Raw genomic sequence first — 50,083 nt, 5'->3', positions numbered from 1 at the left:
GATAAGGGCTTTGTTGTAATCACGCCAGTTAGTGATACGCTTTTCTTTCAAAATTCAGCCTCGGTGTTTGCTTTTGAGATCTGATCACACAAGGCAAGATTAGTTCAATGATTTAGGAAACAACGCCCTACCGACTTGTTAATCATGATTAGTTCTATGTCATCCCGGGAGTTTTACCTGCTTGTGGAAGGCAGAAAAGATATTGAAGTGTTCGAGCACAGTTCAAACAGCTCACAGGCCGCAAAGAATCCATATGAGGCAAGTGTGTTCGGGCTGGTTTTGATAATGAATTCAGCGCTGAGCTTGTTTGCAGTTGATGGTGGTTAACAAAACATGCTCTCACCCTGGGCGCTAAAACTCACCCAAAGCAGGTGCTCCGTTGCGCCCAGTCAGCAGTTGAGGAGAATTTCATTAAACACCCATATAATAAAAACGAATAATATATTCCCATGAGTTTATTTATAAACCCCATTAATATCTCACATGAGAGTAAATATTTGCCCTTTTTATAAACGACGCTCAAGCGCAGACAGCAGTAAACGGATCAAAAATTCGCTACAGACAATACCCGGGGGAACAAATGGCTTCACCGAATAAATATTAAAAGCAATCAATACAGAAGCATAGACTCTAGTGCCTAATGGAATTAACCCATTTTTATTGCTTTTTCTGTTCTGCGGATGCCACTTTTTGCACTGATTTTGTGACTAATACTTATTCATTATTAACAATTTTTATTCGTTATATTATAACAAAATAACCATAAAAACATCACTTTGAAACTTGTTTGACACATTTGTTAACTTTAATTATATTCACTTCCCTTCCAGCCAACCGAAGAATAAAAAATGAAGAAACTGACATTTTCACTTATTTTAATAGGTATATTTATATCATATTGGCTTTTTTCCGGATCTGACTCAGAAATTACGCAACCCCCATCAGTGCAAGAAGATGCACTAATAGTGAATAAAAGCGTAGAAAAAGCGGCACCTGTTGTTGCCTCCGGTTCACCCAAGCAACAAACAGTAATTACCTCAAACACAACAACAGAAATAACGCAGGACATGGAGCGATTGCCGCTGGATATTGGGGAAATCGCAGCAATCTCTGATGACGCGAGAGCTGTGTTAATAGAAGCGGGCGTGCTGGCAAGGGATATTAGTGAAGAGGCCTATGTTGAGTTTAACCTTGCTGCCATGCAGCAACTGGAAGTGGGCGATACCTTTGACCTGACTATCCCTCAGACCACCGAAATGCACCGCGCAGAGGTCACCCAGGTGGATGTCTTTCCCAATGGCGACAAAAGCGTTTTTGCGACAGTCACCGGCTCTAATAACCGCTTTCATAATTCAGTGATGACAGTCGGAAGTGACGCCATTTACGGACAATTCACTGTCCCCTCAGGCAATTATGTTTTTGAATCCCATGGCAAGCATGGCTGGATTGCTGCCAAACGCGACCTTTATAAGAATCATGTAGAACACACGCCTCAGGCGCGTGCACCTGCTGATGGGGAAAAAGATCTCTTTGCCCCACCCATCAACACTCAAACAACAAGTAAGAAGTAAGGAAAATCAATATGAAAAAAGCAATTTTAGCGACGGCGCTCACCTTAGCCTCTGGATTAGCTCAGGCAAACACCATAGATATTGCCATTTTGTACAGTGATGAAGCAGCAGCTAAAACATCCAATATCCAGACAAAAGTCAACCAGCTGATCTCGTTTTCTAATCAGGTGTACAGCCAAAACAACATCAACCTGAGACTGAACCTGGTCGCTTCTGACTCTATTGGCAGTGCAAAGGTTACAGCTGATGAAGACTGGCTAAATGCACTGACAAACAGCACATCTATCGCGCAATATCGTGATGCAAATAGTGCCGACATGGTGGCATTACTGGGTGTCGGCTCAGCAACGGGCAGTAACCTGATCAGCTGTGGTATTGCCTGGGTTGGCCAGGGCAGCAACGGTAATCTGTATCCGTCTCAGGTCGACAAAATGTACTCTATTACCGCAGTAGATTGCGGCGCAACCACCTTTGTACATGAGCTAGGCCACAACCAGGGCTTAACACACGCGCGCAGACAAGGGGACACCTCTGGTGGCGTATACACCGATGGCATGGGACATGGTGTTTATAATGTATTCACCAGTATCATGGCCTACCCACATGTCTTTGGTAGCGCAACACAATACGACTACTTCTCAAACCCGAACTGGACAGCAAACGGCTATCCTTTCGGTGTTGAAGGCGAGTCATATGCCTGGAAAACAGTGAATGCAACCAAAGACGACATTGCAAACATGAAATAACAAACTGCCTGAGCAATTGTCAGGTGAATGAAATGAGAGCGCTCGACGAGCGCTCTTTTTGTTTAGTCCGGTAAAACGAAGCATTGGGGCTAAGAGTGCGGCACATGCACAGTAAAAAACTGGCGGAGGGAAAGTTTGTAATATGTACTAACTCAAATCTGAGCTTACAGTGTCGATGAATAGAGTTGGACTTCATCTGACAAACCGCTCCGAGCGAAAGTCGGATGATCGTTCTAGCTCGTTTATGGACATAAATGAGTTAGGACGAATGCGTCCTTTTGAGTAGCTTGTTAGTTGTTTGGCTCACAGAAAATGCAATAACAAACGTCCAATAGAGTTAACTAAATCTCGACTATAGATAGCTAGCCATTTATTAGCATCATGATCAAAGTGTGAATCACTAAAGCTATTTCTAGAGTTTGCAATTGCACTGGTCAGTGTAGAAATACTTGTCACCATTTGAACTGGATAACTGCCTACTGCTGAGAGCTTTGAATCAATGTCTGTTCGAACCAACTTGGACAACGGTATTAAGTCAGTGACATTGCTGCTAGCTGGAACATGTTTCTGAACATAGGATTTATACAATCCCTCCAGACACGTATATGCCAAAGTCATTGCATTGTTGTAGTTTGCCGTATCTATTGCATTGTCAATTTTAGACAGTGTCGAATTGAGCTTATCAGAACTCCACTGATGGTTTGGAATAGTAGCCTTGGGAACAGGGTTACCGTTACCAAACATATATGCTCGAAGATCTTGAGCTTCAGTTGGACAATGTGGCTCGACAATGTCTATAAAGGCACGAAAAACTTCAAATCGTGTTGATTCATCGAGATTTTGGAGAATGTCCCAGTAAAAGTCTCGACGAGTTGTACTCTGTTTCAGCCTGTTTCTTTCTTCAATGTAAAGTGAATAACCTGGCAAGCCACGGTCAAACTGTTGAACGACCTTAATGAAGGCTGAGCCGCTATGGTAAGCAGGTGAGCCTGTTTTATCCAACATACTAAACAAATGACTATAAGCAGATATCCACTGCATTCAATACTTCCTCTTAAAACAACTAACACCCGCAGCACGGGCAAATTGGAGCGAAGCGGAAATTTGTCCCAGTGACTGCGTTTGTTATGTGTTTACTCATAATTTTGCCACTTCGCTTTGACATCTCTATATTGCTCAGGAAGATTTTCTTTTGCCTCAGCTACAGAACCATAACCTGAATCTTGCTCGGCTTCCCAAACAGAATCACAACTGAAGCGATAAATAATATCTGATTCATCGTACTGGCAGATTGCTAAGCCAAATATTTCTGAAGCGGTTTCCCCTGACTCGTAACGAAGCACACCAAATGGCCTCTCACCAGACCAAGCCCACTCAACAACCTTAGCTCCATCGATTTCTTTTGGCGGTTTACTCATGCTTCACCTGACACATAACAACTTATTCTGCCCCACTATGGTAGTTTATAACACACCGAAGCGGCGCATATTACATACCTTCAGAATTCCACCAATAATTGCTAATATAAACAGGCAGATAACACAGCAGCAAATTCCAGCTTCTCACATTGCCCCAAAACGGCGAGTAATAATGTTATAGGACAAAATCAGGCACTTTGTAAAAAGGCTTACATAGTTTTGTTCGCTACCGACTCCCTTTCTTCGCTCTATGCCACTACATAGGGCATTTGCTTTAACTCATCTTGGGGCAGAAACGAGTTACGACTGATTCATAATGACCATAAACTGTCGTGCAATCCTGAGAGTATCTTCGACCTGAGCTTTAGCTTTGTTATTACACGGTATTTCTTGAGAGCGCTCATGCATTTTAACATCGACAAATGTGTTGGCCCCACTCCCCATATTGTTCATTGGGTGTACAAGGATAAGCTGTCCAGCTTTCTTAGACGCCGCTTTCAGCTCATTGCGTACATTTGGCTTTAAGTATTTACATTTTTCATCCAGATGGATACTAAGACGGTTATGTTGTTGCATTTCCACAATTTTATCAAAGAAAGTCCGCTCCATATCTGCAGAGTCTGCAAAACTTGCAGCAGATGTTAAGGCAGCAGCTGCCAGTAGTAACTTTTTCATTAAGGTCCTTTTTTCCTTGCAGTTATTGATAGTGTTTTAAAATGATTTTTGCGACATCAATTTTACTTTGCACGTATGTCTCGACACCTTCGTCGCAATGATATAACTCAGCACGTTCTTTCATCGTCGCAGAGAGAAACGGGTTGCCCAACGACTTAACCTTATTAAGTGGATGAAGCGTAATCTCATCCCCCAAAGCTTTAATGGCCTGATCTAGCAGCGTACGATCCGAGGAGCTTAAGAACTTACACTTATCATCGAGATGTGCAGCCAGGAAGCTATGTTGTTGGATTTCGACATACTTGTCTAAGACTTCGGCTTCGTTCTCTTGGGACTGTGTCCCCAGACTTATTAGCAGTAAGGGGACAGCCAGGTACTTCATTTGTGGATCCCTAAAATTTCAATTTATTACAATGCCAGATTGGCGAACTAATGCTAATTTAATAGACGCGAGTATGCGAGCGTCCTAATTAACACGTTTGTTGTTTGTTTACTTCTAAGCTGTCAGTTCCCTCTCCCAGACACATAGAAAGCCATCAGTATTGGATGTTGGATGCCGTGTTTAAGGAAGATGCTTGCCAGATCAGCGGGCCGATTTCAGCAAAAATATGATGCTTTATTCGTAACCTGGTAAACAGCACACAGGCCGAAGAGGCTCGATGCGTGGCAAGTTTGTTCGGGCCAGCTTGGACTATGAATTCAGGGCGGAGCTTATCTTCGATGGTCGTTAACGAAGAATGCTCTCACCCTGATAGCCGAAGCTATTTACTCTAATTGATAATCAGGTCTGTAAAATACGAAAGATTTTACATAGTCTAGAGTATTTATTTGTTTAGTTTCCATTTTTATTGAAACTTTCTTCGTACCAGATGGAAGGGCTATTTTGGTACTCAAAGGTTCCCACAACGAAGTAGTTCGAGCTTCTCCCACGTACTCAGGGTTTATATCCTTAATACAGTTTCTGTACGTATCAGAATCAACCTCTGGCCCACATCTACTCAGCCTTTCATTATTAATACGCTTAGTCTCTTCATCCTCAAGAGTTTTAACCAAGTTTTTTATATTTCTACAGGCTTGCTGTTGTAAGATTTCCTGGTCTAATTCTAAATAGCTGGGTGAACCAATCAGGTTATTTGAATCATCCTTAAAAGTAAATGTAACAACTGGCTTTGCCGAGCAGCTCGAAATAGCAGTGGCTGACCCCTTTTGTAGGACAGAGTGCAAGCGGCTTCTTACAAGTGTGTTAAATGATAAATATCTTGCATTGGCCACACCTTCCGTCACATCAATCGTAATACTTTGGTTTACATTTACATCATTCAAAGGAGTGGCTGGTTTTATTTTATTATCAGCACTATAACTATGAAAACCTCTAGTAGTGCCTATAAACGAATACATAGCACGTACATCGCTGATTGACTCAACCAAATCATACGTATGAATGTAGCCTTTTCCACCTTCTTGATGATATGAGATGGCATCACAGCTATCAGATTTTCCAATTGCGTACTGAACGTAACAGAAGAATAGTCCGCCATTATCATCATAAAGAAAGGATTTACTTCCATTACTGTACTGTGGAGGAAAGTCAGTAGCTATGTAGTCTGCGTAGTAACTTATGTCACCATAATAGCCGCCTTTATAACTATCATCTTTGAATCGAGCATTAAAGGCAGGGTGGATGTAGTTAGAAAAACTATGGCTTTGTTCCGGAATACGAGTTTGATAGCCAAAATAGTCCCTTGATGATGCCCTTCCATTTGCAAAATTTCTTGTATATTCAAAAACCAAAGAATATTTTGAATCATTCTTCACACGCTCAAATACACCTTTCCCATACCAATGCAGTAATTCCCTTTCAAATGAAGATATCCCCAGGTAGCGATTTGTGTGACTAGTAAATCTTTCCAGGGTTGCATTTGGCTGAAGCCAAACTTTATCAAAGTTCTTATTTATTTCAACGTCGTATATTTGTGTGTATTTTATTAGACATTTTTCTAGATCATTGTTTCTATCACTACAGCTTTGCTCAAATGTTTGGGCAAGATCAGGCCCCTTTCTGTAGCCAGATGCAACAAGCTCTAGATCTGGGCTGAAGGACTTTATATGTGATTTCAAATGGCTTATAAGCCCCAGGGTTTTCCTATCAGATGATTCAGAGCCATGTATAAAACCAGCAAGCTTTACTTTTGAGTTAGGATACTGTGAGCGCCATAACGCATACTGCTCAATAACCTCGTCTATATATACAGTAAATCTTTTCTTAAATTCCTCTTCTATGAAAGGGTATGGATTTTCAATACCCTTCTCTATTTCATCTGCAGTGAGAACTTTGTAGTAGGGCTCAGGAAGCATAACATAAAACCCTCTCGACTTTGAACTGGCAACGCCCGTCAAGGGATCTTGGCGATCGGCCGATTCATGCATTGCAGCAAGTAGAGACTTTTCATTTTTAAAAAGGTATTTATTGTTTGGTTTATTCGCTTTGCTTTTAACTCTGAATATAGTATCAAGATACCCTCTAAGATAACTATTATTATGACCTGGGTTAAACTTATTTAAAACATTATCAGTAGACAATACATTGGTAAAGCGAGTAGCATCTGCGAAATGTGGAGATTTCTTTAATATATTATCCCAGAACGCAAAACCATCAAACAAAGGTTTTGAAACGTTCATCTTAGGCTCTGATTCTGGCTTGGAGCTTAAGCTAGAAGGAAGCTGATAAGTATGAAAATACGCATCAAAAAATAATGTAGGGTCTATATCATATAAGTGCGTTGCATCATCTATACTATTCGCTTGGGGAATGGTTTTCCATAGTTTATTAAATACCGTTGACTGATATTTATTAGCCTCCATAGCCGCACCTACGATATGGAGAGGACTGCCATTATAGTATTCGATTTCGTCCCAGTTTACGAGCGTAATGTTTTTTTTGCTACTGAGCACAGCTGACTGGCCCGCACTATTTGATGCAGATAGACTGACTTTCACTTCATCATTAGTTCTATAGTTAGACATGTAATGTGAAAATCGGAACTTTACCAAGGTACCATCCCTAGTTGCAGGGAAGATTCGCTGGCTACCGGATTTTTCGACGATAACTTGATATTGACTCGCATTTTTAACAGCTGAAACATCCCAAGCTAGTAGTTCATTCTTGTTGTAATACGGGTCCAGGATGGCATTGCCATTATTCTCATGGATGAAGTTTGCTGAACCACTCACAGGTGACGGAGAAGAAACTTGAATTGTTATATTGCTCTCTGTACACGGTAACTCAGGATTACAGGCGCCAACTTTATATATGTGTGTACCCGGGGACCCTGTGCTAGGCTTATAATATAAATTCTTTCCAGAGTATAGAACCCGACCGTTTGAAGAAACCCTATAGTAGCCATTGTGGATCATGCCACCTGGGGGGTTCCAAGTTATATTTACACCTTCGCCCAATTTAACATGGGTTCTATCTGCGGTTAAGTTTCTAACAAATCCAGGGGATGAATAGATATAAACACTGGTTGATGCTGGTGAGCTACATTTGTTTTGCGAATTACAAGCCTGAATGGAGAATGACTGCCTACCATAGTTTGCAAAGTTCAGCTCTTTACTCTGACCTCTAAAATATGCACCATTCAGTTTATAATAACTTACATACTGCCCCCCAGACTGCGGGCTCCATTTAAGCACAAAGTTTTTATTTACTGGTTGATAATACTCATGGGATTCGATAATAGGTGCACTTGGAACTGGTAGCTCCCTGATCTGGACGCATTGTTCATTATTTATATTAAATAATCCGAACTCGCCCTCATTCGAGTTCCACCCCCGAACAATAAAACACCAACGACCTGTCTGATTAAGCGAAATTGATGTACCTGACCCTCTTTGATCCTGAAAGGTGTAATCGCCCCCGTTTAACCGATAGCCTACTTTCACGAAAGAAAAGTCGGCGAACGAAAAGCCCGGCAAGGGGGACCAAGAAATATTTACAGGATTATTTAAATATCCAGAACTTGGTACTGAAATAGAATGAGTTACTTTACCAACTACGGTATTCGCTGAAGCAGGAAGTGACAATGATGAAACGAACAAAATTTTCGACATCGTCAACCAGCTTTTATTTGATATTTTAAATTTCACAATTTTCCCTTTTTCATTTAAAAACAAATCAATTGTACCTATTTATTTTAAATTTTGACAGTCACTTTCTACCTATATTTAACTAGACGATTTACGACCAAACCTGACTCACTCGCTATAAACAGAGTTCACTATTATTACTTCCCCCCCGATAGCGGTATGCGGATATGCTATTTTACCCCCTAAAAAAGCACTGAGGAAAGAGACATGCAAAAACTTGTCTGCCACCCCATAAAATGACGGGCAGCGCAGTGTGTCTTCGGATTTAGTATTTATTCTGAGACGAAAGCTCGGGTATGGGAATTTTTGCAGCTCCATATCGATATGAACTACCCCATAACGCTCCATACAGCACAGGCACCTCTTTGGCCTTGACCTTAGTAGTCATTTTCACTCGCAGCCACATAACACTTGATGCCAACCATGACCGCGCTTGCAATAGAAATCATAAACACAATGACTTTGAGATAAGGTTCATCATACTCCCGATTGCTAAGCACTAAATAGCTTACTAAGTTGAACACTAAAAAGGTGGTCGCACTGCCAACAAAAAACGATTTCTTAGATGTGAACTTATTCAGCGAACATACCACTTGCTTTATTTAGTATGTAAGAAGTAGTGAAGCGGCGACATTATCGCCATTATTACGCACTGATAAAACCATAATCTGAGTAACACCCTGATATTTATGACTCAAATCAATATGGTGACCACACAAGGAGCTGCCAGCTGTGGTTTACTCAATTTATTTCATCAAAAACGAACCGAATAACAAGTAACCCCCGTGCTGGACAGACAAAGCCTGTCTATTTGGCATAAGTGTCGGGCCCCTGTTTTACTTTACCGCCAGCCTAACTAACGCAGCTCCAGTGTCACAATATCCTTGTCTGCTTCAAGATCTGAATAAACAACTCCAGCTTCATTAAAGTCCGACACTGTGCCATCAGGGGCAGGAAGAGTGCGTATCAACTGCGAGGTTTTACCCTCTGCTGATATTTGCCTTAGATGATACACAGACGCACTCTGCTCTATGAGCAGCCACAGCGCATTTTTATGCCATTTGTGCGCGACGATCCGTTGATGCTCTGGTGCAGCAAAAATGGTTTGTCCATTTCCTCTTTGTACCTCGCGTTTAGTCACCACAAAGTGCCCGGCGTTGGTCACCACGAGCCTCCCTTGTTTCAGTGTGCGCTTATGTATGGGGTCGTGACCCTCTGCGTACTCAAACCACAGTGATTCATCCGCGCTCTTGCGTTCAAATAAAATACGCGACCCTTGGTCCAGCCACTGAGTCGGAGTGCCAACAATCTGAGTTTCATTAACTGCTTGGTGATTATTTTGCTGCCACTCAACCGTGGTCAATAACCCGTTTCGTGCAAACGCGAGCTTAGTTTCATTTTCATTCCATACTGGCTGGGATAAAGCAAGGTGTTGCTGTTGATTTGCATAGACCAACCATTCACGCCCGTCAGTCAGCACTTTAACAAATATTTGCGCATACCCATTGCGGTTTGAGACAAATGTTACATATTTGCCTGACGGCGAAAGACTGACTAACCACGTATGACGATTCGAATTGCTAAGGTGCTGCGCTTCGTCCTGCTCATACCAATGGATATAGGCGTTACCTTGCAGTTTTGTCTGTGTAAAAGTGAGTAATTTACCATTGGGTGAAACACTTGGAAAATGCAGAAAATCGTAATTTTCAAACGCAATATCTTTAAGCTGATTGCTTTCATCCAGAAATTGCAGATGTTTGCCATCACTCAATAAGTAGCCATTTAGCGCTTCAACATAGTTAATGAAGTACCAATTTGGCCCAAGATCTGCAATCACCTCACTTTTTCCATCGGTCAGGCTGAGCCTTTTAATGATTGAGTGCCGCTGCCGGTCAAAACCCAGCACAGTGAGTGAGTTTTTATCCGCTGATAGTGCAATACGATAAGGGTTAAACTGCTCTGTGGGGCTGAGCAGAACCTCGGTTTTCCCAGTGCTCAAATCACCACGATACATTCGGTTGACTGCTTCATGCTTTGCCAGGAAGTATACATTCTGGCCCAATGTCACGAACGTGCTGATGCCAATTTTCCCGGCCAGGTCAAAATGAACCTGACGAGACTCCACCTGAAAATGACGGTCAAACAACACACTCTCAAACTGCAAGTGGTCAGGTTGCGCAACGGCATACACCAGACGATATCCAGCTGATGCGGGGTTGGCTTCAGCCCACGAAAAATAACGGATATCTGCATTGTGCTCCCATATCTTTTGGCTATAAGAACGATCAGCGGCAGTGAGCCAAACCTCAGTGGCATTTGAGTCGTCAGCTTTCGTTTTTAAATACACGATTGCTTTGCTGTCTGGCGTAAAGCGGCTGTAATACTCATTTTGCGGGCTTGCAGTTAAAGGTTGAATATTTTCAACTTCAGGTGAATTCGATGCCGTACTTTTAAGCATGACTGAAAACAACCAAATACATATCAGTGCAACCGGACTCACGGTGAGCACCATTGTTTTTAGATGTCCTTTTTCGCGTCTGGGTTGCTGCAAAGTTGAAGAGAGTGTCTGTTGCTCTGATGATAATGAGTCTCGCTCGGCAACACGACGTACATTAGCATACAATGCATACCCTCTTTTCGGGTGAGTCTTTAGTACTGTTTTATCATGGTCATTCAGTGCAATTCTGATTTGACTAATGGCCCTTCGGATCGAAACCGGGCTATAGATAGAGCGAGGCCATACATGCGAAAAAATTGTCTGTGGGCTTAACACCGCGTTTGCATTGTTCGCCAACATGACGAGTACATCCATTACTTTTGGTTCAAGACGCGACACCAACTGACCCTGGAACAGCTCTCCGGTGTAAGGTGACACTCGTGTTTCATTGAGCCAAAACTGCGCTTTATCAGACTCATCGAGAGTGTCATTCAGCTCTGATTGGCTTGGGCCGTTCAAGTTCAAAATACTGTATTCCTTACTTATTTTTTCTTAATCAAATCCGTACGAAACCTTAATGCTTTGTGCATCGCCAAAAGTACAATGCACAGGCACATTGCTCGTGAAACGCTAAATTAGCACGATTTATCTATCGATTCTAACGACAAAACAAAGGCAGGTAATAATGAACAGTGAGCGATTAGTGCATTCATCCAGGTTTGCTTTAATGGGTTTTCTCACCTTTTTAATGCTAACGAGTGCAAATTTATTGGCAAATGAAGAACAGAGTTTTGACAAACCTGCACACTTGCAAGCATTGATTGAAATGTTGCAAAGCCCTAAACCAAAGGCCATAGAAGACTATGTCGATTTGTATTTTCATTCAGACGCACTGAATAGATGGGGAGGAGAAGGAAGACAAAGGTACATTGGCTGGCTTAAGTCTGTTAAACACCGTCATCAGTCAATGCAAGTTCATAAAACTCTGCCGCAAGACCCAGAGCGTTCAACAGTAAGGGTCAACATGCTCTCAAAAAGTACAGAGCTGATTTACACAGTCACCGCAAACCTCTCGACTGAGAAACCGCATAAAGTAACCGGGCTTTACCTAACCCCGCAACAGCCAACCAGTTTGAGCAATAACCAGCGCTTAACCAAAGCTGAGTTAACAGAAAAACTGAGTGGATATATCGATAAAGTTGCAAACAACGGAGCTTTCTCGGGTACTGTCCTATTGGCCGACAGTGAGGGCGTGTTATATCATAGTGCCAAAGGGCTCGCTGAGCGACGCTTTAGCGTGCCTAATAATCTCCAAACTAAGTTTAACCTGGGGAGTATTAGCAAAATGTTCACCGGAGTCAGTGTGTTGCAGCTCGTTGAAGCGGGAAAGCTATCATTGCAGGATCCGGTTGTGAAATACCTTAACAGGGATTACTTTGGCAAAGGCGCATTTGAAAAGGTCACCATTGCACATCTGCTCAGCCATACTTCAGGGCTGGGTTATCCGAGCTATCCGAAAACCCACCCTAATGATTTACGCAATCTGAGCGATCATTTACCTTTTTTAAAGTACCTGCCGCTTACAGCCGAACCCGGCACACGCTTCAGGTACAGTAATGAGGGGATGATTTTATTAGGATTGGTCATAGAGTCCATAACTCAGGAGTCTTACGATACTTATGTAAAAGAGCACATATTCGACAAAGCTGGGATGCCAAACACGGGTAACTATGATGTTGATGGCGTAACGCCAAATATGGCAATGGGATATTTCTACTCCGACAAATTAAACTCCATGCAATCTAACTGGTTTATTCATGCAATTAAAGGGAACTCAGCAGGCGGTAGCTATTCCACCGTTAAAGACCTTTATGCTTTCTCCAAGGCATTGACCAGCCACAAGTTACTGTCGAGTCATTATAGCGAATTGGCTTACAGCGCAAAGCCTGAATTCAATTCAGCTCGCTATGGTTACGGATTTGGTATCTGGGAGGGTAAAAACGGCAAAGTCATAGGACACAGCGGCGCATTCATTGGGGTCAGTGCAGAATTTAGGGTTTTTCTGGAAAAAGACTTAGTGCTGATTATTCTCGCTAACCAGGATGACGCCACGACGCCTGTAATGACTGTTGCCAATTATCTAATTGAGCATTTATAGTGCCAAGCTAACTTGATGCGAAGCTGTGCTTAGACGAAAGCTTTGAAAACTCGGGTATGGGGAATGTTTGCGGCCCCATACCGATATGCACTACCCCATAACGCTCCATACAGCACAGGCACCTCTTTGGCCTTGGACCTTAGTAGTCATTTTCACTCGCAGCCACATAACACTTGATGCCAACCATGACCGCGCTTGCAATAGAAATCAAAAACACAATGACTTCGAGATAAGGTTCATCATACTCTCGATTGCTAAGCACTGTATAGCTTACTAGGTTGAACACTAAAAAGGTGGTCGCACTGCCAACAAAAAACGATTTTCTAGATGTGAACTTTTTTAGCACACATACCACTTCCGTTATTTTGTACGTCAGAAGTAGCGAAGCGACGATCATTATTTCCATTATTACTCACTTATAAAGCTGTAATCTGAGTCCCCCCAGATATATAATTCAAATCAAGTTGATGGCCAGACAAGGAACTGCTTAAACTGTCTGGCCCGATTTACTTTGTAAAAAGACTAACCGAATAACAACACCACAGTTCCCAAAAGAAATATATGGGTGTTTCAGTAATCCTTGCGCGCATTGGTAGTGCTGGATCTCTGCTTGTTTTAGCTTATTTTGCTAATCTTCACTCAATGGTTTCATTTAAAATCGCTTTCAGTCGTTTACAACCTCCCTTTAACATGCCTTAAAAACGCAAAACCCAAGACTTAAAAATTGCAAAATTCTCAATAAAAACAACGCATTGACACAAACATTGAAATCTAATAGCATCACGATCGGTAATAGAAAATACCATAAATAGACATTCAATAAGGAGTTGTTTAAATGAATAAAATGTCTGCTTCTGCTCTACTTTTATCTACCCTGTTAATGAGTGGCCAATCATTCGCTACCGATTATAATATCACCAAAGAAAGACAACCTAGTAGAATGCTGGTATTAAGCTCTGCTGGTGGACTTTCCAGTGAGTTATTTTCAGTATTGAACATGGATTTAAGAGATATTCCATATAGAGACAAAACAGGGACAATCACAGGTATCAGCTACGTCTCTGCAAATTTCTCTGAGTCGACCACCGAAACGGCTGAGTTGTGCTACTATCGAGCGTATACCAATAACCCTATTAAGTGTGTTGAAATACAGCCAAATTCTTCAGGTCATGTGACCGCATTTAATGGCTTTGAATTCAAAGCGGGTATTACAGCATCAATCGTGCATCGTGTAGATGCAACAGGTAGTTTCCATTACCTTGAGCCGAACAGAAAAGAAAGTGTGACATTCCACTATTCGGCCAACTAAGTCAAATTTAGCCCCTTATTTAATAAGGGGTTATCTCATTTTTGGGACAGTAAATATGGATATATCAGACACCCGATGGCACGCAAAAACGCAAGCCTCACCTGCTAACTCACATCGCTCGAATACGACTACCAGCCAGAGCAGCGCACACAGTACACAGGTGTCTGTTTCTTCACTGGCAGTGAGACTTAAAGAAGCACAACAAGCCATTGACGCCGCCCGTTTGACTCAACAGCCCTTTCCCCAGGATAAAAGTGCGGCAACGTGGCAAGCTCAGAACGAACAAGCAGCGATTGACTCGGCTAAGTTCGAGTTTGAGCAACTGTCCAAATCTCAGCTGGAGACCATCGCTATGGACCCCAGTCATACCTTTTCAGAGGCGGAAAAGGTTGCCGCTTATGAACAATGGCATGCGCTTGATCAACGCGCGCTGTCCGAGTTGAAGCGACATTCACTCAAAGATGATAATGCCGCGGCATCATTTGCCACTGCGTTAGACACACATTATCAGGCGTTTTCAGATCTCGCTAAAGCGATGCTCCCCGATAATTACATGTCGCAAGCACAGTCACACTTTGAGTCTGCGATACAAGATATCAACCTATCAGCGCAAGCAAAGGGCGGTGAATCTGAGCAGTACTATGCGCTTATGGTGGCAGACTTGTTTGGCGGCAATGAACCTAAAGTACAAAACGGCGCACAAGGTATGTCTTTAAACAACTTAGAGCGCAGCAATTATGAATTTTTGACCCAGCAAGATAGAGATGTGCTGGCTGACATGTATCAATATGCGGATCAAAATGACATAGACTTTACCTACATTAAAAAGCTCGCCAGTGATCTTGGCAACTACAGACGACATGACGACGGCAAGTTACTGGGTAATTTCAATGAAGGGCATTTTAATGCCGACGGCCAAAAGCTGACAGTCGGATTTACACAAAAAGATCAAGCTTCAATAGATCGCCTGACGAACAGTGGTGCCTTGTCTGACAGTGCCCTGGACAAAGGCTTTGTGTCTTTTATCACGCAGCCCGGTCTAGGCGCGCTCTCTCACCGGGGTAGCTACCAATTTCTGGCACACATGGCAGAAGTAACGGCGGGTATGCCTACCAGTGACTCGCCCGAGCAGTTTAAAACTTTCACTGAAGCAAATAGCACCAGCGAGCGCTATGTTATCTCCCACTCTGAAGAACGCATCTCACTCCCCGAGCCGGATGTCTCATGCAAAAACGGTGTCTGTGAGGTCACTGAAAAAGGCCGTAAAAATGGTGTAACGTTAGTGCAAGACAGTCCCGGCTTTGCGCCACCGGCTGAGCTGGACCTCGCTCAATTTGATGCCTTATATCAGCTGAGAAATGACCCAGACACTCAGAAGTCAGCCTGGTTTGAATGGTTTTTTGACAAGTAATTTAGTGACTTTTGGCGGGCGTTTTTTGGCGAATAAGCCCAAAGGTGGGCTAAATCGCTATAAGTGAAGCTGATATCACTGAGTGCCTGCATGTTTCGCCTGCGTATTTCGGACGTACCAGGTGCTAAGTCTAGTTGCTAAGGCTGTGACTGAAATGACTGCCTTTCTTTAAGGTATAGATACAATGGCAGCCCAAACGATACGCCGACTAACAAAGTTCCCAACACAGCAAAATACCGGTGCTTCACTTTGTGTCTCTCGCCATCCACTAAGATAAAACCTAATAAAGCAATCGCCGCAACCAAAACATCAAGCCAAGCAAATACACTAATTGGGTTTGCCGCCGCTTCACCAAAAAAAAGACCAATATCCAGGCCATTGGTTGCTACCCAAGGAACAAACGCACCATAAGGTAGCAAAATTCCTAGCACGGCCAGAACCAGATAAAACCTTACCATTTAGTCACCCTTGACTGGCGCCAAATAGCAGGCTGAAGTTAGCGACGAAGAAGCGCAAGCCTGCTGTTTTGCGTCATTTAGTTAAAGCGCTTTTTAGATTGCAAATCACTCAATGGTTGTATTATTTAAGGAGTAGTTCCAGACTTTGTAAAAATAAAAAGCATAACCTAACCCAAGAGTAATTATAGATATGATAATCCATAAGATTACATGACCTATATTTCCAAAGATATCAGTATGGCATACCATTGGTCTTGGATTTCCGTTGTCATCAATGACTTTTGAACGATTAATTATAAATTTAGAGAATGAGTACGGGAAAAAGAAAGCACCAATACCAAATGTTATTAATATTAAAATAAACCAAAGTATTAAATGACCTAGAATATCTAATGTCCCTACATCTGCCTGAATTCTCATTTTTACTCCTTTTTCGATTTTTGCCAAGCACTTCAGTATTTATGCTTGAGTATTACACATAATCTCTTGTTGATCTGGGCCTTTGCCTGTACGCCATATCCGGCTGGTGTGATTTATACTAAGGGGATTGGTTTTTGATGAGTAACTTTTGTTTTGAATTGTTTGTGACTTAATCCGTTACAACGTGACTCTTTCCCTGCCTGAACAACGTTATTTATGCGTATCATTAGACCCAATTTTTTCCTATTTAGCAAGTGGTTGTGATTTCGGAACAGTATGGATATCTCTCCCTTGCACATTGCATTGACAAGATGGCCGCACCGCTATATCCATTTGCCAGACAACCATAGTGGCGTAGTCTTATAAACCCGCTTATGACTGCACTTCCCGGATAACGAAGTGGTTTGTGTGAATTGGTGGAGTTGTTCATCAGATTTGCTCGAAACAAGGCACTTCTGTGTGGTGTTTAAGTAGATCCCGGATCGCAAGCGTCCGGGATGACCGGGCTGTTTGGAAGTGACCGGGTTGTTTGGACGTGACGGGGTTGTTTGTGATTTGGTGGAGTTGTTCGTCAGATTTGCTCGTAGCAAAGCTCTTCTGGGTGGTGTTCAAGTAGATCCCGGCTCGCAAGCGTCCGGGATGACCGGGTTGTTTGGACGTGACGGGGTTGTTTGTGAATTGGTGGAGTTGTTCATCAGATTTGCTCGAATCAAGGTACTTCTGTGTGGTGTTTAAGTAGATCCCGGCTCGCAAGCGTCCGGGATGACTGGTTGTTTGGAAGTGACCGGGTTGTTTGTGAATTGGTGGAGTTGTTCGTCGAATTTGCTCGAAACAAAGCACTTCTGTGTGGTGTTTAAGTAGATCCCGGCTCGCAAGCCTCCGGGATGACGATAGAGACTATCAGCCTTACATGTCGAACCACTCCAATTTTGTGAGTAAATAATGACTCAGCGATTAGTTAACCTGGCTATCCCCGTCAGGAAACTTCAAACAAAACACACTACCCGCTTCTGAGATCGAAACACTCAGTTCAATATCCAGCTTTTCACACAAGCGCTTAACCATAGACAACCCCATGCCCATGCCTTTGCTGTCCGGCCCTTTTGCCCCCGGCTCAAACAAGGTCTTTAGCTGCTGTGGCGCGATCCCCTGCCCCGTATCCGCAACCATAATGGTTTGTGTGCTGGCGCTGATGGTCACCACCCCACTGTGGATATGGGTAAATGCGTTACCTACCAGGTTATTTAGCAGTAATTGCAGGGCACTCGGTGCAATGGGCAGCGTGACGGAGGTTGCGACTTCCACCTCCACATCAATGTCTTTATCGGCGATTTTTTCAGCCTGATTTAAGATCACCTGCTCCACCACCGGCAGCACGCGGGTCTGTGCTGTGGTTAAGGTTTCTTCTCTGGCCAGTGCCAGCAGCACCTCAAGGCTTTGCGTGATTTGATGTTGGGCATCTGCTATCCGGCCCACCAGCTCGGCTTGTTTGTCATCCAGCTGTGTTTGTTTAAGTAAGGTGAGCGAGCTTTGTGTTATCGCAACGGGCGTTCTTAATTCATGAGAAACGTCGCGGGTAAATGCCTGCTCTCGATTGATAAAACGTCGTATTCTTGCCAGTGCCTGCTCCAGCGTTTTAGCAAATGCACCAATTTCATCATTAACAAATTGCCCCGAAAAATTCTGAGGTAACCGCTCAACCGGGGCATCTTCTACTATTTTAACTAAAGTATCCAAAGGCTTAACCAGGCGTTTTGCCATCATCAAAGAGACAAAAGCCAGCACCAGCGCCACAACCAGCACACCACCAAACAAGATCAGTATAAATGTCAGCATACCGCCTTTGATCTTGCGCACCACCAGCTGCTCGCTCACCTCGGCCACTAAGTAACCGTTTGGTAGTTTCTTAAGGTGATAATGGGCCTCACCTTCACCGCTAAATTCAATACGGTTTGGCTCTTGCGCAAGCTTGTCCTGTACGGCTTTTGGTAGGTCCGTTCGCTTGGGGTAAAACTGAATGAACGCCAGCCTGGGTTTGGCTTGCTCACCTGCTGCAAGTTGCGTGGCAATGGTTTGGGCTTCATCGTTCAGCAAAGCGATAAAAAAGCGGTCTTCAATGCTATAAGCAAACAAAAAGCTCGCTGCACCAAACAAGGCACTAATGAACAGCGCAATCCCCACAAAAAAGGCCAGGATCCGATTGCGTAACTGAGTGGCTTTCACAGGTCGCTTATCCTTCTATATCAAGCGCAAAACCAATGCCGTGAATGGTTTTGATGATCGGACTGACAAACGGCTTATCAATGGCCTTACGAAGTTGATAGATGTGAGAGCGCAGTGCATCTGAATCGGTCGGTTCATCGCCCCAAATACGGTCGCACAATTCACTGCGACTGAGTGCCCTTGGGTGGTGCTCCATCAGTAAGCGCAGAATTTTAAACGGAATTGGTTGTAACGTAATGGGGGTTTCGGCACGTTCAACTTGCTGAGTCTGACTATTAAGCGACAGAGCCTGTTCACCTTCTCCCAAGCGTAGTGTGTGCTCACTGTTAAGTAAGTGCCTTCTGGCCAGGGCATTACAGCGCACCCACAGCTCTTCAAGTGCAAATGGCTTAGTCAGATAATCGTCCGCGCCAAGAGAAAAACCGCTGAGCTTGTCGTCCAGTGTATCGCGGGCTGTCAGCATAATGATGGGAATATGGCGATTGGCCTCTGTACGTAATTGCCGACAGACAGCCAATCCATCCATTTTGGGTAGCATCACATCTAGGACCACACAATCGTAAAATTGTTCCAGCGCCAGTTTCGCTCCCAGCTCTCCGGTGTGTGCAAAGTCCACCACAGCACCTTGTGACTCAAAATATTCGCCGATGTTGCGGCTCAGATCCTGATTATCTTCAATGAGCAGTACTTTTATTTGTGCCATCCCGGCCACCATACTAATAAACAAGTGACTATAGACTAGTGCAAGGTTCGTGAAAACAATGTGAAATACACTTCAGTGGGTGTGCAACCAGCGGCGAACATAATCTAACGATAAATACGCGTGTTTTAATTGCAGCCAGGAGTCACGTGATTGCTGCCAGTGCCATTGCTCATCGGCTATTTTCCTAAGGGCACTGCTATCCTGTGCGCGACTATAAAACAGCAGATCTTCGGCGGCGGTTAACTTTGGCAGTGTGTCGGCCTGGGTCGTCATGGTATGTTCGATTTGCGTACGCAGATTAAGAATTAGGGCAATGATTTTGCTTGTTGGTGGTTGGCTGTCCAGTAACGTCAGCAGCGATTGCTCCTTGCTTAAGGCAGGCACCGCATTGAGCTCAGTAAACACGCTACTGAGTGTCTCGGTCAGCACCTGTCTTTGGCCCTGAGGCAGCGTACAAAACCAGCTGGTCAGTTGTTGAAGTGGCGGCGCCATCATATCTCCTGGTTAGTCCTTTTATTCGGCGCCCAGTCTATCATGCCCTGCTTATTTCGTAAAAATCGTGATTGTTATGTGGGTAAAAAACCTCGCCTTGCTCATCCATTTTGCTTTACAACCAACCAAGCGAATATTAGCTTTTGTAAACATAAAAGCGGTGCGGACTCAAAATAATATGCGGATTGTGACGTAGGCAGGCAAATTATAAAAATTGGCCCACCAGCACGGGTATAAAACTAGATTTGGTGCTGAGAAGCACTAAACCAGGACAAAATACGAAGAGATCATATCAATTTGCTTAATTAAGTGTTCTATTTTGAGGCGAGAAAATAGGGTCGATAACTAGGCAAAAATTTGGACATTTAGACGCTCTAAATGAGAAATTTTTAACGCCGTTAGCGTCATATTTGCTCCTTCAAATTGAACAAGTATTAAGTGAAATTGATATTAAGCACGACTGGCTGAGCGACGCCTGCCCAGCGGGCTTTTGGTTAAAAAGCCAGGTTTTTGATTGATCACTGTCCTTTGCATGGTACAGCCTGATGAAACCACTTAGCTATCCAACGGAACGGGTTTGGTCTGGGATCCAGTTCAACCATCAGGTTAAAACTGTAGCCCTTGCGGTAATGCGTTCTGATCACGTCAACCCCAAGTTTGTGTTTGGAAACACAGCGCCTTAACTCGGACACAGCCCGATTTATAGCATTGTTGTCGACATACTCTTGTTGCCAGATCTCCCGGCACAATTCATCCCGGCCAATCACCCTATCTCTATGACAGATAAAATATTCTAATAAGTCATAAATAAGAGGCTCAAGGCGCACGCTTTCACCACAATATGTTAACAACCTTTTCCTTTTGTGAAGCTCATAGGGCCCAAATACTGCACGGCTAAAGTCAGTATCATATTTATCATTTAACTTCATAATGATAGACACACTTCCTTTGACGTTTTGAGTTATCAAGCACATTTAGTGTAGCGTCTGACTGGGGTTTTTGAAATCCGATTTGCGATGAAAGCACATGACTTTTGTTAATAGAAAAATTATTGAGTTGTCCGTGCTTGAGTGCAAGGAATTATTCACATTGAACAAGTAGAACACAAATATAAAACAAAAATGATACATCTGAGGGTATCAGATTGCTCTGGGCAAATTATTCCCCACCGTTTATACCGTTATTGGTTACAATGGACATAAAACAACCGCTCATTCAGCTATTAGTAAATTTCATAATTATTGCGGTTGGAGCAAACCTCACCCCAGTTACCGCAATATACTTCACTGAATAACGCGTTACAGCGTGGCAAGCATGGCCTTAATTTTGGCATTGTCGGGGTAGGCCTTTTGGGCGCGTAATAGGCTGGATTTTGCCTCAGCCTGATTATTTTGCCGAACATGGGCCTTAGCAATCGTCAGCTCAATCATAGGATGGTTAAACTGCGACTGTACAAAGGTCATCAGCTCTATGGCATGGTGCAGCTGCAATTGAGTGGTAGCAAACTTGGCTTGATACACTCCCAGCATGGCCAGCATCTGGACATCATAAGTATCTGGCGACTTATTGAATTGTGCCACAGCGGCCGCTTTGTCTCTAAATAGCAGCTCGGCCAGTTTTACGCTTTGATCGTCCTTATAAACGGGCTCACTGACCTCCTCTATACCCAAGGCACGCACCATGGCAACCGCCGTATCTGCGGTTGAAAAGGGGTTTTGTCCGGTGATCAGGCGACCGTCAATGGTGACCTGGTTGAGCATTAAGCCATCTTGCTCAAATAAACCGCCACGCTCCTTGAGCTTATCCTCCAGTAAAAACTCAAACTGTGGACGCCATTTTTTACCAAACGCGGTTTCTTCGAGGTTGGTAAAGCCATTTACTCTTCGACCATCGACCAGATAGTCGCCGTTGCTCAGTTTCACGTCAACCAGTGCCGCCGGGCCATGACACACAGCGCCAACCACGCCCTGTTGCTCATAAATTTCCCGGATCAGGCGCTGCAACTCGTTATCCTGGTGCAAGTCAAACATGGGGCCTTTGCCCCCCACAATGAATACCCCGTCGAATGATTGCCCATTAAGACTGGCAAGCTTAACGGTATCAGACAGCGCGCTCATCGCCTGCTGGTCGTTTAGAAACGCCTGGTTGTAGGACTTATCCTTGTTGTACTCATCAGCCAGTGGCTGGCCACCCGCCGGCGAGGCCAGCGTGACCTGAATGCCATTGTTACTGAATACCTGGTAGGCTTTACTCAGCTCATCAAATTCAAAACCAGGCTGGGTGGTTTTGCCATCAACCTGCTTACCATAACTACTTAACACCATGAGTACATGTGGCTCGTCTGCGGCAATGGCCGAATTAATAGCACCTGCGCTTACCAGCGACCATAAAGATGCAACTATCAGTGGTCTTTTCATCATTGAGTCTCCTTTGTTTGGACAGACTCAGCGTATCCCTGCTACTGTGAAGCCACCGTGAAATTAGTCACTCATCAACATTGATGCACCATCAAATCGACAACGCACTTTGGCAGCAGTATCAGCAAGTTTGGTTTCGGCCTTACGGGGCACTGCCAGCAACACCCCGCGGCGCAATCATCAGCTTGTGGAACCCCAACGGCGTAAAACAAACGCTGGCCAAAAACCGCCGTTTCCAGCACCTGCTGTACCAGGCAATCAAGCGCAGGGGCTATCAGATGCATGCCATCTGGGGGGCAAGTAGCGACCTGGATTATCGTGAATTCAGTGTCCTGATACTCTGTTCCGAGCGCACCGCCGCGCGCCTGGCTTCTTTGTGCACCCAGAAGGCCTACTATTTTGTGGATGGTGGGCAAGTCTGGCTGTGTAATACGTATAACCCTCAACAGCGTGTGCAACTTGGCACATCCTTCAGAGCCCGTCTGACCTATAATGAACTCCCTAACCACAATCACGCGATTGTGAGTCGCAGAGCCTCTCTCCGCTAGGCCAGGCTCTGAGTGTGCTCCTGAGCAAACTCGCTGCACCAGATCTGCAACTCTTCCAGTGACATAGGCTTGGCATACACATAACCCTGTACCAAGTCGCATTCCATGGCTTTTAAGCCTTCGAGCTGAGCCACATGTTCAACCCCTTCGGCGATAACCGACAGCCCCAAGCTGGCGGCCATGGATAATATCGCGCGCACCAGGTTTTGTGAGTCCGGGGCGTGTGCAAACTCGTGAATAAAGCTCTTATCAATTTTAATGGTGTTGATGGGGAAGCGGCGCAAATAGCTTAACGAAGAGTACCCGGTGCCAAAATCGTCTATCGACAGGTGAGCGCCTGTCGCCCTGAGCCCCTCAAGCCAGGCCAGGATCGCCTGGTCGTCATCCAGTAAAATACTCTCGGTGATCTCAAGTGCCAGATTGGCGGGCTTGAATCCGGTCTGACGCAGGATATGACGCAAAGTTGTGGCATTAAACCCAAGCCGATACTGCTGGCTGGAAATATTAGCCGACAAACAACAATCCAGGCCCAGTTTAGTGTTTAACGCAGCAATGTCTGAGGTTGAGCGCATCAGCATCCACTCGCCCAGCTCAGAGATCAAACCGCTTTCTTCGGCAACCGGAATAAACTCATCAGGGGCAATAAACTGGCCATGATGCGGCCAGCGAGTGAGGGCCTCAAAGCCATACAACTGGCCTGTTTTAAGCTCAATAATGGGCTGATAGAATACTGCCAGCTCGTTGTTTGCAATGGCTTTGCGCAGCAATTGCTCCAGCTCAACGCGACGATTAACCTGCTGCTGCATGGATGGCGCAAAATAGTGATACTGATTACGACCACTTTCTTTGGCCTTGTACATAGCAAGGTCGGCCCGGCGCAGGATCTCCTGCTGCTCGTTGGCATCGTCAGGCATGATAGCAATACCAATGCTGGCCCCACTGATCACCTCAAAGCCATTAATGGTAAATGGCTGAGCCAATGATGTGAGGATCTTTTCTGCCACTTTTGCGGCGTCTTCCACGTCACTTATCTGGCTCAGCAACAACACAAATTCATCCCCTCCAAATCGGGCCAGGGTGTCTGTGCGTCGTACCACATGGTTAAGTCGGTTGGCGACTTCCAGCAGCAAGTTATCGCCGGCGTCATGCCCCATCGTATCGTTAATCCGTTTAAACCTGTCCAGGTCGATGAACAGCAAAGCACTCAGGTGCGGCTGGCGTTCAATTTGTTTCAGGTCCTGGCAGATCCTGTCCAGCAACAGGCGTCGGTTTGGCAGCCCGGTTAATGCATCATACATGGCCTGATAAGCAATTTTGGCCTCCTGCTCTTTGCGTTCCGTCATATCGGAAAGCACCGCAATATATTGTTGTACCTGCCCCTGTTCATCCTCAACCGCACTGATGGCCAGCCACTCAGGATAAATGGTGCCATCTTTACGCCGGTTCCAGATCTCGGCGGCCCACTCGCCTTTGGTTTCAAGCGTATGCCACATGTGTTCATAAAAACGTTTATCATGACGCCCCGAGCTGAGCAGGTTCGGTTTTTGGCCTAACACTTCCTGCTCCGGGTAGCCGGTAATGCGGGTAAAGGCCGGGTTTACCGCCGTTATTTCAAGGTTGGCGTTGGTGGTCATGATCCCTTCCTGGGTCGCCTGATATACCGCCGCTGCGGTCTTCAGCTCAGCTTCAACCTCTTTAAACTCAGTAACATCCACGCTGATGTAAACATATCCGCCGTCTTCGGTGCGGGCATGACGGATCTGTATCCAGCGCCCGTGCGCCGTTTTTTGCAATCGTTGTGGCGTATCACTTTGCTCATGCACAAACTCAGACTGACGCAGTTGCCACTCATTCAGCGTTTGCGGAAACTGAGTACGACACGCCACACCATAGTGGCGCAGCCAGCACTGGTTGGTCAGCATCAGGGTGCCTTCACTATCGTATAGTGCAAACCCTTCCTGCAACCGCTCAATGGCGTCATGCAGCAACTGGCTGGCCTGCAGTGCATGGTTTTTTGCCTTGTTTAAACGCTGCAAAATAAACAACAGCATCAGCAGTAAAACCACGGCCAGGCCAAATAACTGCTCGCTCAGCGTCCGGGTTTGGCGCAACTGGGCACCGTGCAAGTCCATTTGTGCCCGATACAGCCGGGCAAAGGCTTCTTTGCTGTTAATGGCCAGGTATTCCTGACGGGTTGCGTGCACCTGACGATAGTAATCAACTGCAACCTGAATATGATTGACGAAGCGGCGGCTAAGCAGTGCGTGCTCAGGTTCGGTTACCGTCGCCTGTGCCAAAGTGCGGATCCGGGTATCCAGCAGCAGCTCATCCAGTGACTGTCCAGAGGTGACCAGGCTTGCCAGTATGGTGCTGCCAAGCAGTGCCTGAGGATGATTAGATGCAACCATTTCATCGAGCACCACTGGCAAGTAGGTCAGGCCATTTCGCATCCCTACCGCCTGGGTTTTTAATTGCTCCATAAGCACCATTTTATGCCTGAGCAACCTCAGATATGCCAGATACTCAATGCCTGCCTGGCGCGTTTGCTGCCTCTGTACCAGCTGCTGCAGTGTCCTGTCTAGCTGCTGTAGTTCGTCAAAATGGCGCAAACTGCCCACACTGAGCTCAAGCGCAAACTTATCTAATTTGGCATCAATGGATTTGGCATCAAACAAATGCGACACCTGCTCGTGCTGACGCTCGCCGGTAGCAATATGCGCACGGAAGAAGTACACCATTAGTGCCGTCAGCACCACGACTAGCAAGCACTGTCCTATGACCGGCAAGTTGATCTTTACGTTACGCTTCATGGCGTCATTTCCTGATGATGCCCAACCAGGCTTTCGAGAAAGGCCGCAATGGCTGCAAGCTCTGCCTTACTGAGCGAGCGACCAAGCTGATAGCGGGCCATAGTATCAATGGCGCCTTCGAGGCTTTGCTCACTGCCATCATGAAAAAAATAGTCCTGCCTGGCAGCCATTCGTAAACCCGGCACCTTAAAAGTGAACTTATCGGCCTCACGCTTTGTGACGTTGTACCTGCCATAATCTGCCGGCTCGATTGGGGTGCCGCGATCGCCAAAATAGTCACCAAACGTGCCCATTTTGGCAAACATATTGCCGCCCACATTTTTACCCTGATGGCAATTGATGCAACCATAATATTTGAACAAACGATAGCCTTCCTGAGCCTGCTCAGACAAAGGCCCTTTACCTTGCAACCACAAATCAAACGGCGCATTCAGGGTGATCAGACTGCGCTCATAATGGGCAATGGCGTCGCTGATGGCATCACTCGAAAAGCCGCCCTTGTAAACCTGCTCAAACGCGCTGACAAATGACTTATCCTCGTTGAGTGCGGCTATCAGCTCAGGCCAGGTCGTTGCAAATTCCTTGGGGTTTTCTACGGGCAGCGTGACCTGCGCTTTTAAATCTATCGCCTTGCCATCCCAGGCCTGACGAATATTGAATACTGAGTTGTACACTGTGGGTGCCCTTACATCCCCAAGCCGTCCGGCTACGCCCTTTGAGCGCGGCACCCTATCGGCACCATGGGTTGCCAGCTGATGACAGGATGCGCAGCTCACATCACCAGAGCGCGACAGTCGGGTGTCAAAAAACAGCTGCCGCCCCAGAGCCACTTTACGCTCATCCGTTGCGACACTATGTAAAGGTAAAATGGGTTCGGCTGCCACACACACTGAACTGCTTAGTAATGCCCAAATCAGAAATCTCAGTATCACGCTTTAGTACCACTCACAGGGGCTAAACACCTTACTAATGTAGCAATTGCCAATGTCGGCTGATTTGATTTGGAATAAAGAAACCGCTATCTCAAACGCGCCATGGTCAGCTTAGGCCAGTTAATCGCGCCTTATTTAACTGTGCCGACAATAAATTTTGATAACGAGAGGTGCAACTTAAAATTTTGTCTAAACTTGTGAGATAAGAAGCTTTTTTACTTTAGTTTATGCAATTAAAAACGCGCCTGATGGTGATCCTGGGTTTAACTGCGCTGGCCCCAATGCTGGTGATTTTTTTGCTGGCAATGCTGCACAGCACCGAGCAGGCAAAACGCCTGAGTATCTCGGCTGCCCAGGCCAAAGTGTATAACGCCGCGGCCATCTTTGACCGTTACTTTGCCAAGCGCAAAAGCGAAGTGGCCACGTTGGCACGTCAGCCCACCTTAAAAACCATGAACTTTGAGCAAATCGCGCCCATTTTACACAGCGAAAAAGCCGCTCATCAGCAAACCTACGAAAAGTTTATACTTGGCCGGCCCGACGGCAGCTTTCATAACACCGAAGGCGGCAACCCTTTTCAAAACATGCTCAGAACGTTTGACGACAAAGCCCCCGACTCGCGTAAAAGAACCATAACCCGGCGCGATTACTGGCAACAGACTATTGGCCGCAATGTCAATCAAAAAGCCGAAGTATATGTATCTGAACCTATGATCTCCTACACCACGGGCGTCAAACAAATTGTGGTGGCTGCTACCATACTGGCAAACGATGGCAAGGTGGCCGGTTTACTGGGTGGCAGTATTCCCTGGCGCGAAATTGACCGGCTGGTGCAGGCGGTGTCTAAACAGGTTGTACATCAATTTTACGACAATGCCCGGTTTATGCTGGTTTCCCAGGAAGGCATTTACATGTACCACTGGCAGCCAGACAAAATCATTCAGCTCAAACGCGAGCAAGGGCAGTTTGTGGTTAATGACATTGGTGAGAAAATCGCCATTCGTTTAAAGGTCACTGAAGAGTCTGATCCACAACTACAAGAAATCGGCCTGAAAATGATCGCCGGCTTTAACGGCTACGCCAAGTTAGCGCAAACCCCCACCCGTCCTAAGTCATACATTTTTTATGCCCCGGTAAAATCCGCCGGCTACAGCATTGCCTTAACTTTGCCTGAGCATGTGGTGTTTGCCCCTGTGTACGCGTTACGTCAGCAGCTGCTTATCATTCTTGGGTTTGCCGTGGCAATTTCATTGCTGGTTGCCTGGCGTTTTTCCAACAGTATTTATCAGCCCATTGCAAAGCTTACCAAGGCCGCGCAGGCACTGACCCAGGGCAACTTTAATGTGTCTTTATCTACCCGGGGTAAAGACGAGCTGGCCAATCTCGGCCGTGCCTTTGCCCAAATGCGCGATAAAGTGTTCCAGCGCGAATCCGAACTTGAACAACGGGTCGATGAACGCACTGAAGCTTTGGAGCTGGCAAAACTGGCCGCGGAAGAAGCCGCCAATGCCAAAAGCCGTTTTCTGGCCAATATGAGTCATGAAATACGCACCCCAATGAATGGTATTTTGGGCACTTTGCAGTTGCTGAACCAACAAAACAACTTCAACGAAGAGCAGGCTACGCTTATCCGGGTTGCCAATGAATCAGGACAGAGCCTGCTGACCCTTATCAACGACATTCTCGACATTTCTAAGTTAGATCAGGGCGAAGTGTCGCTGTATTTTGAACCCTTTGATTTACACGCTGTACTGCACCACCTGGAACAGCTGTTTAGCGAAAAGGTCATCGAAAAGCGCCTGCGTTTTCAATTGGCGATCGGCGACACTGTGCCCAAAGAGGTGGTGAGCGATAAACACCGTCTGCAACAGGTACTACTGAACCTGCTCAATAATGCCATCAAGTTCACCCACGAAGGCTTTATCCGGCTGGAAGTCGAAAATATTGGCAATATGGAGCAGGTAATGCTGAAATTTACTGTTGCTGATAGCGGTATTGGCATTGCAAAAGATAAGCTCCCGCATATCTTTAACCCCTTTTATCAGGAAGACGAAAGTACTACCCGACGTTACGGCGGATCCGGACTGGGTTTGTGTATTTGTCAGCAGATCATTGAACTGTGCGGCGGCCACCTCAACTGCCAGTCACAGCAAGGAAAAGGCACACAATTTGACTTTAACTGGCCTGTTGCGCCATGTTGCCTGATCTATTCCGAAGACAGCGACCAGATAACACTGGGCGCGCTTCATGGCCATGTTTTGCTCGCAGAGGACAATGCGGTCAACCAGATTGTCACCAAAGCCATTTTGGAAAAACTGGGCCTGAGTGTCACCATAGTCACCGATGGCCAGCAGGCGCTACAACAGCTGGAAAAAGAACATTATGATCTGGTTCTGATGGACATGCACATGCCCAATATGGATGGCATAGAGGCGACCAAAGCGATCCGTAAAATGCCACAACACCTGCAGCTGACCATTATTGCACTGACCGCCAACGTGTTGATCAAAGACATTGAATCCTGCTTTGCCGCCGGTATGGACGACTACATCAGTAAGCCCATTGCGCTGGAGCAACTCAAAACCGTGCTCGATAAATGGCTAGCGGTAAAAAATGGCTAACCAGATAGTTTCCTGCTCAGGATCGGTCCAGCTGACTTTATGCTTACAGTGCGCGGGAATGTTGAGGTGATCTCCGGCGCTCAGGCGCTCAACCCGGCCATCTTCAAAGGTTAGCTCGCCTGCACCTTGCAGTACCAAAACCCACTCATGCTCATCCTGATCGTACCAACCCTGAGGTGGCGAGGTATGTCCTTTGGATACAATGCGCTCTATTTTGAGCTGCTCATGAGACAGTAATGTCTGGAAGACTTCGTCGCTGAGGTCTGCGGGAATATCAGAAAACAGGTTATTCATTGCTCACCGTAAATAAAATAAAAACGTATCGTAACTTAGGCGAACTAAAAAGAGAATGAATTTAAAGGGAAGAGAGATTTGGTGGAGCTAGGCGGGATCGAACCGCCGACCTCTTGCATGCCATGCAAGCGCTCTCCCAGCTGAGCTATAGCCCCAAATCGACGACAAAGATACTAGAAGATTTTTCTGCCTTTGAAAACCCCCAAATGTAACTTTTTTAAAGTAATTAGGCTGTTAGACTAATTTTCAACCAAACAGGGCGATGGTTACTATCGCCCTGCCCGTTGTGCTGCTGCAAATACGCCCAAAGGCTGCTTAGTGCAGAAGTTGTAATGCGGCTTCAAGCTGTTGTTTAAGCTCGGTATTTGTCAGCTCGCCTGCTTCTGAGTCGAAGTTATCGAAAAAGCTTGGCACCGACAGACTGGCTTTAACGTCTGCGGCAAAGAAAGGAGCCGACCCCACTGCTGATGCCAGCACGCTCTGCGCACCACCCGGACCCGGCGATGTTGCCATCATCAGCATAGGTGTATTCTGGTAAACCTGTTTATCTATGCGTGACGTCCAGTCAAACAGATTCTTGTAAGCGGCGGAATAACTGCCATTGTGCTCAGCGAAAGACACAATGATTGCATCGGCGGCACCAATTTTGGCAAAAAAGCGCTGGGCCTGATCCGGAATGCCGCTCTGGGTCTCGCGCTCAATGCTGTAAATCGGCATTTCGTAGTCATTCAGGTCAAGTACTTCAACGTCGGCATTAGGGATCAGTGAAGCTGCATAACTGGCTAACTGCTGGTTGATTGACTGGCGACTGTTACTGGCTGCAAATACTAAAACTTTCATGGTGTTACCCTCTCAAAATAAGTCTGAATTTAGATTCACCTGATGCCACACTTCACGCAGTGTTTGCCTCAAGCTGATGACAACCAGTGTATATTAGGTTTTAATAATGATTAATAGGGCAAAAGTAAAGTTACTATTTCCATATGAATAACAATCTTTTTGAAGGCATAGAGATCTTCACTGAAGTGGTCGAGAGCCAGAGCTTTATTGCCGCAGCCCAGAAGCTGGGTCACTCGCCTTCTCATATCAGCAAAGTGATTGCCCGGCTTGAGGAGCGGCTGGGTGTCCGGCTGTTAAACCGCACCACCCGCACCCTGGCTTTAACGCCCGAGGGGGAATCGTATTACCAAAACTGTACCCGGCTTATCCAGGATGCGCAGGCAGCCGCTCAGCAGCTGAATGTGGCCGATGATATCCCGCGCGGCACGCTGAAAATCACCTGTCCGGTGGCATTCAGTACGGATTACTTGCAACCCGTTTTGGCCGAGTATCTGAATCGTTATCCTAATGTCTCGCTTGAATGGGATCTTGAAGACAAAGCCGTTGATGTGATTGGCGATGGCTATGATCTGGCGGTACGGGCAACGCCTCAGCTGGAGGAGTCTAGCCTGATCTGTAAACGGGTCTATCGATGCAAGACCTATATTGTTGCCAGCCCGGATTATCTCAGCCGGTTTGGGCAGCCACATCATCCGAAGGAGTTACAAAAACACCACAGCATTTGTTATAGCAACCTCAAAACTCCAGACCGCTGGGAGTTTAAAGATAAACAGGGTAGCGCATTTCATGTGGACGTAAGGCAAAGGATCTTATGTAACAACGGTCATATGCAAACCGCCATGGCACGCGACGGAATAGGCATTGCGCGTCTGCCCGCCTTTTATGTCGACAGCTTAATCGCACAGCAGCAGCTCGTCACTCTGTTTCCCGACTACCCGCAGCCCGATGTGAATGTGTATGTGGTGTACCCCAGCCGCCGTCACCTTTCACCCAAAGTACGGCACTTTATCGACCTGCTGTCAGCGCATTTTGAGCAAGCGAGTGACAACTAGTAATAGTGCGAATACAATCGCTTACAGGGCAACGGCTGTTGCCCAGTCACAGGCTTTGACGGCGTTGTACCAGCTACGCTCGAATGGCCTGACGACCACCGGCTTAGGTAGCTGAACGTCTACGCCCAGGGGCGTTGCCAGGTGCTGAAATACCAGGCGGCGCACATTGTCATCCTGAAGTTGTGTGTAGGCCAGTTTCAGAGCACTTTTACTTTGCTGACTCACCGGGTGCCCTTCCAGCTGCATAAAACGGGCATTGACCCATAACAACATGGCCTGCTTGGTCTCATTGGGAAATGACTCAGTTAGCCTGGCGGTCGGTCCGTATAAGCGCTGATAGTTCAGCAGCTGCTTTTGAATAATAAAAGCAAACAGTAAATTCACGCCAGCGGAGATCTGCCCGGAGCGTTTGTCTATTTCCTGATAGTTCGCCAGCGCTTTACGAAACTGCGCTTCTGCCTCGGCCACTTTACCAAGCTCCAGTTCAATGATCCCCAAATTATTAGCAATAATGCCATTTTTAGAGGTGATCCCCGCCTTATCGGCGATGTTAATGGCTCTGTCATACAAACTTCTGGCTTGTTCATAATCACCGAGTTGGCGCGAAACCAGCGCCAGGCTGTTGGTCAGGGTCAATCTTTGCTGATCAGACTGCGCATACTTATAAGCACACTCCAGGCTGAGTCTGGCATCATTCAGGTAATCGTGGCGGCGTAACCAAATCCCCAGCGCACTCATGGCGGTGGGAATTTTTTCGATAAAATAGGGATGAGTATGGTGCGAAAATATCGCTTCCAGTGAGTGCTCCATTGTTTCCATTTGGTGGGTTGGCACGGCGGCACGCAAGCGAATAAAATGCCAGCGCAGGAATAAGGGTGTTTGCAGTCTGTCTAGTTGTTCAACCTGCTCCAGTAGTCTTAGCGTGGTTGCAGGATCTACCGTTAAGTAATCTTCGGCTTCCTGCAGGGTGTCGACCACCGCGCCTGGCGTTTGCGCCCAAGCGCTCACAGGTATCAGCAACATCCACAGCCCAACAATCGCTCGTAACATCACCCAACTCGCTTTTACCTACCTCCTGAAACTATAGAATGCACGCTGCAAATGTTCAAAGTGGCTCACTGATGCTCGAAATAAATGCGGTAGGTGCTCGACCAGATAGGATAATCTACTTCCATCAGATAGCAGCGGTAGTTAGCCGGGTCCAGCTCGGCGTAACGAAACAAGTAATCGAGCTTTTGCTGCTGTAATTCACCCCATTGCAATGCCTGGGCACCGGCTTTTAAGTCAATCAAGCGTAATTCAGGAAACTCCGGCAAACGCTCGGTCCACATGTCCTCTACGCTAAGCTTGCCTTCCTCGACTTTCTGATTGCCGTGGTAACAGCCAACATTAACACAACTGTGGCGGTCCAGCTGCTGCTCTATCAATACCAGCAGGCGTAATTTCTTGGCCGGATTTTTGATTGAAATACTGGTGGAGCTGCACTTGCTGGCGTGGCTGAGTGGGTCTACCAGCTCATCCGGGTTATTAAAAATAAAGGTCGCGTCAAAGTGCTCCTTGCCCGCTATGGGATCAAACACCAGCCCGCTGTTACCGGGGGAATAACTGGCAAACGCCTGATACAATCCGGGGGTTGATAGCTCCTCGGCAATACCAATGCTAAAGCGCTGTGCCTCAACCCGACTGTTGGCGTTAATGTGCAAAGGTGCAATGAAATCATCATTATGGGGGTGAGTATAAAACTGTACGAAAGGTGCGGCACCGGTTTCACGCTTGATCTGCGACTTGCTGATCATCGCCACTTCCTGCAAAAACCCCTCCCGACCTCTTTCGCGGGTTAACACATAAGCACAGAAGATCTCATCCATGCTCGTGCCAAGCAAGGACTTTGCCGCGTAATACAGCTGTGCCCGTTTGTCCTGGCCCGACAGGTTCACATCCTGAGTAGTCACCTTATCCTCTTCTCGAGACGTCAGCAGCCGTTTTAGCTGCGCATGGCTTCTGGCGTACTGAGGCATGGTAGATTCGAAACGCTCACTCACCTGACACCACTGCGCGACCAGGTCGTGCGGCACATGCCCTCTCAGTTGCTCACCCAGTGCATTGAGTGCCTGTTGCCCGGGTAAATGATAAAGCACCTGCTCGCCAGATTTGGCTTTGTATGCATTAAATAAACGCTGACTGGTTGAGCGATGGCAACCAATATGGCGGGCAAACCCGCCTATGGTCTGTGCCTGGGCAGGCATTGCCCGCATAATCGCCGAGAGCACTTTTTTGACCCGCTCACCCAGTCTGCGTAGTTCGCTGTGTGCCTGTTGACTCAGTCCCATGATCTTCTGTTTACCGTTCAATTTCTGATAGATTACCCGGGACTGAGCAAAAAAGCGACTAGTTACAAGCGCCTACAGACTTCCACGGACCCCAAGGACCAGATTGAGCCGGGTCTTCACCCTGCACCCACCACTGGGCTTCATAAACCTGGCCACCTTTAGCAACCAAATCACCCGTGTTGTACACTGTGCTTGCACTCCAGTTAGGGATACCCTGACAGTTGTCGTCACCGCCCACAGTCACTGTTTTAGATACTGTGCTGCTTTGTCCCTGATCGTCTGTTACCGACAGGCGAATAGTGTAGCTGCCTGCTGTACGGTAGGTATGCGTCACAGAGGGTGCTGAGGCACTCTGACCATCACCAAACTGCCACTGGCTGGATACAATCTGACCATTGTCTGTGCTGGTGTTGTTCAGGGTAACGGTCAAGCCTGACTGCGCCACAGTGAAATTCGCAACGGGGGCTGGGTCGCCTGAACCATCGCAGTTATCAAGCTTTTTCCAGACACTGGGATAGACATCCGGCTGTGCACCTGAAGACCACCAGATGGCTTCATAGATACTGCCCTGATAAGACACTTTATCGCCCAATGCGTACGTCGCTGTGCTGTTCCAGGCTTCTACATCGCACACTGGCGGCTCACCAATTGAGACCACTTTCGACACGCTTGCCGTTTGTTGTGCGGTATCAGTTACTGTGAGCGTCACGTTGTAGCTGCCGTTCGCTGCATAGGTATGACGAGGGTTTGCAGCACTAGAGCGATTACCGTCACCAAAGTTCCAGTCATACGCGGTAATGCCATTGTCATCCGTCGCCCGATTGGCAAAGCTTACGGTTAAACCCGATACTGATGAGCTGAAATCCGCAACTGGTTTTTCATCTGTCGGGTTATCCGGATCACCCGGTTTCAGGCCAGTTTTACGCTCGATCCAGTCCAGATAGCTAGTCGTGCGGGTAAATGCCGTCGCACCGGAACAGGCAATCCCCCAGCTCACAGTACCGATACTGTAGAAATCGTTACCAACACGCACCGCATAAGGTCCACCGCTGTCGCCGTTACAGGCTGAACGACCACCTTCGCCACCGCCACAGATCACAGAGCCCGGGATATTGAAATTCAGCTGGCTGCTACAACTGGCATTAGAGATCACCGGTAACTGGGCTTCGCGCAGCACATCACTCGGGCGGCCACGGTTAGAGGTGAGGCCCCAGCCAGACACAGTTGGATAGTCGCCAATGCCCGCGTATTGATCCGCAATCGACTGAGTTGGGAGTTTTGCCGGGGTATACTTGCTCGCAGCCGGCGTTGCCAGACGCAGCACGGCGATATCATAGCCCGAGCGGATCCCGTTCGCACCACGCCAATTCTCGTGCATGATAATCTGAGATACTCGCAACGTATCACCGTCGCCACGGCTAATAGAGTGAGCGCCGACGCGCACCGTCAGGCTGGCCGTTGAGGCATTATCAAGACAGTGAGCAGCCGTCAGTACCCAGTTTTCACTCAATAAAGTACCGCCACAACCCTGACGCCCATTCATTAGCAAGGCGACCTGGTATGGTCTTGAATAAGCTGGAGTTTCAATCCCACCCACAACACTTGGAGTGATATCGATTGAGCCCGGCTGCACTGTATTCGCAGAGACGGCAGTTGCTGACAGTGACAGGACAGCCGCAGCCAAAAGTGTAATTTTCATGTTGTATCCTTGTATGGTTATTGCTCAAAAAGCAATCTAGAAATAATCTGAGATACACACAAAGATCAATGGGTGTGATGAAAAAAACAACTGGCACGACCAGTGGAAAATTTAGTCTGAACGCCATCATTAGCTGGTATTTTAAACACTTAACCGTAACAATTTTTTTACAGTAATTGATGAAATTTATTTCACAAAAATTTCTAAAAAAGAGCCAACACTAGATTGGAACGGTTTAAATAACAAAGACTTAAATCAATCAAATCGAGATAAAAGACATAATACTGACATAAACAAATCACTAAACCAGCACCAAAATCTTGCTAAGAGGGCGCCAGTTTTGCCAGATGTTTTTAAGGTGAGGAGTTGGTTTGGCGTGCGCTTGGCTAACCACAATGTAAAGTGAGCAGCTCTCTCAGATACCCATACTTACCTTTTATCGTCCAGGTTGGCAGATCTTTGGATAACAAGCAGGTAAAGCTCAAAAGGGCAGCATTTCAATGCCATATTTAAGGTAAATCCGGGTGATTTCACCTTGCTCCAGCATATGCTTGAGCGCCAGGTCAATTTCCTGCTTAAGCTGAGTATTGCTGGGCTGAATACGCATAGACACCGGCAACTTGCTGATCTCGTATACTTCCTTAAAGCCGCGGTAAGCAGGGTTTGTCGCAATATAGTATGCAGCGGTGACATCACCAATCATGATGTAATCCAGACGGGTGTGTGCCAATTGCACCAGTAGCTCCCGCTCCGAAATGTTATCGTAGACGGCTATTTTCCCGGTGCCAAAGTGGCGCTCAAACGGCCCATAACGGTAGCCACGTACACGCCCCATCACTTTGCCATAAAAGGCTTCGGGTTGCTGATAGGCCCGCGCGTCTTTGCGACCCAGCACAACCTCGCGAGAAAAGGCATAATCAATGCTGTAAATACCCGGCACTCTGGAGCTTTGCCGCCAGCTGGGATTCACGCCCGGTTCAATATCAATCTCACCAGATTCAAACGATTTGTGGCCACGAGCAACAGATAGAGGTACAAACTCAAATTCATGTCCCGTCAATTCACCAAGGCGAATAAAAATGTCCTTAAAAATGCCAGCCTGCTCTGAGCCCTTCAGATAATTATAAGGCGGGTTTGCACCGTGATATACCAGCACGGAATAACGCGCGGCCTCAGCGCCTGCAGTCAGAAAAGCGCACAACAACAGAATATATCGTCTCAGACTACGCATTGCCGCTAATCCAGTTTAATGCCTGTTTAATTTGCCTGGTATCTTGACTCATGGTTTGCACTTTGCCGCGGGACAGATCTTAAGCTTAGTTAAGCAACGCGCTTAGGCAAAGGATTATAAATAAATTGTTACCCGAACATCGGATATTCAAGTTATCCGAATAAGAAAAAAGAACCAGTTAATGAAAATATTCATATCAAAGTCTGGCGTTAAAAGCAAGCACTCACTTACAATCTATAAAAGTCAATAAACCATGTTAAATTGAATGAATTTTGCACTAAAATAAATTTAAATAAATAAAACTTTCTTTATTTCGTCTATTTATCGAAACATAAGTTTCATGATAATGTACCACCATGAGTTCAATGGCACGGCATCAAACACTGTGCCATTGTCGTCTGCTGTGGCTGAAGGCGAAGGGTTTCCCTTGATTTTTTGCGCCCGGTCACAGCGTTTTATAGCAAAAAGGAAGTTTAATTATGAAAAATGCGTTACTTGTTTCTTTACTCTCACTCGCCAGCACGTCAGTACTTGCTAATGTCACGCCAGCGACGGCCTCTGCCGAACAAATACCTGAGCGCCCTGGGTACAGCAGCGTTAATGAAGTCATTGAATATGGCCGTCAATATCAGGAGATCAAAGGTCAATTGCTGGAAGCTGGATATCAGTTCCAGTCATGCAACCAGCATGTGATCAACTACTTTGTACAACCCGCGTCGCCTGTGTACCTGTACGCACAGGCGGAATGCACGTATTCACGTTCAGTGGGGGGCGATTACTCACTGGAAACCGATTATGCCCTGGTCAAAATCGACATTGATTATCACCAGTTCAATCAGTTATTTCATGAAGGGGCAGTCAACGTTAAATATGTGACCGTGTATTAATGTAAACCAAATCAACAGCGTTACGCTTTCAGTCGGCATGCTCGCAAGGACAGCGAGGGTGCGATACTGACCTCTGGCCGCCGACGTGCGGCCTTTTTTGTTTGCAAACCAACTAACTAATCCAGTTGATAAACAACGCTCGCCAATAGAAGTACGTAGAAGAGATATCATGAATGCTGAGAAAGTCGCTAAGCAGACGCTTAAGCCGACTTTTAATATGAGGGGAGTTACTGCGCAGGCCGACCCACGCAGTAAACTTTTATACCAATCGCTCCAGTGCACGGCTCAGGTACTGGCCCGACTGCACATCGGTTTTTACTCTCTGAACATTCTGCTTCATCTGATCGATTTGCTCAGGCGTGAGCTCTGCCAGACGGGTTTTAATATCACGCAATGAGCTGACCTTAAAACCAATCCCCTGCTCTTCAACAAAATCGGCCATTGCCGCTTTGTCCCAGATGATGATCGGCATGTCGCACAACAAATACAAAGACAGTTTATGGGGGTTGTTGTACTTAAGATACTGACCGGTTACACCATCACAGGTATCCAGAGTGTTGCCATACCAGACCAGACCAAAGTCACCGTCAATGTGGTCGATCACTTGATCCGACGGGAAACAGCCTTTGTAGTCCAGCATGGTATTGTTGATGTTTTTAACTTTCTTCTCATCATAACCAACACCATACAGGTCAAACTTAAAGTTGCCGCGCTCCAGTGCATCCAGCTCATATACAAATGGACCCATGTTACCGGCAAACACAATACGGATTTGATCGTAATCAGTCGGTGTGCGCTTGGCATTGGGGTTATCTGTGTGCAGGTAATCGAACACTTCAATATTAGTGATTTCAGCCTGAATGTTTTGCTCTTCAAACCAGGCACGCATCTTGTCATTGTGCACAATCAGCTGATCCGATTTATTGAGCATGGTGACCTCTTTTTCCGAATGGCCGTATTTGCCTTTCAGACTGCGCACATCGTGCACCAAAGTCAGTACTTTGCTGTTTCTAAGCTTTGCGCCCCATAGGCAGTAGCCATAAAACTTATTAAACGGATACTGCAAACACACGGTGCTGCCCGATTTCAACCTCAGCAGTGCCCAGCTCACACCCAATGCACTGATCAACGTACCCAAAATTGAGTTTGCTATCCAGGTTTGCTTAAAGCCAATGTTTTTCCAACCGTTGTTTTGCAAAATGGTCTCGCAGTCCATCTTTGCCTTACCGGCTGCATCAAACTTAGAGCGGTAGTTTCTTGCGATATAAACTTTACGACTCATGATGTTATGCCAATTCCTTGCTGGTTAATGCCAGTGCCGCTTCAATGGTGTCATCCATATCATAATATTTATAGTCGGCAAGACGACCGCCAAAAATGAACTTATCGGCATACGGGGCTGTTTTTGCCAGCTCCTGATAACGCGCTAATAACGCATTATTGGTTTCGTCGTTAATGGGGTAATACGGCTCGTTGTCTTTACTGAACTCATGGGGATATTCTTTGGTTACCACGGTTTTTTCCTGGGTACCAAATTCAAAATGCTTATGCTCCAGAATACGCGTATAAGGCACATCGCGCTCGGTGTAGTTCACCACTGCATTGCCCTGGTAATTCTCTTCATCCAGCACTTGCGTTTCAAAATGCAGGCTACGATATTCAAGCTTGCCAAACTGACAGTCAAAGAACTCATCAATTTTACCGGTATAAAGTACTTTGTCGGCAAGCTTGTTGAGGTTCTCAGCGTCTTCAAAGTAGTTCACGCCGGTTCTGACTTCGACGCCTTCAAACAGGGCATCTGTCAGGGCATTGTAACCACCAATTGGGATCCCCTGATAACGGTCGTTAAAGTAGTTGTTATCAAAGGTGAACCTGAACGGCAGTCGCTTGATGATAAATGCCGGGATCTCAGTGGCCGGACGACCCCATTGCTTTTCGGTATAGCCCTTGATGAGCTTTTCGTACAGGTCGCGACCACCCAGATACAATGCCTGCTCTTCGAGGTTTTGCGGTGTTAAGTCAGCATACGGCGCGCGGGCTTCAGCGATTTTCTCTTTTGCCTCTTTTGGCGTAGTTACGCCCCACAGCTGATAAAAGGTATTCATGTTAAAAGGCAGGTTATAAAGCTTGTCTTCGTGTCTGGCAACTGGCGAGTTGACATAGTGATTGAATGACACGTAACGATTTACGTAATCCCACACCTGCTGGTTGCTGGTATGAAAAATATGCGCACCGTACTTATGTACGTTGATCCCTTCTACCTGTTCACAGTAGATATTACCACCGGTGTGGTCGCGCTTATCTATCACCAGGACTTTCTTGCCCTGATCGGTTGCTTCTCTGGCAAATACAGCACCAAACAGGCCTGCACCCACAATCAGATAATCGTATTGAGCTTCATTCATTAAATTTTGCCTTTTTGAATCGTTCATGGCTCTATCGTAAGGGCAAAACTATATCAGAAAAAGTGAAGAAATGATTATTCATCGCCGAGGAAAAGACAAAATAGTCCCTAAATTAGCTGGAATTTTTCCACCGCCAAAACAACTTCGAATTAGCAAGACAAAACACGTAAAATTTTGTTATTGAATTGATGAATAAACAGACGAAACCAGGCCAAAAACGGGCCGCCTCAATACAGAGCACCCCCGTGTAAAAGGTTATAAAAATGCAGGGCTCGCTTAGTTTAACGTTTGTAGGTGCTGTTTTTGACGCCCCGCTATTAGACTGTCTAAACCCGCAGCCATCAGGATACCCAAGGTATAACACACCAGATCACTGCCTTTAAAGCCAAAGCCCAGCACCAGCGCCCCCAATCGGGTATGTCGGATATCATTGAGCCACTGAGCCTGATACAACTGCGAAAATTCAATCGCAAAAGCAAACCCTAAGGCCAGCAACGCTATACCTGCGGTGCGCATTCCACGTCGCACACAGCAAAACAACCAAAAGACCATCATCGCCCATAAAGTGTCACCGGCATACAGCGCGAGTATTCCAGGTAATTCAATTAATGAAGACTGGCTGAGCAAGCCCAAAAACATGGTGATGATAACCAGGCCTGAATATAAAAAAATACTACGCCTGGGAGTCGACATAAAACTTACTTTTAACTTATCCATTGTGATTGGTATCGAGAAGATTAACCTTTATTCATCAAAAACGAGCACAGTATCATAGCTGGCTGAGCGAACATGGCATTACATCATTTTGACCGGTTTTTGTCTTGGTTTACCCGCGTCTCGATATTCGTTTTACCCAATAATCGCAGTACTGACTTATTCCCTTCCATTCTAACTTTGAGAGGTCTTTAATATGGGTAATTCACATAGCAGTACAGCAAAGAAAGAAATCATACTTTACAGAGGCACAAACTGCACGGCCGAGTTTGATGCCATTACAGCACAACAAACCGCAGGCGGCTGGCCAGCCGGTGCAAGCAGCAACTCATTGCCTACCAAGGAGCAAGTAGAGCATCAAAAAGGCACATCGGGTGAATGCGCGCCCATTCCCAAAGACAAAGCCATCGATGTTACCAAGTTTACCCCCTGGGTTGAATATACTCGAGACCTTGCCATTGCGCGACAGTTTAACCGAGGCGGCGTGGTGCAAATATCGGTTGCTGAGGCATCTGTCTATATCGTTGAGGGCGACAAGCTGGAAAGTGGCGTATTCTTACACCGCAGCACCCCTGTCGACATAAAGGGCGCTGAGGCCCCCAAGTGATTTGAGCAGGTTGATACAAAGATTTATGCCTGCTGCACAACAGGAATGACACAATTCCATCCAATTACAATACTTAACAATCAGAATTAGACTAAAGTCTAGGCCTGGCGTGCGGTTTTTCCATTATGTTGGATAGGGTCCGGTGACGTTTTGAGCGCACTCATTGAGCTTGGCGCGTCACAGGACCCAACACATGTAAAGGAGACCGAATATGAATAACAAGCACTTAATTGCCATTGCACTGACCGCCGGATTGGGATTCAGCCAGGCCTATGCGGCAAGCTGCCAGGGCGTTAACACCTACCCGGACTGGACACAAACAGACTGGCAGGGCAATCCCAGCCATGCCAATACCAATGACAAAATGCAGCATCAGGGCAAGCTTTATCGCGCCAACTGGTGGACCCGCTCGGAGCCTGGCAGCAGCTCAGCCTGGCAATACCTTGGCCGCTGCGACACTGGTAACCAGCCTACTCCGGTTGAACGCTATGGCAAACTCAGCGTCTGCGGCACCGGGCTGTGCAGTGAACAGCAAGAAAAAATCCAGCTGCGCGGCATGAGCAGCCATGGCCTGCAATGGTATGGACTAAACAAATGTTTAACCGATGCCTCGCTGGATGTACTGGCCCAGGATTGGCAGGCAGATATTGTTCGTCTTAGCATGTACGTGCAAGAAGGTGGCTTTGAGACCGATCCGGCAGGCTTTACCCAACAGATGAACACCCTGATCGACATGGCCAGCCAGCGTGGTTTATACGTATTGGTAGACTGGCATCAGCTCAACCCGGGCGACCCGAACTTTAACCTGGATCTGGCTAAGCAGTTTTTTACCGACGTAGTCACGGCCAACAAGAACCGCAATAACGTGATTTATGACATTGCCAATGAACCCAATAACGTCAGCTGGACCGACGTACGCCGCTACAGCGAGGAAATTATCCCGGTGATCCGCGCCATTCAGCCCGACGCGTTAATTTTGATCGGCACCCATGGCTGGTCCACATTTGGCGCATCAAGTGGCGGCAGCGTCCAGGACGTATTAAACGATCCTGTCCCGTTCGACAACATCATGTACACCTTCCACTTTTATGCAGCATCACACACAGACTATCATCGCTCGGTACTCGATCAGGCCTCTGATGTACTGCCCGTATTTGTCAGTGAGTGGGGCACGCAAAACTACGACGGTGACGGTCCGAATGACCCACTCAGCTCACAAAAATACATTGACCTGATGAAACGCAAAAAGATCAGCTGGACCAACTGGAATTATTCCGACGATTTTCGCAGCGGAGCAGTCTGGCAAGATGGCACCTGTGATACTCAGAATTTTGTCGACGGTCAGCTTAAAGAATCCGGTCGCTGGGTCAAAGACTGGATCAGCGAAGGCAGATAGTCGCATAGTGCTGCCTGTAAGTTAACAGGCAGCGTTTTATCAAGATCCAACTATCAGTTCAAAGGGCGCGCAGGCCGTGCCCTGATGATATTTCAGCCGCCATTGTTCACCAGTTAATACCCAGACTGAACAACGCTCAGCAAAATTACACGCTTCACCCTCTTCGTCGACCAATGCGGACTGATAACGCAATAAACATACGCCCGGTGCCAAAGTGTTACAGCAGTAACTTTGTGAATGCACACGCTGTTGAGCACGGTCTTCCTCTCCCATCATGGCAACGATGGAATCCAGTGTGTAACGCCTGCTACATGCCGACCTCCGAGAATTCGACATGTAGCAGGCGTTCAATGGCAGCGCGATAGTGTCGCGTATGATGTTGATGCAGCTCGATTTCTTGTGCAATCAATATGTCCATAATGTCCTCCTTGGGCATAATTGTGTAGCGTATTAGTGTGCGCTCATTGCATATTAGAGTGCGCCATCAAAGACCTGCTCGCCAGTTTAGAGCTTATTCCTCAAAAACATGAATATAACCGTCCAAGTCCGGCACGATCACTTTGCCGTAGCCAACCGCTGGTGCACCATAGACGCCACCGTGTACAAAGCCATCAATGGCTTTGGGTTGATACTGCCACTGCTGCTGACCAGTCTGACCATCTACAGCAAAAAAGCCTCGCTGCGTTTCAAACCAGCCAGGTTCATCATGGCCCGTTGCGCCAATGTACACAGTACCATTTTTAACAACTGGCTGACCCCAGCTCCAGCCGCCAGTTTCGAATTGCCAGGTAAGCGCACCGCTGCGGGCATGAAATTTATTGAGTAAATTGGAATCTGAACTGCCGATGTAAAAATGCTCACCATCTGCGGCCGCCGTTGCCGACGATTCCACCCAGGAGCCGCCGGCATAAGCCTGCTTCCAGAGTAGCGCACCACTTTGCGGATCAAGGCCATACAAGTGGGTGTCACGAGAGCCAATCACCAGCACATCATCCACTATCAATGGGCTGGAGGTCAGCGCGCCCTGTGTCTCGTATTGCCACACTAAGGCGCCGGTGTGTTTGTTGAGTGCATAGACAGAGCCGTCCCAGCTGCTGATAAAGACAAGCCCCTGATGGTGCGCGGGTGTGGCGCGAATTTTACCCTCGGTTTTAAAGCGCCACAGCACCTCACCGGAGGTTCTGGCAAGGGCATAAAGATGACCGTCGCCGCTGCCAATAAAGACTTTATTACCCTGGACCAGAGCACTGGATTTAGTGTAATCAAACTCCCACGGCGCGTGATTGGCGGGCAGAATGCGTTGTACATCGGCATCGTTTAAGCTGGTGCGCCATAGCAACTTGCCCTGCCAGCGGTTTAGCGCATACAGATAGCCATCATCGCTGCTAAAAAAGATCTGATGCTGTTTTATCGTCGGTCTGGAGCGCACCAGGCCAGCGGTTTTGAACGACCAGGCCAGCCTGGGCTGTTCAACATTCAGTGCGTACAGGTGGCCATCGTCACTGCCAAAATACGCGGTGTGGTCGCGCAATGTAATGCCTCCCCAGTTTTCTCCTTTAACCTGATAACTAAACAGATAATCGCCGCTGGCAGCCAATGCCGTCTGAGCGACATCATGGCTAAGCCCGGCAACCAGCAAACTGGCCAGTCCAAGTTGTTGCAGTGTGTTTATTGCGTTCATGGTGTTCTCCTTCTGTGATTTGCCATCACCCTGGCGCACAACACCTAAAAAAGTCCTGAAATCACTCTGAAACCTTCTTAAAGATCCTTAAAGTACTTATTTAACTACTTATTTTTAATAATTGACGACATGCTAAAGAGGTTTAAATAGAATGGAGCGCACACAACTAATGCAATTTGTAAGGTTGAAACCTCAGCAAACCTGCCAGGTTGTGCCTGCTGAGGTAAATATCGATGTTTAGTGGTTTATCTCATCCAGAGCAGCGCCCATCGACTACCATCTGGACCACCGCGATGGAAGCAACGTGCCGAACCGAGCGCGCCTGAGGCGTAGTTACCGCGGGCTACCCAACAGTCTATCGTGCCATGAATATCAGTTTGCCAACCCACAACCGTTTTCGTGGTTGCACTGGTTAGCTTGTCAAGCCCCATACATCCTTCGACTACCTCATCGGAGACGTAGCTACGTCTGCAAGCCGGCACATCACTATAAGTTGGCATATAGCTCGCTCTGTCTTCATAGCCCCATGAATAGCGGATATTTTCAAGCTCCAAAGTTGTCATGCTTGTACCATAAGCGCTTTTACCTTCGGCACAGCCAGCACTGCTACAGGCAACTTGTTCTCTTACATCAAAAAATGGACTCAGATCGCCCTGGAACAACCAAGTAGACTGTGGATCTACCGCTTCGGTGCCCGGCCCGGGAGAGTATTCAGAAATATGTGCTTTGCCTCCCGGCGTGTTTTTGGCATAGGCACCCAGTAAGGTCCAACCACCCCCATCGGTCGTCATATCACAATAAACAGAAATCGTTTCGCCACCGCTGAGTATGTCATAAACACCATCGCCATTGCTGACTCCGGCTTTGAGGATTTCATTACAGGACGCATACAAACCCGGTGTGCTCGATTTAAGCTGCCAATCGCCTTTTTCGCCTGTATTCGAGAACCATACTCCCGCGTATTGTTTGTCACTGACTAAAGCCCCGGTGAAGTAGCGGATCTCACTCGTTACTTTATCTGTAGCTGTCCAGTGGATCAGCTTTTCCTGAGTCGAAACGTTGCCGGATACAACATACGAAGATTTTTCAGCTATGAAGTGACTCAGCTTACCCGCAAAAACATAGTCTTCAGTTTCGAGCTCAATGAGCTGGCCATCTAGCACACGGTCAAATTCAAGTTTCGAATTATCACCAATTATGCTACCCGCTTGAGCTGTGAAAACCGATGCAAGTGCCGCAGTGGCAACTAGCTTGGTACTTAGTATTTCCATATTTTATTCCTTTTTTATTTTATATTACAAAGCATTATGCTTGAAATAATCATACCCAGCTTATTCGGCTTAAACAATCAACTTGCTTCAGCATGCTCAATTAACAGTGTCACCAAAGCTGCTTTATGTCGGTAAAATAAATTAATATGAATTTATTTATACCGCTTCACATTCTTTGCGCATTTTCTTTCTAGCTTTAAAACAAGCAAGGCGAACAGACGCTTTGATTACATTTTGGCACCGTTTCACGACACATCAGACCAGAAGACTGAGTTCTGAAGGCAGTCACTGAACGGGCACCGCCACAGAAGGAATATTGAAATGAATGACTTAACAACCAAACAACGGGCCCTGAGCGCGTTTAAATCTCGTGTTATTTCGCAACTGGGCTGCGATGAGCTGGTTCACGAGCAGCTACAAATTGCCACCGACAGCGTACTGAACCCCGACACGCTGAAATACCACATTGGGGGCTTGTTTCACCTGCAAGGTGACTTTTGCCCACAAGACCTGATCAAGCAGATCACCTTAGTGTTTAACCACCTGTGCGGTGAAAGCGAGCTGGACTTGGATATGACCCAGGCGCTTGCGGATAAGGCACAGGCCCGGACATTTGCCGAGCAGTTTAAACAGCGCCCGTTTGACTTAGAGCACGGTGCCCTGGTGCGCATTGCACTGAGGCCTGCCTTACAGGGCGGTTACTTTGTGGTACTCATTGCGCATCATATTTTGCTCGACGGACTCAGCCTGTACCGGCTGTTTTGTAAGGCACTGGCCATGTTGCCTTTGTCGGTCAAAGAGATAACCACCGAGCTGGCACAAATGCGCTATCACAATACGCACAAACACACAGCCCGACACCTGGCATTTTGGCAAACATACCTGCAAGACTTACCCGACTTTATGTTTGACTATATCCCGCCCGCTCAAGCCGGCACGCAAACCCTCAGCGCCCACTTTTCGGTGCCCAGCACACAGATACAGGCACTGCACAGTTTATGTCAGCAGCACAATGTGGGTTTTCATGTTTACATTGCTCACCTGCTGGGTGAGTTTTACCAGCATCATTTTAACCAATCCGTAGTGGTGGGATATGCGCTGAACAATCAGCGCCGCAATCAGCACAACTATGGTATGTCATCCAAAGTGCTGCCACAGATAGTGAAACCTGCCGGGCAAACCTTTATCGAGTCTATCAAGACGCTGCAGTGGGACTTCAATCAACTGTTCCGTAAAAGTCAGGTGCCCATTGGTGAGATAAATCAATGCGCGGCGGTGTCGGCCAGCGCCCGCACCCTGGTATATGATGTGATGATCAACTACCTCAACCCTGGCGCTTTGATGGATATTGACGGCGTCGACCTTGCCAGTGAAATGCTGGTGCAGTCGGATCACAGTCACCCGATTTCTGTGAACCTGGTGCACAATGAACATAGCAACATGGAAGTCATGCTCAGTGCCAACCCAACCTTTATTGCCCCAACGCATTTACAACAACTTGCCACATTGCTGGAAAACGCATTGCATCTGGGCGCGCAGCAGACCTTGCAGTTTAACGCAACTGAAAACCGCGCAGTTGAAGGCTCAGTTGAAGAGACATCCACCGCACCACAGTGGCAGTTTATGCGAGGCAAGTCGCACCCGTTAACCCCTGCGGATCTGCCTGCACAGGTGATTGAGGCCCTGAGCAAACAGGCACCGGCAAGTATCGCAATCTGCGATCATCAGGGTCAGACGTTCAGCTACCAATGGCTGCAAGAGCGTCAGCAGCGCATTGCGCACTGGTTACTGGAAAACACCTTAGCGCAACACAATGTGGCGGTGCTGATGGAACACACCGCAGATATGGTGGCAACTATGCTGGCGTGTTTACACACAGGCCGGGTGATCGTGCCCGTCAATGCCGATGCCGACGTCAGTTACGCACAAGACATTCTGACCCGCGCTCAGGCAGCTTGCGTGATGGTGGACGACCCACGCTGGGCCAGTGCCCTCAGCCAGTTTAACGTTACTAGTATTGAATCTGTCTTTGATGCGCCAGTCAACGCGTCAAAGCAGGCGCATAGCCAGGGGGTATGCCTCGATTCACTGGCCTACCTGGTCTTCAGCTCCGGCACAACAGGCGTGCCCAAAGGCATTATGCTGGCACAACGCACCCTGGCGAATCTGTGTTTGCACCATCGTCTGGACCCTAATTTATCTGCACCGGCTCAGGTACTGAACACTACGGCGCTTGGGTTTGATGTGGCTATCCAGACCTTACTCACCACACTATGTTGTGGGGGTACTTTGCACCTCACCACGTCAAATGTGCGTAAAGAAGCGGCCAATATTCTCGACAATGTTGCCAGCAATCACATTTCCAGGCTAATAGTCACCCCAAGCTTGCTGCATATTCTGGCGGCGCAGGCCAGCTTTAGTACCCACACATTTGACACACTGGAGCAAATCATAGTATCCGGCGAGCAAATGGTGATGAGTGAGCAGGTGCGTACCTTTTTAAACCGCTCAGGTGCCACCTTAATCAATCAGTACGGGCCTGCCGAAACACACGTGGTCACCCAGCACAGCCTTCATGATTTGGCCGCGCTGGCCAATGGCGATGCCGTGCCCATTGGCCGACCTATTTGCAATGTCAGGTTGGCGATACAACAAAATGCGGAGCTGAATAGTGACAGCCAGGGAGTCTTGTACATCGGCGGGCCCAGTGTAGCACTGGAGTATATCCAGGCGCCGCAACTCAGCGCCGAGCGTTTTGTTCACTTGCCAGTACCCGCCAACTCAGCCCTGTTTTTCAACAGCCGCGACCGGGTTATCACCTTACCCGGAGGCAGACTGTTGTTCAGTGGCCGCGAGGATGATTCGGTTAAAGTGCGCGGCCGGTTTGTGAACCTGAAAACCGTTGAGAAACTGTTGATGGCCATCGACGATGTGGCAGAGGCCTGTGCAACAACCTATCGCAGCCATGGCGTGATGCGCTTACTGGCGTTTGTCACCTTATCTGGCCAGCGCAACGACGCAGTCGCCCTGAATATTCGACAAACCCTGCTCGATAACGCACCAAACTGGCTGGTTCCGGATACCCTGGTACCCCTTGAGTGCTTTCCAAGAACCGCCAACGGCAAAGTCGACACCAAAGCGCTGCTGGCCGAGTTTGAGCACATGCAGCAAACTTGCGCCCCAGCGCAGGCAGAGCATGCAAATCCTGTAAGCGAAATTGAGCAACAGGTGCTGTCGGTATTGGCGCAAAAATGCGGAGTTCATCCGCACACTCTGGATGAAGACTTGCGCACCTGTGGCATGGACTCACTAAGTATCATTATTTATATGACTCACTTGTCTGAAACCTTTGGCCTGCAACTGAATACCGACGACTTTATTGCCCACCCCAGCGTCGCGGCCATTTCTGCTCATATTAAAACGGCTCAGGCCAGCGCACCGGCCACCGCTATAGCGGGTCAGAAAGTCAAAAAGCTCGGTAAAAAGCATGCGCCTGCCACATTCACACAAAGTAATATTTTTCGTCAGTGGCAGCAGGGTAATTTGTACAATATGTTTCAGTGCTTTGCAGTACATGGCTCGGTGTGCCCCGAGCGAATGCGTCAGGCCTTCGCCCGGCTGGTGTCCAATACAGGCCTGTTTAACAGCCGCTTTGAAATGCGCGACGACACACTGTGGTGTTGCAGCAATGACGCCGACGTGATTAACCCATTTGAACATCTTGATTTCAGTCATCTGGCGCACGAAGCCACACATGAAGCGCTGGAGCTGCAGTGTAGTCAACAAAAAAGCCATCGCTTTGCACTTGAACAGGGCGAGCTTATTCATGCGCAACTACTTACCTTAGGGAACAAACAACAGTATCTGCTGTTGAACATTCATCACATCATTACCGATGCGGTTTCCAACATTAATATCATCGGCGAGCTAAAGCGTTATTATGATCAGCAAGCTGACAACCAACCCGATACCGAGACGGTGGACTTTTTTGACTATGCCTGGGAAGAGCAACGCTTCTTCTCCTGCGCTGAAGGTCAGCAAATTGTCAGCGACTATCAGGCCGAGTTTAAACACCACTCCCCTTACCCTAAGTTTAAACACCTCAACGGTGCACTCTGGACACCCTCGCTATATCACACTCAAAACTGCACATTGCCTGGCTTTTTTGCACACTCCGCCAG

At 47.0% G+C, this 50,083-nt stretch carries 40 protein-coding genes and 1 tRNA gene (1 of these 41 only partly in view); 12 read left to right on the top strand and 29 right to left on the bottom strand.

The window, feature by feature from the left end; genetic code table 11:
- Positions 1–848: 848 nt before the first annotated feature.
- Entirely contained in the window at positions 849–1,571 is a 723-nt protein-coding gene (locus L1285_RS02560; RefSeq protein ID WP_235410877.1) for a hypothetical protein, read from the top strand.
- A gap of 11 nt (positions 1,572–1,582) precedes the next feature.
- Positions 1,583–2,317: a zinc-dependent metalloprotease family protein gene (locus L1285_RS02555; RefSeq protein WP_235410876.1), complete on the top strand. Its 735-nt coding sequence runs from the start codon at positions 1,583–1,585 to the stop codon at positions 2,315–2,317.
- A gap of 303 nt (positions 2,318–2,620) precedes the next feature.
- On the opposite strand, the gene L1285_RS02550 is transcribed toward L1285_RS02555, so the two are convergent.
- The 6 genes from L1285_RS02550 to L1285_RS02525 all read right to left on the bottom strand — a co-directional run bounded on the left by L1285_RS02550 (position 2,621) and on the right by L1285_RS02525 (position 11,518).
- Positions 2,621–3,358, bottom strand: coding sequence for a hypothetical protein (locus L1285_RS02550; RefSeq protein WP_235410875.1), 738 nt, complete (start codon positions 3,356–3,358; stop codon positions 2,621–2,623).
- Positions 3,359–3,450: 92 nt separating this feature from the next.
- The gene (locus tag L1285_RS02545; protein ID WP_235410874.1) at positions 3,451–3,735 is read right to left on the bottom strand and encodes a hypothetical protein; all 285 of its coding nucleotides are present in this window, start codon (positions 3,733–3,735) and stop codon (positions 3,451–3,453) included.
- Between the two features lie 300 nt (positions 3,736–4,035).
- Positions 4,036–4,410, bottom strand: a complete 375-nt coding sequence (locus L1285_RS02540) for a hypothetical protein (RefSeq protein WP_235410873.1) — start codon at positions 4,408–4,410, stop codon at positions 4,036–4,038.
- 22 nt (positions 4,411–4,432) lie between these two features.
- Positions 4,433–4,792: a hypothetical protein gene (locus tag L1285_RS02535; RefSeq protein ID WP_235410872.1), complete on the bottom strand. Its 360-nt coding sequence runs from the start codon at positions 4,790–4,792 to the stop codon at positions 4,433–4,435.
- Positions 4,793–5,175: 383 nt separating this feature from the next.
- Entirely contained in the window at positions 5,176–8,556 is a 3,381-nt protein-coding gene (locus tag L1285_RS02530; protein WP_235410871.1) for a hypothetical protein, read from the bottom strand.
- Between the two features lie 856 nt (positions 8,557–9,412).
- Positions 9,413–11,518: a winged helix-turn-helix domain-containing protein gene (locus L1285_RS02525; protein ID WP_235410870.1), complete on the bottom strand. Its 2,106-nt coding sequence runs from the start codon at positions 11,516–11,518 to the stop codon at positions 9,413–9,415.
- 244 nt (positions 11,519–11,762) lie between these two features.
- Here L1285_RS02525 and L1285_RS02520 point away from each other — a divergent pair, with 244 nt between their 5' ends.
- Positions 11,763–13,151 carry a serine hydrolase domain-containing protein gene (locus L1285_RS02520; RefSeq protein ID WP_235410869.1) on the top strand — a complete coding sequence of 463 codons (1,389 nt, stop codon included), beginning with the start codon at positions 11,763–11,765 and terminating at the stop codon, positions 13,149–13,151.
- A gap of 139 nt (positions 13,152–13,290) precedes the next feature.
- On the opposite strand, the gene L1285_RS02515 is transcribed toward L1285_RS02520, so the two are convergent.
- A complete protein-coding gene (locus L1285_RS02515; protein ID WP_235410868.1) occupies positions 13,291–13,557 on the bottom strand; it encodes a hypothetical protein in 267 nt (88 codons plus the stop codon).
- Positions 13,558–13,986: 429 nt separating this feature from the next.
- Here L1285_RS02515 and L1285_RS02510 point away from each other — a divergent pair, with 429 nt between their 5' ends.
- Together L1285_RS02510 and L1285_RS02505 are read left to right on the top strand one after the other, a co-directional pair.
- Positions 13,987–14,460: a hypothetical protein gene (locus L1285_RS02510; RefSeq protein WP_235410867.1), complete on the top strand. Its 474-nt coding sequence runs from the start codon at positions 13,987–13,989 to the stop codon at positions 14,458–14,460.
- A 55-nt stretch (positions 14,461–14,515) separates the two neighbouring features.
- Entirely contained in the window at positions 14,516–15,871 is a 1,356-nt protein-coding gene (locus L1285_RS02505; RefSeq protein WP_235410866.1) for a hypothetical protein, read from the top strand.
- Positions 15,872–16,008: 137 nt separating this feature from the next.
- Here L1285_RS02505 and L1285_RS02500 read toward each other — a convergent pair whose 3' ends face one another.
- The 7 genes from L1285_RS02500 to L1285_RS02470 form a co-directional block, all read right to left on the bottom strand.
- Positions 16,009–16,329 carry a DUF2834 domain-containing protein gene (locus L1285_RS02500; protein WP_235410865.1) on the bottom strand — a complete coding sequence of 107 codons (321 nt, stop codon included), beginning with the start codon at positions 16,327–16,329 and terminating at the stop codon, positions 16,009–16,011.
- Between the two features lie 105 nt (positions 16,330–16,434).
- Positions 16,435–16,749 (bottom strand): DUF6693 family protein, encoded by a 315-nt coding sequence (locus L1285_RS02495; RefSeq protein WP_235410864.1) that lies wholly within the window; start codon positions 16,747–16,749, stop codon positions 16,435–16,437.
- A gap of 954 nt (positions 16,750–17,703) precedes the next feature.
- Positions 17,704–18,972, bottom strand: coding sequence for a sensor histidine kinase (locus tag L1285_RS02490; RefSeq protein ID WP_235410863.1), 1,269 nt, complete (start codon positions 18,970–18,972; stop codon positions 17,704–17,706).
- Positions 18,973–18,979: 7 nt separating this feature from the next.
- A complete protein-coding gene (locus L1285_RS02485) occupies positions 18,980–19,675 on the bottom strand; it encodes a response regulator transcription factor (protein ID WP_235410862.1) in 696 nt (231 codons plus the stop codon).
- 72 nt (positions 19,676–19,747) lie between these two features.
- Positions 19,748–20,167 (bottom strand): hypothetical protein, encoded by a 420-nt coding sequence (locus tag L1285_RS02480; RefSeq protein ID WP_235410861.1) that lies wholly within the window; start codon positions 20,165–20,167, stop codon positions 19,748–19,750.
- A 518-nt stretch (positions 20,168–20,685) separates the two neighbouring features.
- Positions 20,686–21,018, bottom strand: coding sequence for a winged helix-turn-helix domain-containing protein (locus tag L1285_RS02475; protein ID WP_162197945.1), 333 nt, complete (start codon positions 21,016–21,018; stop codon positions 20,686–20,688).
- 447 nt (positions 21,019–21,465) lie between these two features.
- Positions 21,466–22,587, bottom strand: coding sequence for a type 1 glutamine amidotransferase domain-containing protein (locus L1285_RS02470; protein ID WP_235410860.1), 1,122 nt, complete (start codon positions 22,585–22,587; stop codon positions 21,466–21,468).
- Between the two features lie 80 nt (positions 22,588–22,667).
- On the opposite strand from L1285_RS02470, the gene L1285_RS02465 reads away from it, so the two are divergent.
- On the top strand, positions 22,668–23,132 hold the full coding sequence (locus tag L1285_RS02465; protein WP_235410859.1) for a DUF3293 domain-containing protein: 465 nt from the start codon (positions 22,668–22,670) through the stop codon (positions 23,130–23,132).
- Here the strand turns inward: L1285_RS02465 and L1285_RS02460 are convergent.
- Together L1285_RS02460 and L1285_RS02455 are read right to left on the bottom strand one after the other, a co-directional pair.
- Positions 23,129–25,942: an EAL domain-containing protein gene (locus tag L1285_RS02460; protein ID WP_235410858.1), complete on the bottom strand. Its 2,814-nt coding sequence runs from the start codon at positions 25,940–25,942 to the stop codon at positions 23,129–23,131. The genes L1285_RS02465 and L1285_RS02460 overlap by 4 nt on opposite strands.
- The gene (locus L1285_RS02455; RefSeq protein ID WP_235410857.1) at positions 25,939–26,826 is read right to left on the bottom strand and encodes a cytochrome-c peroxidase; all 888 of its coding nucleotides are present in this window, start codon (positions 26,824–26,826) and stop codon (positions 25,939–25,941) included. The genes L1285_RS02460 and L1285_RS02455 overlap by 4 nt, the downstream gene beginning before the upstream one ends.
- Before the next feature lie 275 nt (positions 26,827–27,101).
- Between L1285_RS02455 and L1285_RS02450 the strand changes: the two genes are divergently transcribed.
- Positions 27,102–29,495: a HAMP domain-containing hybrid sensor histidine kinase/response regulator gene (locus tag L1285_RS02450; RefSeq protein WP_235410856.1), complete on the top strand. Its 2,394-nt coding sequence runs from the start codon at positions 27,102–27,104 to the stop codon at positions 29,493–29,495.
- On the opposite strand, the gene L1285_RS02445 is transcribed toward L1285_RS02450, so the two are convergent.
- The 3 genes from L1285_RS02445 to L1285_RS02435 form a co-directional block, all read right to left on the bottom strand.
- Complete coding sequence (locus tag L1285_RS02445; protein WP_235410855.1) at positions 29,475–29,789, bottom strand: cupin domain-containing protein; 315 nt, start codon at positions 29,787–29,789, stop codon at positions 29,475–29,477. The two genes, L1285_RS02450 and L1285_RS02445, sit on opposite strands and share 21 nt — an antisense overlap.
- Positions 29,790–29,868: 79 nt before the next feature.
- Positions 29,869–29,944: transfer RNA gene (locus L1285_RS02440), tRNA-Ala, on the bottom strand.
- 160 nt (positions 29,945–30,104) lie between these two features.
- A complete protein-coding gene (locus L1285_RS02435; protein WP_235410854.1) occupies positions 30,105–30,629 on the bottom strand; it encodes an NADPH-dependent FMN reductase in 525 nt (174 codons plus the stop codon).
- 143 nt (positions 30,630–30,772) lie between these two features.
- Between L1285_RS02435 and L1285_RS02430 the strand changes: the two genes are divergently transcribed.
- Positions 30,773–31,681, top strand: coding sequence for a LysR family transcriptional regulator (locus L1285_RS02430; RefSeq protein WP_235410853.1), 909 nt, complete (start codon positions 30,773–30,775; stop codon positions 31,679–31,681).
- Between the two features lie 21 nt (positions 31,682–31,702).
- Here the strand turns inward: L1285_RS02430 and L1285_RS02425 are convergent, their stop codons facing one another.
- The 4 genes from L1285_RS02425 to L1285_RS02410 all read right to left on the bottom strand — a co-directional run bounded on the left by L1285_RS02425 (position 31,703) and on the right by L1285_RS02410 (position 36,941).
- Positions 31,703–32,731, bottom strand: coding sequence for a tetratricopeptide repeat protein (locus L1285_RS02425; RefSeq protein WP_235410852.1), 1,029 nt, complete (start codon positions 32,729–32,731; stop codon positions 31,703–31,705).
- A gap of 65 nt (positions 32,732–32,796) precedes the next feature.
- Positions 32,797–34,011: a hypothetical protein gene (locus tag L1285_RS02420; protein WP_235410851.1), complete on the bottom strand. Its 1,215-nt coding sequence runs from the start codon at positions 34,009–34,011 to the stop codon at positions 32,797–32,799.
- Between the two features lie 58 nt (positions 34,012–34,069).
- On the bottom strand, positions 34,070–35,710 hold the full coding sequence (locus L1285_RS02415; RefSeq protein WP_235410850.1) for a trypsin-like serine protease: 1,641 nt from the start codon (positions 35,708–35,710) through the stop codon (positions 34,070–34,072).
- Positions 35,711–36,191: 481 nt separating this feature from the next.
- Positions 36,192–36,941: a substrate-binding periplasmic protein gene (locus L1285_RS02410; protein ID WP_235410849.1), complete on the bottom strand. Its 750-nt coding sequence runs from the start codon at positions 36,939–36,941 to the stop codon at positions 36,192–36,194.
- Positions 36,942–37,420: 479 nt separating this feature from the next.
- Here L1285_RS02410 and L1285_RS02405 point away from each other — a divergent pair, with 479 nt between their 5' ends.
- Positions 37,421–37,828, top strand: coding sequence for a hypothetical protein (locus tag L1285_RS02405; protein ID WP_235410848.1), 408 nt, complete (start codon positions 37,421–37,423; stop codon positions 37,826–37,828).
- 259 nt (positions 37,829–38,087) lie between these two features.
- Here L1285_RS02405 and L1285_RS02400 read toward each other — a convergent pair whose 3' ends face one another.
- The 3 genes from L1285_RS02400 to L1285_RS02390 form a co-directional block, all read right to left on the bottom strand.
- Entirely contained in the window at positions 38,088–39,110 is a 1,023-nt protein-coding gene (locus L1285_RS02400) for a hypothetical protein (protein WP_235410847.1), read from the bottom strand.
- 4 nt (positions 39,111–39,114) lie between these two features.
- Positions 39,115–40,233, bottom strand: coding sequence for a UDP-galactopyranose mutase (glf, locus tag L1285_RS02395; protein ID WP_235410846.1), 1,119 nt, complete (start codon positions 40,231–40,233; stop codon positions 39,115–39,117).
- A 276-nt stretch (positions 40,234–40,509) separates the two neighbouring features.
- Positions 40,510–40,926, bottom strand: coding sequence for a ribosomal maturation YjgA family protein (locus tag L1285_RS02390; RefSeq protein WP_235410845.1), 417 nt, complete (start codon positions 40,924–40,926; stop codon positions 40,510–40,512).
- Between the two features lie 217 nt (positions 40,927–41,143).
- Here L1285_RS02390 and L1285_RS02385 point away from each other — a divergent pair, with 217 nt between their 5' ends.
- On the top strand, positions 41,144–41,554 hold the full coding sequence (locus L1285_RS02385; RefSeq protein WP_235410844.1) for a DUF4765 family protein: 411 nt from the start codon (positions 41,144–41,146) through the stop codon (positions 41,552–41,554).
- Between the two features lie 211 nt (positions 41,555–41,765).
- On the top strand, positions 41,766–42,950 hold the full coding sequence (locus L1285_RS02380) for a cellulase family glycosylhydrolase (protein ID WP_235410843.1): 1,185 nt from the start codon (positions 41,766–41,768) through the stop codon (positions 42,948–42,950).
- Positions 42,951–42,989: 39 nt separating this feature from the next.
- On the opposite strand, the gene L1285_RS02375 is transcribed toward L1285_RS02380, so the two are convergent.
- The 3 genes from L1285_RS02375 to L1285_RS02365 form a co-directional block, all read right to left on the bottom strand.
- Positions 42,990–43,286, bottom strand: coding sequence for a hypothetical protein (locus L1285_RS02375; protein ID WP_235410842.1), 297 nt, complete (start codon positions 43,284–43,286; stop codon positions 42,990–42,992).
- Positions 43,287–43,461: 175 nt separating this feature from the next.
- Positions 43,462–44,631, bottom strand: a complete 1,170-nt coding sequence (locus L1285_RS02370; protein ID WP_235410841.1) for a PQQ-binding-like beta-propeller repeat protein — start codon at positions 44,629–44,631, stop codon at positions 43,462–43,464.
- Positions 44,632–44,876: 245 nt separating this feature from the next.
- On the bottom strand, positions 44,877–45,902 hold the full coding sequence (locus tag L1285_RS02365) for a fibrinogen-like YCDxxxxGGGW domain-containing protein (RefSeq protein WP_235410840.1): 1,026 nt from the start codon (positions 45,900–45,902) through the stop codon (positions 44,877–44,879).
- A 321-nt stretch (positions 45,903–46,223) separates the two neighbouring features.
- On the opposite strand from L1285_RS02365, the gene L1285_RS02360 reads away from it, so the two are divergent.
- Positions 46,224–50,083, top strand: the 5' portion of a protein-coding gene (locus tag L1285_RS02360) for an AMP-binding protein (protein WP_235410839.1). 589 nt of this gene lie beyond the right edge of the window; the window shows 3,860 of its 4,449 coding nt (coding positions 1–3,860); it begins with the start codon at positions 46,224–46,226; the stop codon falls past the right edge of the window.

Origin of the sequence: Pseudoalteromonas sp. DL2-H2.2 (genome assembly GCF_021532535.1) — a bacterium.
Lineage (GTDB): Bacteria > Pseudomonadota > Gammaproteobacteria > Enterobacterales > Alteromonadaceae > Pseudoalteromonas > Pseudoalteromonas rubra_A.
This window is presented reverse-complemented; position numbering and strand designations above follow the sequence as displayed.

What these genes read in the sequence shown, in the direction of transcription:
- L1285_RS02390 (WP_235410845.1), bottom strand. Translation starts at nt 40,926, where the DNA reads ATGTCGACTCCCAGGCGTAGTATTTTTTTATATTCAGGCCTGGTTATC.
- L1285_RS02415 (WP_235410850.1), bottom strand. Translation starts at nt 35,710, where the DNA reads ATGAAAATTACACTTTTGGCTGCGGCTGTCCTGTCACTGTCAGCAACT.
- L1285_RS02425 (WP_235410852.1), bottom strand. Translation starts at nt 32,731, where the DNA reads ATGTTACGAGCGATTGTTGGGCTGTGGATGTTGCTGATACCTGTGAGC.
- L1285_RS02495 (WP_235410864.1), bottom strand. Translation starts at nt 16,749, where the DNA reads ATGAGAATTCAGGCAGATGTAGGGACATTAGATATTCTAGGTCATTTA.
- L1285_RS02510 (WP_235410867.1), top strand. Translation starts at nt 13,987, where the DNA reads ATGAATAAAATGTCTGCTTCTGCTCTACTTTTATCTACCCTGTTAATG.
- L1285_RS02365 (WP_235410840.1), bottom strand. Translation starts at nt 45,902, where the DNA reads ATGGAAATACTAAGTACCAAGCTAGTTGCCACTGCGGCACTTGCATCG.
- L1285_RS02375 (WP_235410842.1), bottom strand. Translation starts at nt 43,286, where the DNA reads ATGTCGAATTCTCGGAGGTCGGCATGTAGCAGGCGTTACACACTGGAT.
- L1285_RS02560 (WP_235410877.1), top strand. Translation starts at nt 849, where the DNA reads ATGAAGAAACTGACATTTTCACTTATTTTAATAGGTATATTTATATCA.
- L1285_RS02550 (WP_235410875.1), bottom strand. Translation starts at nt 3,358, where the DNA reads ATGCAGTGGATATCTGCTTATAGTCATTTGTTTAGTATGTTGGATAAA.
- L1285_RS02465 (WP_235410859.1), top strand. Translation starts at nt 22,668, where the DNA reads ATGCACCATCAAATCGACAACGCACTTTGGCAGCAGTATCAGCAAGTT.
- L1285_RS02535 (WP_235410872.1), bottom strand. Translation starts at nt 4,792, where the DNA reads ATGAAGTACCTGGCTGTCCCCTTACTGCTAATAAGTCTGGGGACACAG.
- L1285_RS02500 (WP_235410865.1), bottom strand. Translation starts at nt 16,329, where the DNA reads ATGGTAAGGTTTTATCTGGTTCTGGCCGTGCTAGGAATTTTGCTACCT.
- L1285_RS02400 (WP_235410847.1), bottom strand. Translation starts at nt 39,110, where the DNA reads ATGAGTCGTAAAGTTTATATCGCAAGAAACTACCGCTCTAAGTTTGAT.
- L1285_RS02435 (WP_235410854.1), bottom strand. Translation starts at nt 30,629, where the DNA reads ATGAAAGTTTTAGTATTTGCAGCCAGTAACAGTCGCCAGTCAATCAAC.
- L1285_RS02385 (WP_235410844.1), top strand. Translation starts at nt 41,144, where the DNA reads ATGGGTAATTCACATAGCAGTACAGCAAAGAAAGAAATCATACTTTAC.
- L1285_RS02460 (WP_235410858.1), bottom strand. Translation starts at nt 25,942, where the DNA reads ATGAAGCGTAACGTAAAGATCAACTTGCCGGTCATAGGACAGTGCTTG.
- L1285_RS02445 (WP_235410855.1), bottom strand. Translation starts at nt 29,789, where the DNA reads ATGAATAACCTGTTTTCTGATATTCCCGCAGACCTCAGCGACGAAGTC.
- L1285_RS02515 (WP_235410868.1), bottom strand. Translation starts at nt 13,557, where the DNA reads ATGGAAATAATGATCGTCGCTTCGCTACTTCTGACGTACAAAATAACG.
- L1285_RS02485 (WP_235410862.1), bottom strand. Translation starts at nt 19,675, where the DNA reads ATGGCACAAATAAAAGTACTGCTCATTGAAGATAATCAGGATCTGAGC.
- L1285_RS02480 (WP_235410861.1), bottom strand. Translation starts at nt 20,167, where the DNA reads ATGGCGCCGCCACTTCAACAACTGACCAGCTGGTTTTGTACGCTGCCT.
- L1285_RS02380 (WP_235410843.1), top strand. Translation starts at nt 41,766, where the DNA reads ATGAATAACAAGCACTTAATTGCCATTGCACTGACCGCCGGATTGGGA.
- L1285_RS02555 (WP_235410876.1), top strand. Translation starts at nt 1,583, where the DNA reads ATGAAAAAAGCAATTTTAGCGACGGCGCTCACCTTAGCCTCTGGATTA.
- L1285_RS02370 (WP_235410841.1), bottom strand. Translation starts at nt 44,631, where the DNA reads ATGAACGCAATAAACACACTGCAACAACTTGGACTGGCCAGTTTGCTG.
- glf (WP_235410846.1), bottom strand. Translation starts at nt 40,233, where the DNA reads ATGAATGAAGCTCAATACGATTATCTGATTGTGGGTGCAGGCCTGTTT.
- L1285_RS02545 (WP_235410874.1), bottom strand. Translation starts at nt 3,735, where the DNA reads ATGAGTAAACCGCCAAAAGAAATCGATGGAGCTAAGGTTGTTGAGTGG.
- L1285_RS02410 (WP_235410849.1), bottom strand. Translation starts at nt 36,941, where the DNA reads ATGCGTAGTCTGAGACGATATATTCTGTTGTTGTGCGCTTTTCTGACT.
- L1285_RS02470 (WP_235410860.1), bottom strand. Translation starts at nt 22,587, where the DNA reads ATGATGAAAAGACCACTGATAGTTGCATCTTTATGGTCGCTGGTAAGC.
- L1285_RS02420 (WP_235410851.1), bottom strand. Translation starts at nt 34,011, where the DNA reads ATGGGACTGAGTCAACAGGCACACAGCGAACTACGCAGACTGGGTGAG.
- L1285_RS02540 (WP_235410873.1), bottom strand. Translation starts at nt 4,410, where the DNA reads ATGAAAAAGTTACTACTGGCAGCTGCTGCCTTAACATCTGCTGCAAGT.
- L1285_RS02450 (WP_235410856.1), top strand. Translation starts at nt 27,102, where the DNA reads ATGCAATTAAAAACGCGCCTGATGGTGATCCTGGGTTTAACTGCGCTG.
- L1285_RS02505 (WP_235410866.1), top strand. Translation starts at nt 14,516, where the DNA reads ATGGATATATCAGACACCCGATGGCACGCAAAAACGCAAGCCTCACCT.
- L1285_RS02430 (WP_235410853.1), top strand. Translation starts at nt 30,773, where the DNA reads ATGAATAACAATCTTTTTGAAGGCATAGAGATCTTCACTGAAGTGGTC.
- L1285_RS02405 (WP_235410848.1), top strand. Translation starts at nt 37,421, where the DNA reads ATGAAAAATGCGTTACTTGTTTCTTTACTCTCACTCGCCAGCACGTCA.